This window comes from Microbispora corallina, from assembly GCF_016863035.1.
Taxonomy (GTDB): Bacteria; Actinomycetota; Actinomycetes; order Streptosporangiales; family Streptosporangiaceae; genus Microbispora; species Microbispora corallina.
Genome location: NZ_BOOC01000044.1, coordinates 1 through 55,730, shown reverse-complemented (window position 1 = coordinate 55,730; position 55,730 = coordinate 1). Strand labels below are relative to the sequence as shown.

57 protein-coding genes (1 of these 57 running past the window's edge) are annotated in these 55,730 nt (G+C 73.2%); 32 read left to right on the top strand and 25 right to left on the bottom strand.

Translation table 11 applies throughout. From position 1 onward, the window contains the following. From Mco01_RS33570 to pdhA, 5 genes are all read right to left on the bottom strand, one after another. Positions 1–111, bottom strand: the 5' end (the start) of a protein-coding gene (locus Mco01_RS33570; protein WP_204060842.1) for a Dabb family protein. Its footprint begins 183 nt before the window's first position; 111 of the gene's 294 nt are visible here — the first part of the coding sequence; its start codon is at positions 109–111; its stop codon lies off the left edge, out of view. Between the two features lie 59 nt (positions 112–170). Then, entirely contained in the window at positions 171–932 is a 762-nt protein-coding gene (locus tag Mco01_RS33565; protein ID WP_204060841.1) for a hypothetical protein, read from the bottom strand. Between the two features lie 83 nt (positions 933–1,015). Beyond that, on the bottom strand, positions 1,016–2,431 hold the full coding sequence (locus tag Mco01_RS33560) for a dihydrolipoamide acetyltransferase family protein (protein WP_204060840.1): 1,416 nt from the start codon (positions 2,429–2,431) through the stop codon (positions 1,016–1,018). A gap of 15 nt (positions 2,432–2,446) precedes the next feature. Beyond that, positions 2,447–3,421: an alpha-ketoacid dehydrogenase subunit beta gene (locus Mco01_RS33555; protein WP_204060839.1), complete on the bottom strand. Its 975-nt coding sequence runs from the start codon at positions 3,419–3,421 to the stop codon at positions 2,447–2,449. Beyond that, entirely contained in the window at positions 3,418–4,509 is a 1,092-nt protein-coding gene (gene pdhA / locus Mco01_RS33550) for a pyruvate dehydrogenase (acetyl-transferring) E1 component subunit alpha (protein ID WP_204060838.1), read from the bottom strand. The genes Mco01_RS33555 and pdhA overlap by 4 nt, the downstream gene beginning before the upstream one ends. 339 nt (positions 4,510–4,848) lie before the next feature. Between pdhA and purS the strand changes: the two genes are divergently transcribed. From purS to purL, 4 genes are all read left to right on the top strand, one after another. Next, the gene (purS, locus tag Mco01_RS33545) at positions 4,849–5,094 is read left to right on the top strand and encodes a phosphoribosylformylglycinamidine synthase subunit PurS (protein WP_204060837.1); all 246 of its coding nucleotides are present in this window, start codon (positions 4,849–4,851) and stop codon (positions 5,092–5,094) included. 172 nt (positions 5,095–5,266) lie between these two features. Beyond that, positions 5,267–5,716 carry an ATP-binding protein gene (locus Mco01_RS33540; protein WP_036324088.1) on the top strand — a complete coding sequence of 150 codons (450 nt, stop codon included), beginning with the start codon at positions 5,267–5,269 and terminating at the stop codon, positions 5,714–5,716. 194 nt (positions 5,717–5,910) lie between these two features. Beyond that, entirely contained in the window at positions 5,911–6,591 is a 681-nt protein-coding gene (purQ, locus tag Mco01_RS33535) for a phosphoribosylformylglycinamidine synthase subunit PurQ (RefSeq protein ID WP_204060836.1), read from the top strand. Further along, positions 6,588–8,843 carry a phosphoribosylformylglycinamidine synthase subunit PurL gene (purL, locus tag Mco01_RS33530; protein WP_204060835.1) on the top strand — a complete coding sequence of 752 codons (2,256 nt, stop codon included), beginning with the start codon at positions 6,588–6,590 and terminating at the stop codon, positions 8,841–8,843. Before purQ ends, purL begins: the two co-directional genes overlap by 4 nt. Positions 8,844–8,995: 152 nt before the next feature. On the opposite strand, the gene Mco01_RS33525 is transcribed toward purL, so the two are convergent. Beyond that, a complete protein-coding gene (locus Mco01_RS33525) occupies positions 8,996–9,898 on the bottom strand; it encodes a collagen-like domain-containing protein (protein WP_239104109.1) in 903 nt (300 codons plus the stop codon). A gap of 261 nt (positions 9,899–10,159) precedes the next feature. Between Mco01_RS33525 and Mco01_RS33520 the strand changes: the two genes are divergently transcribed. The 3 genes from Mco01_RS33520 to Mco01_RS33510 all read left to right on the top strand — a co-directional run bounded on the left by Mco01_RS33520 (position 10,160) and on the right by Mco01_RS33510 (position 14,736). Continuing rightward, positions 10,160–12,268 (top strand): adenylate/guanylate cyclase domain-containing protein, encoded by a 2,109-nt coding sequence (locus Mco01_RS33520; RefSeq protein WP_204060834.1) that lies wholly within the window; start codon positions 10,160–10,162, stop codon positions 12,266–12,268. Between the two features lie 98 nt (positions 12,269–12,366). After that, the gene (locus Mco01_RS33515; protein WP_036324095.1) at positions 12,367–13,035 is read left to right on the top strand and encodes a Crp/Fnr family transcriptional regulator; all 669 of its coding nucleotides are present in this window, start codon (positions 12,367–12,369) and stop codon (positions 13,033–13,035) included. 249 nt (positions 13,036–13,284) lie between these two features. Further along, entirely contained in the window at positions 13,285–14,736 is a 1,452-nt protein-coding gene (locus tag Mco01_RS33510) for an MFS transporter (protein WP_204060833.1), read from the top strand. On the opposite strand, the gene Mco01_RS39945 is transcribed toward Mco01_RS33510, so the two are convergent. Beyond that, positions 14,643–15,338, bottom strand: coding sequence for a TetR family transcriptional regulator (locus Mco01_RS39945; protein ID WP_204060832.1), 696 nt, complete (start codon positions 15,336–15,338; stop codon positions 14,643–14,645). The two genes, Mco01_RS33510 and Mco01_RS39945, sit on opposite strands and share 94 nt — an antisense overlap. Before the next feature lie 108 nt (positions 15,339–15,446). Here Mco01_RS39945 and Mco01_RS33500 point away from each other — a divergent pair, with 108 nt between their 5' ends. Together Mco01_RS33500 and Mco01_RS33495 are read left to right on the top strand one after the other, a co-directional pair. After that, on the top strand, positions 15,447–16,877 hold the full coding sequence (locus Mco01_RS33500; protein WP_204060831.1) for an MFS transporter: 1,431 nt from the start codon (positions 15,447–15,449) through the stop codon (positions 16,875–16,877). A 17-nt stretch (positions 16,878–16,894) separates the two neighbouring features. Continuing rightward, entirely contained in the window at positions 16,895–17,335 is a 441-nt protein-coding gene (locus Mco01_RS33495; protein WP_204060830.1) for a sterol carrier family protein, read from the top strand. A 7-nt stretch (positions 17,336–17,342) separates the two neighbouring features. On the opposite strand, the gene Mco01_RS33490 is transcribed toward Mco01_RS33495, so the two are convergent. After that, positions 17,343–17,951, bottom strand: a complete 609-nt coding sequence (locus tag Mco01_RS33490; RefSeq protein ID WP_204060829.1) for a hypothetical protein — start codon at positions 17,949–17,951, stop codon at positions 17,343–17,345. 165 nt (positions 17,952–18,116) lie between these two features. On the opposite strand from Mco01_RS33490, the gene purF reads away from it, so the two are divergent. Both purF and purM read left to right on the top strand, forming a co-directional pair. After that, the gene (purF, locus tag Mco01_RS33485) at positions 18,117–19,553 is read left to right on the top strand and encodes an amidophosphoribosyltransferase (protein ID WP_204060828.1); all 1,437 of its coding nucleotides are present in this window, start codon (positions 18,117–18,119) and stop codon (positions 19,551–19,553) included. Next, the gene (purM, locus tag Mco01_RS33480) at positions 19,550–20,575 is read left to right on the top strand and encodes a phosphoribosylformylglycinamidine cyclo-ligase (protein WP_204060827.1); all 1,026 of its coding nucleotides are present in this window, start codon (positions 19,550–19,552) and stop codon (positions 20,573–20,575) included. Before purF ends, purM begins: the two co-directional genes overlap by 4 nt. A gap of 158 nt (positions 20,576–20,733) precedes the next feature. On the opposite strand, the gene Mco01_RS33475 is transcribed toward purM, so the two are convergent. Then, on the bottom strand, positions 20,734–20,964 hold the full coding sequence (locus Mco01_RS33475; protein WP_204060826.1) for a DUF3073 domain-containing protein: 231 nt from the start codon (positions 20,962–20,964) through the stop codon (positions 20,734–20,736). A 151-nt stretch (positions 20,965–21,115) separates the two neighbouring features. Further along, positions 21,116–22,234 carry a Leu/Phe/Val dehydrogenase gene (locus Mco01_RS33470; protein ID WP_204060825.1) on the bottom strand — a complete coding sequence of 373 codons (1,119 nt, stop codon included), beginning with the start codon at positions 22,232–22,234 and terminating at the stop codon, positions 21,116–21,118. A gap of 137 nt (positions 22,235–22,371) precedes the next feature. On the opposite strand from Mco01_RS33470, the gene Mco01_RS33465 reads away from it, so the two are divergent. After that, positions 22,372–23,238, top strand: a complete 867-nt coding sequence (locus Mco01_RS33465; protein ID WP_204060824.1) for a DUF8083 family protein — start codon at positions 22,372–22,374, stop codon at positions 23,236–23,238. 320 nt (positions 23,239–23,558) lie between these two features. Further along, positions 23,559–23,762 carry a developmental transcriptional regulator BldC gene (gene bldC / locus Mco01_RS33460; RefSeq protein WP_013133571.1) on the top strand — a complete coding sequence of 68 codons (204 nt, stop codon included), beginning with the start codon at positions 23,559–23,561 and terminating at the stop codon, positions 23,760–23,762. Between the two features lie 450 nt (positions 23,763–24,212). Here bldC and Mco01_RS33455 read toward each other — a convergent pair whose 3' ends face one another. After that, positions 24,213–24,872: a TetR/AcrR family transcriptional regulator gene (locus tag Mco01_RS33455; protein ID WP_239104106.1), complete on the bottom strand. Its 660-nt coding sequence runs from the start codon at positions 24,870–24,872 to the stop codon at positions 24,213–24,215. A gap of 222 nt (positions 24,873–25,094) precedes the next feature. Here Mco01_RS33455 and Mco01_RS33450 point away from each other — a divergent pair, with 222 nt between their 5' ends. The 4 genes from Mco01_RS33450 (at position 25,095) to Mco01_RS33435 (ending at position 29,172) form a co-directional block, all read left to right on the top strand. Further along, a complete protein-coding gene (locus Mco01_RS33450; protein WP_036324114.1) occupies positions 25,095–26,195 on the top strand; it encodes a LacI family DNA-binding transcriptional regulator in 1,101 nt (366 codons plus the stop codon). A 122-nt stretch (positions 26,196–26,317) separates the two neighbouring features. After that, on the top strand, positions 26,318–26,584 hold the full coding sequence (locus Mco01_RS33445) for a hypothetical protein (protein WP_204060823.1): 267 nt from the start codon (positions 26,318–26,320) through the stop codon (positions 26,582–26,584). A gap of 64 nt (positions 26,585–26,648) precedes the next feature. Next, a complete protein-coding gene (locus tag Mco01_RS33440; RefSeq protein ID WP_239104105.1) occupies positions 26,649–27,506 on the top strand; it encodes an N-acetylmuramoyl-L-alanine amidase in 858 nt (285 codons plus the stop codon). A gap of 34 nt (positions 27,507–27,540) precedes the next feature. Further along, positions 27,541–29,172: a beta-N-acetylhexosaminidase gene (locus Mco01_RS33435; RefSeq protein WP_204060822.1), complete on the top strand. Its 1,632-nt coding sequence runs from the start codon at positions 27,541–27,543 to the stop codon at positions 29,170–29,172. A gap of 3 nt (positions 29,173–29,175) precedes the next feature. Here Mco01_RS33435 and Mco01_RS33430 read toward each other — a convergent pair whose 3' ends face one another. The 6 genes from Mco01_RS33430 to Mco01_RS33405 form a co-directional block, all read right to left on the bottom strand. Then, entirely contained in the window at positions 29,176–29,379 is a 204-nt protein-coding gene (locus Mco01_RS33430) for a heavy-metal-associated domain-containing protein (protein ID WP_036324122.1), read from the bottom strand. A gap of 41 nt (positions 29,380–29,420) precedes the next feature. After that, on the bottom strand, positions 29,421–30,473 hold the full coding sequence (locus Mco01_RS33425; protein ID WP_204060821.1) for a quinone-dependent dihydroorotate dehydrogenase: 1,053 nt from the start codon (positions 30,471–30,473) through the stop codon (positions 29,421–29,423). 22 nt (positions 30,474–30,495) lie between these two features. Then, on the bottom strand, positions 30,496–30,921 hold the full coding sequence (locus Mco01_RS33420) for an STAS domain-containing protein (protein WP_204060820.1): 426 nt from the start codon (positions 30,919–30,921) through the stop codon (positions 30,496–30,498). Beyond that, positions 30,893–31,621: a GAF and ANTAR domain-containing protein gene (locus Mco01_RS33415; RefSeq protein WP_051458109.1), complete on the bottom strand. Its 729-nt coding sequence runs from the start codon at positions 31,619–31,621 to the stop codon at positions 30,893–30,895. The genes Mco01_RS33420 and Mco01_RS33415 overlap by 29 nt, the downstream gene beginning before the upstream one ends. Positions 31,622–31,689: 68 nt before the next feature. After that, positions 31,690–32,154: a GAF domain-containing protein gene (locus tag Mco01_RS33410; RefSeq protein WP_204060819.1), complete on the bottom strand. Its 465-nt coding sequence runs from the start codon at positions 32,152–32,154 to the stop codon at positions 31,690–31,692. 275 nt (positions 32,155–32,429) lie between these two features. Beyond that, entirely contained in the window at positions 32,430–32,993 is a 564-nt protein-coding gene (locus Mco01_RS33405; RefSeq protein WP_204060818.1) for a COG4315 family predicted lipoprotein, read from the bottom strand. A 474-nt stretch (positions 32,994–33,467) separates the two neighbouring features. Between Mco01_RS33405 and Mco01_RS33400 the strand changes: the two genes are divergently transcribed. After that, a complete protein-coding gene (locus Mco01_RS33400) occupies positions 33,468–33,680 on the top strand; it encodes a hypothetical protein (RefSeq protein WP_204060817.1) in 213 nt (70 codons plus the stop codon). A gap of 18 nt (positions 33,681–33,698) precedes the next feature. On the opposite strand, the gene Mco01_RS33395 is transcribed toward Mco01_RS33400, so the two are convergent. Both Mco01_RS33395 and Mco01_RS33390 read right to left on the bottom strand, forming a co-directional pair. After that, the gene (locus tag Mco01_RS33395) at positions 33,699–34,271 is read right to left on the bottom strand and encodes a DsbA family protein (RefSeq protein ID WP_204060816.1); all 573 of its coding nucleotides are present in this window, start codon (positions 34,269–34,271) and stop codon (positions 33,699–33,701) included. 120 nt (positions 34,272–34,391) lie between these two features. Continuing rightward, positions 34,392–34,790: an SRPBCC family protein gene (locus Mco01_RS33390; protein WP_204060815.1), complete on the bottom strand. Its 399-nt coding sequence runs from the start codon at positions 34,788–34,790 to the stop codon at positions 34,392–34,394. 116 nt (positions 34,791–34,906) lie between these two features. Here Mco01_RS33390 and lpdA point away from each other — a divergent pair, with 116 nt between their 5' ends. Then, positions 34,907–36,307, top strand: coding sequence for a dihydrolipoyl dehydrogenase (gene lpdA / locus Mco01_RS33385; protein ID WP_036324139.1), 1,401 nt, complete (start codon positions 34,907–34,909; stop codon positions 36,305–36,307). A 139-nt stretch (positions 36,308–36,446) separates the two neighbouring features. Beyond that, positions 36,447–37,625: an FAD-dependent monooxygenase gene (locus Mco01_RS33380; RefSeq protein ID WP_204060814.1), complete on the top strand. Its 1,179-nt coding sequence runs from the start codon at positions 36,447–36,449 to the stop codon at positions 37,623–37,625. On the opposite strand, the gene Mco01_RS33375 is transcribed toward Mco01_RS33380, so the two are convergent. Continuing rightward, on the bottom strand, positions 37,600–38,457 hold the full coding sequence (locus tag Mco01_RS33375; RefSeq protein ID WP_204060813.1) for a MerR family transcriptional regulator: 858 nt from the start codon (positions 38,455–38,457) through the stop codon (positions 37,600–37,602). The genes Mco01_RS33380 and Mco01_RS33375 overlap by 26 nt on opposite strands. Positions 38,458–38,613: 156 nt before the next feature. Between Mco01_RS33375 and Mco01_RS39940 the strand changes: the two genes are divergently transcribed. From Mco01_RS39940 to Mco01_RS33360, 3 genes are read left to right on the top strand one after another with little or no spacing between them, the layout of a single operon-like run. Beyond that, positions 38,614–39,306 carry a TetR/AcrR family transcriptional regulator gene (locus tag Mco01_RS39940; protein WP_275410649.1) on the top strand — a complete coding sequence of 231 codons (693 nt, stop codon included), beginning with the start codon at positions 38,614–38,616 and terminating at the stop codon, positions 39,304–39,306. Beyond that, positions 39,299–40,225, top strand: a complete 927-nt coding sequence (locus Mco01_RS33365) for an ABC transporter ATP-binding protein (RefSeq protein WP_204060812.1) — start codon at positions 39,299–39,301, stop codon at positions 40,223–40,225. Before Mco01_RS39940 ends, Mco01_RS33365 begins: the two co-directional genes overlap by 8 nt. Then, positions 40,222–41,829 carry an ABC transporter permease gene (locus Mco01_RS33360; RefSeq protein ID WP_204060811.1) on the top strand — a complete coding sequence of 536 codons (1,608 nt, stop codon included), beginning with the start codon at positions 40,222–40,224 and terminating at the stop codon, positions 41,827–41,829. The genes Mco01_RS33365 and Mco01_RS33360 overlap by 4 nt, the downstream gene beginning before the upstream one ends. 134 nt (positions 41,830–41,963) lie before the next feature. On the opposite strand, the gene Mco01_RS33355 is transcribed toward Mco01_RS33360, so the two are convergent. Further along, positions 41,964–43,928 carry an elongation factor G gene (locus tag Mco01_RS33355; protein WP_204060810.1) on the bottom strand — a complete coding sequence of 655 codons (1,965 nt, stop codon included), beginning with the start codon at positions 43,926–43,928 and terminating at the stop codon, positions 41,964–41,966. A 208-nt stretch (positions 43,929–44,136) separates the two neighbouring features. Here Mco01_RS33355 and Mco01_RS33350 point away from each other — a divergent pair, with 208 nt between their 5' ends. Next, on the top strand, positions 44,137–44,775 hold the full coding sequence (locus tag Mco01_RS33350; protein ID WP_204060809.1) for a maleylpyruvate isomerase N-terminal domain-containing protein: 639 nt from the start codon (positions 44,137–44,139) through the stop codon (positions 44,773–44,775). Between the two features lie 24 nt (positions 44,776–44,799). Here the strand turns inward: Mco01_RS33350 and Mco01_RS33345 are convergent, their stop codons facing one another. After that, a complete protein-coding gene (locus Mco01_RS33345) occupies positions 44,800–46,143 on the bottom strand; it encodes a M1 family metallopeptidase (RefSeq protein WP_204060808.1) in 1,344 nt (447 codons plus the stop codon). After that, positions 46,140–47,159: a helix-turn-helix transcriptional regulator gene (locus Mco01_RS33340; RefSeq protein WP_204060807.1), complete on the bottom strand. Its 1,020-nt coding sequence runs from the start codon at positions 47,157–47,159 to the stop codon at positions 46,140–46,142. Before Mco01_RS33340 ends, Mco01_RS33345 begins: the two co-directional genes overlap by 4 nt. 46 nt (positions 47,160–47,205) lie before the next feature. On the opposite strand from Mco01_RS33340, the gene Mco01_RS33335 reads away from it, so the two are divergent. After that, positions 47,206–47,679: a hypothetical protein gene (locus Mco01_RS33335; RefSeq protein WP_204060806.1), complete on the top strand. Its 474-nt coding sequence runs from the start codon at positions 47,206–47,208 to the stop codon at positions 47,677–47,679. Here Mco01_RS33335 and Mco01_RS33330 read toward each other — a convergent pair. Both Mco01_RS33330 and Mco01_RS33325 read right to left on the bottom strand, forming a co-directional pair. After that, positions 47,637–49,526: a sensor histidine kinase gene (locus Mco01_RS33330; protein WP_239104103.1), complete on the bottom strand. Its 1,890-nt coding sequence runs from the start codon at positions 49,524–49,526 to the stop codon at positions 47,637–47,639. The genes Mco01_RS33335 and Mco01_RS33330 overlap by 43 nt on opposite strands. A 77-nt stretch (positions 49,527–49,603) precedes the next feature. Further along, entirely contained in the window at positions 49,604–50,278 is a 675-nt protein-coding gene (locus Mco01_RS33325; protein ID WP_204060805.1) for a response regulator transcription factor, read from the bottom strand. A 123-nt stretch (positions 50,279–50,401) separates the two neighbouring features. Between Mco01_RS33325 and Mco01_RS33320 the strand changes: the two genes are divergently transcribed. From Mco01_RS33320 to Mco01_RS33290, 7 genes are all read left to right on the top strand, one after another. Then, positions 50,402–51,046 carry a hypothetical protein gene (locus tag Mco01_RS33320; RefSeq protein ID WP_204060804.1) on the top strand — a complete coding sequence of 215 codons (645 nt, stop codon included), beginning with the start codon at positions 50,402–50,404 and terminating at the stop codon, positions 51,044–51,046. A gap of 109 nt (positions 51,047–51,155) precedes the next feature. Beyond that, complete coding sequence (locus tag Mco01_RS33315) at positions 51,156–52,064, top strand: hypothetical protein (protein WP_204060803.1); 909 nt, start codon at positions 51,156–51,158, stop codon at positions 52,062–52,064. A gap of 5 nt (positions 52,065–52,069) precedes the next feature. Beyond that, positions 52,070–52,624, top strand: coding sequence for a hypothetical protein (locus Mco01_RS33310; RefSeq protein ID WP_239104102.1), 555 nt, complete (start codon positions 52,070–52,072; stop codon positions 52,622–52,624). A 37-nt stretch (positions 52,625–52,661) separates the two neighbouring features. Beyond that, positions 52,662–53,048: an ACT domain-containing protein gene (locus Mco01_RS33305; protein ID WP_204060802.1), complete on the top strand. Its 387-nt coding sequence runs from the start codon at positions 52,662–52,664 to the stop codon at positions 53,046–53,048. A 146-nt stretch (positions 53,049–53,194) separates the two neighbouring features. Further along, complete coding sequence (locus Mco01_RS33300; RefSeq protein WP_204060801.1) at positions 53,195–54,205, top strand: sigma-70 family RNA polymerase sigma factor; 1,011 nt, start codon at positions 53,195–53,197, stop codon at positions 54,203–54,205. A gap of 82 nt (positions 54,206–54,287) precedes the next feature. After that, on the top strand, positions 54,288–54,749 hold the full coding sequence (locus tag Mco01_RS33295; RefSeq protein ID WP_204060800.1) for a hypothetical protein: 462 nt from the start codon (positions 54,288–54,290) through the stop codon (positions 54,747–54,749). Between the two features lie 451 nt (positions 54,750–55,200). After that, the coding region (locus Mco01_RS33290) for a cellulose-binding domain-containing protein (RefSeq protein ID WP_204060799.1) at positions 55,201–55,730 on the top strand (530 nt) is incomplete at its 3' end.

Below are 55,730 nucleotides of genomic sequence, written 5' to 3'. Positions count from 1 at the left end.
GCGCAGCTCGGGGATGGCCGCGGGCAGCCCGCTCAGCCGCTCGGCCACCTCGGCCTTCTGCTCCTCCGTGGCGTCCTCGACCCAGTTGAGCAGCACGACGTGCCGGAACATGGCCCTCCCCCTCGCTATGTACGAACGCCCCATCATCCCACGTGGCGGGAACGGCGCGTTCAGGACAGGTGCCACTCGACGCAGGCGTGGCGGCGGCGGTCGGCGAGCCACTCGGCGAAGGCGGCCGTGCCCGCCGCCCGCAGCGTCGGGGGGTCGTCCCGGCATACCGTCCGCTCCAGGACGAGGCCGGTGAGGTAGCCGCCCGCGTGCGCGACGGGCCCGACGAGGGACCCGCGCGGGGCGTGGCGCAGCGGCGCCGGCACGTCGGCCGCCCAGCGCTCGCCGAGCGTGACCACCGCCTCCCCGCAGCCGAGCAGGCCGCCGAGGCCGCGCAGCAGCTCGCCGTTCACCGGCTGGGGCCCGCTCGCCCACAGCGCGCGGACGCGGTCGAAGTCGGCCCGGTGCGCCTCCAGGTACGCGGCGGCGAGCTCCGCCTCCTTCCGCCGCCGGAAGCGCCGCCGCCGGGCGGCCCCGGCGACGAACGCCTCGTACTGCTCGCCGGTCATCGACGTCTCCGCCAGCCAGGCCAGGGTGGAGGAGCGGTCGCGCAGGCCGCGGGCGCGCCGGAACTCCTCGGTCGCGGCCCGCAGGTCGGCCTCGGCCAGGGGTTCGTCGTCGTCCAGGACCTCGTTCAGCAGCAGGCACTGCTCCACGATCTCGTCGTGGACCGTGCGGCCCTCGCGCGACCACTGCCGCAGCAGCGTCACCGCCTCGGGCAGCCGCAGCCGCACGCGGTCCACCGTGACCACGGTGAGCGCGGGGAGCGCGGCCTCGGGCGCCTCGGGGACGTGGCCCGCCCGGTCGTCCTGGATGTCGTACACGGGACAACGGTAGGAACCCGTGGTTGTCGGCCACTGGTTCCGATCTTGCAGGCCACTTGCGCGGGCCGGTCCCCCGAGGGGCGTCAGCTCCAGGCGAGCATCCGCAGCGGGTCCTCCAGCATGGACCCGACGTCCCGCAGGACGCGGGAGCCGAGCTCGCCGTCGATCACCCGGTGGTCGAACGACAGCGCCAGCGTGGTGACCTTGCGGACCGCGATCTGCCCGTCGACCACCCAGGGCATGTCCCTGATCTGGCCGAACGCGAGGATGGCCACCTCGCCGGGGTTGAGGATCGGGGTGCCCGCGTCGACGCCGAAGACGCCCACGTTGGTGATCGTGATCGTGCCGCCGGTCAGCTCCGCCGGCTGGCACCGCCCCGCCCGGGCGCGCTCGGTCAGCTCGGCCAGCGCCCGGGCCAACTCGGGCAGCGACATGGCGTCGGCGTCCTTGACGTTCGGCACGATCAGCCCACGCTCGGTGGCCGCCGCGACGCCGAGGTTCACGTAGTGCTTGACCACGATCTCCTCGTCGGTCCAGGTCGCGTTGGCCATGGGGTGCCGCCGTACGGCGGTCAGCAGCGCCTTGGCCACCAGCAGCAGCGGGGAGACCCTGACCTCGGCGAACTCGGGAAGCTGGCGCAGCCGCCGGACCGCCTCCATCGTCTCCGTCACGTCGATCTGCAGGAACTCCGTGACGTGCGGGGCGGTGAACGCGCTGGCCACCATCGCCTGGGCGGTGGCCTTCCTGACCCCCCGGACGGGGATGCGCTCCTCGCGCACGGCTCCCGCCGCGCGGGAGGGCGCCGCCGCGGGGACGGCGGCGGCTCCGACGGCCGCCTCGACGTCCGCGCGCGTGATCGAGCCCTGCGGGCCGGTGCCGGTGAGGGCGGCCAGGTCCACGCCGAGGTCTTTGGCGAGCTTCCGCACGGGCGGCTTGGCCAGCACGCCGACCGCCCGCGTCGCCGGGGCCTGCGTCGCCGGGGCCTGCGTCACGGAGGCCGCGGCCGCGCCGGGAGCGACGGCCGGAACGGCGCTCGGGCCGCCGTTGCGCACGGCGGCCGGCGCGGCGCCGGGAGCGGCGGGCGAAACCGGGGCCGGGGTGGCCGCGGAGCCCTTCCGGGGACGACGCCTCGTGCTGGACGCCTTGACGCCGTACCCGACCAGGACGGGCTGCCGCTTCTCCTGCTCCGGCGCCTGACCGGAGGGCGGCGGGGGCACCAGGTCCTCCGCCAGGCCGCCGGTGACCGGGACGTCCTCGTCCTCGCCGGTCTTGACCGCGATGATGGGCGACCCGACGTCCACCGTCTGACCCTCGGCGGCCATCAGGGACGAGACGGTCCCCTCGAACGGGCACGGCAGCTCGACGACCGCCTTGGCCGTCTCGATCTCCACGATCGTCTGGTTGACCTTGACCGAGTCGCCGATGGCGACGTGCCACTTGACGATCTCGGCCTCGGTCAGGCCCTCGCCCACGTCGGGGAGCCTGAACTCACGCAGCATGAGGAAACCCCCCTCTCAGAAGGCGAACGAGCGGTCGACGGCGTCGAGCACCCGGTCCAGGTCGGGCAGGTAGTACTCCTCCAGACGGGACGGCGGGTACGGCGTGGAGAACCCGCCCACGCGCAGAACCGGAGCCTCCAGGTGGTAGAAGCAGGTCTCGCTGATCCGGGCGGCCAGCTCGGCCCCGAAGCCGGTGAAGACGGGGGCCTCGTGGACCACCACGCACCGGCCGGTCCGCTGCACGGAGTCGACGAGCACGCCCATGTCGAGCGGGTTGAGCGAGCGCAGGTCGACGACCTCCAGGTCGCGCCCCTCCTCCTCGGCGGCGGCCGCGGCCTCCAGGCACGTCTTCACCATCGGCCCGTACGCGAAGAGGGTCAGATCGCGGCCGGGCCGGACGATCCTGGCCTGGTCGAGCGGGAGGCCGGGCGCGGCGAGGTCGACCTCGGCCTTGTCCCAGTAGCGGCGCTTGGGCTCGAAGAAGATGACCGGGTCGTCGCAGCGGACGGCCTCCTGGATCATCGTGTACGCGTCGGCCGGGTTGGAGCACGCCACCACCCGCAGGCCGCCCGTGTGGGTGAAGTGCGCCTCGGGCGACTCCGAGTGGTGCTCGACGGCGCCGATGCCGCCGCCGCACGGGATGCGGACGACGACCGGCAGCTTGAGCGCGCCGAGCGAGCGCAGCGGCATCTTGGCGAGCTGCGTGATGATCTGGTCGGCCGCCGGGAACACGAACCCGTCGAACTGGATCTCGCACACCGGCCGGTAGCCGCGCAGGGCCAGGCCGATGGCGGTGCCGACGATGCCCGACTCGGCGAGCGGCGTGTCGATCACGCGATCTTCGCCGAAGTCCTTCTGCAGGCCGTCGGTGACGCGGAAGACGCCGCCGAGCTTGCCGACGTCCTCTCCCATGACGAGGACCTTGGAGTCGTCCTCCATCGAGCGGCGCAGCCCCTCGTTGAGCGCCTTGGCGAGCGTCAGTGTCGTCATCGCTCGAACCCCGCCAGGTAGGTGAGGTACTGCTCGCGCTCCTCGTCGAGCAGCGCGTGCGCCCCCGAGTAGACGTGCTGGAAGATCGCCTCCGGCCGGGGGTCGGGCAGCGCGAGGCAGCGGCTGCGCACGTCCTTGCCGAGGGCGTCGGCCTCGGCGTCGATCTTTTCGAAGAACTCCTGGTCGGCCAGCTCGTTCTTGAACAGGTAGGCCTTGACGCGCTCGATCGGGTCCTTGAGCTTCCACGCCTCCAGCTCGTCGGCGAGGCGGTAGCGGGTGGGGTCGTCGGACGTGGTGTGCGCGCCCATGCGGTAGGTGAACGCCTCGATCAGCGTCGGGCCCTGCCCCTCGCGCGCGTTCTGCAGCGCCCGCCGGGTGACCGCGAGACAGGCGAACACGTCGTTGCCGTCGACCCGGACGCCCGGGAAGCCGAAGCCGGACGCCCGCTTGTACAGCGGGATCTTCGACTGCTTCTCCAGGGGCTCGGAGATGGCCCACTGGTTGTTCTGGCAGAAGAACACGATCGGCGCGTTGAACACCGACGCCCAGATGAACGACTCGTTGACGTCGCCCTGGCTGGTGGCGCCGTCGCCGAAGTAGACGATCGTGGCGGCCTCGGCGCCGTCGCGCTGGATGCCCATGGCGTACCCGACCGCGTGCAGCGTCTGCGAGCCGATGACGATCGTGTACAGGTGGAAGTTGTGCTCCGCCGGATCCCAGCCGCCGTGGTTGACCCCCCGGAACAGGCCGAGGAGCTTGACGGGGTCGACGTCCCTGCACCAGGCCACGCCGTGTTCACGGTAGGTGGGGAAGGCCATGTCCGCGTCGGTGAGCGCCCGCCCCGAGCCGATCTGCGCCGCCTCCTGCCCGAGGAGCGAGGCCCAGATGCCCAGCTCGCCCTGCCGCTGGAGGGCGACCGCCTCCAGGTCGACGCGGCGGACCAGGACGAGGTCCCGGTAGAGGGAGCGGACCTCTTCCGCGGTCAGCTCGATGTCGTAGTCGGGGTGCTCGACCCGCTCACCCTCCGGGGTGAGCAGCTGTACGAGCTCCGGGGGTGCGTCAACACCGCGAGGGGCGTCGGCTGTCACGTGCCACTCCTGTGCGTCTTGGGCCGTCCGTGTGTGGGGTCGCCACCGCCGGGAGGCCGGGTCGTCGCGCGTACGGCCACTGGGGTGGGCGGCCGTCCGCTTCTGCGGACATCGTGGCAGAGGTCACACCCCATCGCGCAAGTCTCCGCCATGAGCTCCACACCTTCCCGATTCCCGTACGGCCGTCGCCCACACTCTCTCAGGACCGGCGACCAACCCGACCCCTCGGGCACCAGACGTACCAGGTCGGCCTCCTGCGGCGGGGCGCGGGTAGTCGCGGCGCCCTCGCGGGCGGGCACTAGTCTTGAACGGAGTCAACCACCCACCTGGAGGAACATCGTGGCGCGCGTCATCGTCGACGTCATGCTCAAGCCGGAGATCCTCGACCCGCAGGGCCAGGCGATCGCCCGGGCGCTGCCGCGACTCGGCTTCTCCGGCGTCACCGGCGTACGGCAGGGCAAGCGGTTCGAGCTGGAGCTGGACGGCCCGGCAGACGAGGCCGCCCTTTCGGACGTCCGAAAGATGGCCGAAACCCTGCTGGCCAACACGGTGATCGAGGACTTCTCGATCCGCGTCGAGGACTGAGTGACCGATTTCACATCGGCCAAGAACTGACATAGCCGCATATAAGGGACATCGGGTTGCCCAAAACCCAGGTCAGTGACGTGTTCTAAATAACAGGCACGTGATTTTGCGGTTAGCCCTGATTCATAGGGGAAGCCTTCCTTGGTGACCTTCGACACCGGGGAGGGGTCCGGTGGATATTGAGTTCTCGCTGGCCATGCCAAGGGACGCGATCGGCATCCCGATGGTCCGCCGAGTCGTGGGCGACGCCCTGCGATCTCTCGGCGTGACCGAGGAATGCGTGTCCGACATCCTGCTGGCGACGTCCGAGGCCTGCGCCAACGCGGTGCGGCACGGCGGTCCCGCGAATCGGTACGAGGTCATGGCCACCATCGGCAACGGCCGCTGCGAGCTGCGCGTCGCCGACCGGGGGGAGGGGCTGCACACGATCCCCAGGCAGTACCCCCCGGGCGACGCCGAGAACGGCCGGGGCATCCTGATCATGCGGGCCGTCGTCGACGACGTCTCCTTCGACATCACCCCCGGCAGGGGCACCACGGTGCGGATGAGCAAGGAGCTCGACTGGGACGAGGACGCGATCGCCCACCATCTCACGCTCGATCGGCAACTGGCTGCCGTCTGACCTCGGATGGCCCTCTGACCTCGGGCCGCTCCGCTTCCGGCGGGGCGGCCCATCGCGTGGCTTCGATACCCTGAGGTGTACCGCCACAGACCGCCGTCCGGCCATGGACGGTGGCGTGCGCCTTGGAGGGAACACGTGAGCGAGCGGAGCTGGCTGCGCGACCGCGGCTTCGGGCCGGCAGGCGAGGAGAAGGCATGAGCGCCGCCCGGGTGGGCGTCGTCACCTTCCCCGGAACACTTGACGACCAGGACGCCGCGCGCGCCGTACGGCTGGCCGGCGCGCTTGCCGTGCCGCTGTGGCACGCCGACCACGACCTCAAGGGAGTCGACGCGGTCTTCCTGCCCGGCGGCTTCTCCTACGGCGACTACCTGCGCTGCGGGGCGATCTCGCGGTTCGCGCCGCTGATGGGCGAGCTGATCCCCGCCGCACGTGCCGGGCTGCCGGTGCTCGGCACCTGCAACGGCTTCCAGATCCTCTGCGAGGCGCACCTGCTGCCCGGGGCGCTCACCCGCAACGAGGGCCTGCACTACATCTGCCGCGACCAGCGGCTGCGGGTCGAGACCGCGGCCACGGCGTGGACCACGGAGTTCGCCGCCGGCCAGGAGATCGTGCTGCCGATCAAGCACGGCGAAGGCCGGTACGTCGCCGACGCCGCGACGCTGGAGGAGCTCGAGCGCGAGGGCCGGGTGGTCTTCCGCTACCTCGGCAACCCGAACGGCTCGCTCAACGACATCGCCGGGATCACCAACGAGTCCGGGACCGTCGTCGGCCTCATGCCCCATCCCGAGCACGCCGTCGAGGACCTCACCGGCGCGCCGAGCGTGGACGGGCGCGGCCTGTTCACCTCGATCCTCAAGAGGCTGGTGAACGCATGACCCTCGACACCGTCGGGCGCGCCGGTCAGACGCCGGACGAGCGGCAGCCGTACGCCGAGCTGGGCATGAAGGAGGACGAGTACCAGCGGGTGCGCGAGATCCTCGGCCGCCGGCCCACCAGCTCCGAGCTGGCCATCTACTCGGTCATGTGGAGCGAGCACTGCTCCTACAAGTCGTCGAAGGTGCACCTGCGGCAGTTCGGCACCAAGGCCCCCCACTCCGACGCGCTGCTCGTCGGCATGGGCGAGAACGCCGGCGTGGTCGACATCGGGGACGGCTGGGCCGCCACCTTCAAGATCGAGTCGCACAACCACCCGTCGTACGTCGAGCCGCACCAGGGCGCCGCGACCGGCGTCGGCGGCATCGTCCGCGACATCATGTCGATGGGCGCCCGCCCAGTGGCCGTGATGGACGCGCTGCGCTTCGGCGGGGCCGACCAGCCGGACACCCGCCGGGTGCTGCCCGGGGTCGTCGAGGGCATCAGCCACTACGGCAACTGCCTCGGCCTGCCCAACATCGGCGGCGAGGTCGCCTTCGACCCCTGCTACATCGGCAACCCGCTGGTCAACGCCCTGTGCGTGGGCCTGCTCCGCAAGGACCAGATCAAGCTCGCCACCGCCCCCGGCCCGGGCAACAAGGTCGTGCTGTTCGGCGCCCGCACCGGCGCGGACGGCATCGGCGGGGCCTCGGTGCTCGCGTCGGCCACGTTCGAGGACGAGTCGCAGGCCAAGCGGCCCGCCGTCCAGGTCGGCGACCCGTTCATGGAGAAGCTCCTGATCGAGTGCTGCCTGGAGCTCTACCAGGCGGACGTGGTCGTCGGCATCCAGGACCTCGGCGCGGCCGGCGTCTCCTGCGCGACGACCGAACTGGCCGCCAAGGGCACCGGCGGCATGCGCGTCGACCTCAACCTCGTCCCGCTGCGCGACCCGACGCTGCGGCCCGAGGAGATCCTGATGAGCGAGTCGCAGGAGCGCATGATGGCGGTCGTCACGCCCGACGACATCCCCGCCTTCATGGCGATCTGCGAGAAGTGGGACGTCCCCGCCACCGTCATCGGCGAGGTGACCGACACCGGCCGCCTCGTCATGACGTGGGACGGCGAGGTGATCGTCGACATCCCGCCCGGGACGGCCGCCGACGAGGGCCCGGTGTACGAGCGCCCGCTGCGGGAGCCCGCCGGTCAGGCCGCGCTGAACGCCGACGGACCGGAGCGGCTGCCCCGCCCCGTGGACCTGCGGGAGACGCTGCTCACCCTGCTCGGCTCGCCGAACCTCGGCTCCAAGGAGTGGGTGACCTCCCAGTACGACCGGTACGTGCGGGGCAACACGGTTCTCGCGCAGCCGGCCGACGCGGGCATGCTGCGCATCTCCGAGGTCATGCCGGGAGCCCAGGAGACCACCCGCGGGATCGCGCTGGCCACCGACGGCAACGGCCGCTATGCCAAGCTCGACCCGTACACGGGGGCCCAGCTCGCGCTGGCCGAGGCGTACCGGAACGTCGCCGTAACCGGGGCGCGGCCGCTCGCCGTGACCAACTGCCTCAACTTCGGCTCGCCGGAGGACCCGGAGGTCATGTGGCAGTTCGGCGAGGCCGTCCGCGGCCTGGCGGACGCCTGCAAGACCCTGGGCGTGCCGGTGACCGGCGGCAACGTGTCCTTCTACAACCAGACCGGCTCGACCGCCATCCACCCGACGCCCGTCGTCGGCGTGCTCGGCGTGATCGACGACGTCGCCCGGCGGGTGCGGTCCGGCTTCACGGCGCCCGGTCTGCGCGTCGTCCTCCTGGGTGAGACCCGGGAGGAGCTCGGCGGCTCGGAGTGGGCGCACGTCCTGCACGGCCACCTCGGCGGGCTGCCGCCGGAGGCCGACCTGCCTGCCGAGCGGGCGCTGGCGTCGGTCCTGGTCGCCGCCGCGGCCGACGGGCTGCTGGAGGGGTCCCACGACCTGTCCGACGGCGGGCTCGCCGTCGGCCTCGCCGAGGCCTGCCTCGCGCTGGGCGTCGGCTGCTCGGTGGCGCTGCCCGGCCAGGACGCCTTCGTCGGCCTGTTCAGCGAGTCGGCGGCCCGGGCGCTGGTGTGCGTGCGGCCCGAGGCGTTCGACGCGCTCGCCGAGCTGTGCCTGCGGCACGAGGTCCCCTGCTACGGCCTCGGCACCACGGGCGGGGACGCGCTCGCGGTCGAGGGCGTCCTGGAGATCTCCGTCGAGGAACTGCGCGCCGCCCACACGGGCGCACTGCCGGCGATCTTCGGCTGAGTCCGCCTCTCGGAGACGACGAAGGCCCTTCCGGTAACCCCTCCGGAAGGGCCTTCGCTGTCCGCCGTACGCCAACGCCTCGTCGCGTACGGCGAGTTCGCGGGTGCGTCCGGCGGAGCCCTCCGGCTCCACCGGCCACCCGAGCATGTGTGTCAGGCCGTCATGCAGATCACGTAGATGGTGCCGGTCGTGTTCTTGCCGCTGACCCTCCAGCCGGTCGCCTTGCCGTTGACCAGGTACGGGGCGCTCGCGGTGATCTGGGGGGCGTTGCCGTTGGCGACGTAGCCGCCACCCGTGGCGATCTTCCCGCTGCCGCACGACAGGGTCTCGGTGCCGCCGTTGCCCGGCAGGCTGAAGGTGTCGGACTCGGTGGTGACCGTCACCGAGCCCGCCGGCCCGGCCGGGCCCTGGGGACCGGTGGCACCCTGCTTGCCGTCGTCGCCCTTCGGGCCCTGCGGGCCGGCCGGGCCGCGCTCGCCCTGCTCGCCCTTCGGGCCCTGCGGGCCGGTGGCGCCGGTCTTGCCGTCGTCACCCTTGGGGCCCTGCGGGCCGGTGGCGCCGGTCTTGCCGTCGTCGCCCTTCGGGCCCTGAAGACCCTGCGGACCGGCCGGGCCGGCGGGGCCGCGCTCGCCCTGCTCGCCCTTGGCCCCCGCGGGACCGGTCTCACCCTTGAGGCCCGGCTCGCCCTTGGGGCCCTGCGCGCCGGTGTCGCCCTTCGGACCCTGCGGACCGGTCGCGCCGGTGTCGCCCTTCGGACCCTGCGGACCGGTCCTCCCCTGCAGGCCCTGCGGGCCCTGCTGGCCGGTCGCGCCCTGCAGGCCCGTGTGCCCCTGCGGACCGGTCTGGTTCCACGACACCTTGTACTCCGTCGGCTTGCACGCGGTGGTCACGCCGACCAGACGCACGTACCGCGTCGTCTTGTTCACGCAGGCGTAGAAGACCGTGCCGCTCGCCGACGAGGCGGTCGCCCCACCGCCCAGCACGAGCAACGATCCGACCACGGCACCCGCCGTCACAAGACCGACGGTGCGCCCGCCCGGCAACCTGATAGCCACGGAATATCCCTTCTGAAGCACAGAGGTGCGTGATGCGAAATGAAAGACATGTGATTCACGCGCCACACGACCGGGCGGTTGGCGGACGAAACATCACGTATACGCATCGGGTCTGCGAGTAATCCTGCGTAGTCAAGGAATGGCCCGCGTACGGCAGCATCGGCATAATCAGCGCGCAGGCAGGCCGAGCGACCTGTGGAGGAGACCGTGTCCCCCGTGTCCCCCGTACCCCCCGGGCCGTCAGTGCCTCCGGTTCCCCCGGTGCCGCCGGAGACGAGCCGTCCCCCGGCGGCCCCCGCCGCCGCTCCCCCGCCTCCAGGCACCGTCCCGCCACCCGGGCCGTACCTCCCGCCCGCGACCCAGCCCGTACGGGGCGTCGTGTGGGCCGTGCACCTGGCCCTGCCGCTGCTCGGCCTGTGGCTGCTGCTCGCCCACCCCGGCATCGACGTGCAGTGGCACGACAACCTCGGCCACTTCTGGCTGATCCTCGTCGTCGCCGGGGTCAACGTCGTGCTCGGGGCGCTCATCGGGCGGGCGTCGGCCCGGCGGCGGGACGCCCGCCTGCTGCTCGTCTCGCTGGTCTTCCTCACCAGCGCCGGGTTCTTCCTCCTCCACGGCCTGTCCACGCCGCAGGTGTTCCATCCGACGGGAACGGTGGGGTTCGACCTCGCCCAGCCGGTGGGCCTGGCGATCGCCTCGGTGTTCGCCTTCGTGTCCGCGCTCCCGCTCAACGAGCGCGCCGCCGCCGCGGTCCTGCGCGCCCAGGCGCCGCTCAGGGCCGGGCTCGGCCTCGTCCTGGTCGCCTGGGGCGTCGCCTCGCTGGTGCCCCCGCTCAGCGAGCCGCTCCCGCCCCACGGCACCGGGCTCGGCCCGTTCGCGCTGGTGGGCGTCGCCCTGTACGTCGTGGCGGCCGTCATGATGTTCCGGCTGCACCGCCGGCGCCCCGCGGCCGTGCTGATCAGCCTCATCACGGCGTACGCGCTGCTCGCGGAGGCCATGCTCGCGGGGATGTCCCACCGCAACTGGCACCTGTCGTGGTGGGAGTGGCACCTGCTGCTGACCTTCGCCTTCCTGTTCGTCGCCTACAGCGCGTACCTCCAGTTCCGGCGCGAGGGCGCGACCGGCGGGCTGTTCGACGCCGTGGCGCTTTCGGCCACCGCACGGCGCATCCAGGCCGACTACGAGCGCGCGCTGGAGGAACTCGTCGCCCACCTGCGCGGCGGCACCCGGTCGGGAGCGCCGATCAGCACCCGCCTGGCCGGGCGCTTCCGGCTCACCGAGGGGCAGGCGGCCGTCCTCGACCGGGCCGGAGCGGCGCTCGCCGCCGAGCGGGACCTGTCGGAGCGGCTGGGCGCGCTCGTCGACGTCGGCCGCCAGGCCCGGGTGGGCCTGCCCGAGGCCGACCTGCTGTCCGCCGCCCTCGGGCGGGTGCGCCGCGCGTACGGCGACGTACGGCTGGCCCTGGTGCGGGGCGGCCGCCTCGTCCCGTACGACGGACCGGCAGGTGGCTTCCCGGACGCCCGGGAGCTGGACGGGGGGCGGGTCGTCGCCGCGGACGGCCGCGTGGTCCACCCGCTGACGGTCAAGGGACGGCTCGCCGGGGCCCTGTCGGTCCCCGTGGGCGTGACGGCCCAGGACGAGGCGCTGGCGGCCACGCTGGCAGGCCAGATGTCGATCGCGCTGGAGAACGCCCGCCTCTACCAGGAGATCGAGACGCTGTTCCGCCAGTACATGTCCCCCGACGTGGCGAACGGCCTGCTCGCCGACCCCGACCAGGCGGCGCTCGGCGGCAGCCTCACCGAGGTGACGGCCCTGTTCGCCGACCTGAGGGGGTTCACCACGTTCTCCGAGCGGGTCTCCCCGGGCGAGATCGTCGAGATGCTCAACCGCTACCACACGGCGGCCGTGCCGTGCGTCCTCGGCAACGGCGGCACGATCGTGCAGTTCGTCGGCGACGCGATGCTCGCGCTCTTCAACGCCCCCGCGCAGCAGCCCGACCACGCCGTCCGGGCCGCGCAGGCGGCGCTGGAGCTTCAGGAGGCCGCCGCGCGCGTGTCGCGGGAGGTGGTCGCCGAGCAGGCGGCGGGCCGCCTGTCCCGGGTCGAGTGGCCCACTTTCCGGGTGGGCGTGAACACCGGGCCGGCCCTCGTGGGCAACATCGGCAGCCCGGAGTTCCGCGGGTTCAACGCGATGGGCGACGCCGTCAATGTGGCCGCCCGCCTGCAGGCCCTGGCCGAGCCGGGCACGGTGGTCATCGGCCAGAGCACCCGCGACCTGCTCGGGCCGGCCCGGGTCGTGTCGCTCGGCGACCTCAGCCTGAAGGGCAAGGAGCACACGGTCCACGCGTACCGCCTGGTGGCGCTGGGCTGATCCGCGGACAAAGCCGCCCGGGGGGCGAAACGCGCTTTACGGGCGGCGGCCCGGAGGCCAACACTGGGCACGCACCAGTCGCGAGCGGGAGGTACGGGGTGACCACCAGGCCGGAACCCGGCGAGTTCCTCGCCCTGCTGACGCCGGAGGAGGCCGCCGACCTTCGGACGGCCGGCCGTACCCGCCGGTGGGAGCGCGGGGCGACCGTGATGAACGAGGGCGAGACCGGAGACTGGGTCCTCGTGCTGACCTCGGGACGGGTCAAGGTGTCGTCGCACACCGCGGGCGGCACCGAGGTCGTGCTGGCCGTACGCGGGCCCGGCGCGCTCCTCGGCGACATGTCGGCCCTCGACGGCGATCCGCGGTCGGGGACGGTCACCGCACTCGAACCCATCGAGGGCCTGGTCGTGCACGACTTCTCCGGCTTCCTGAACGAGCACGGCCGGGTCGCGGTCATGCTCATGCGGCTGATCGTCGGCAGGCTCCGGGACGCCGACCGCAAGCGGGTGGAGTACGGCGCGTTCGACACCACGGGCCGCGTCGCGACCCGGCTGGTGGAGCTCGCCGAGCGGTACGGCGAGCAGACGAGCGCGGGCGTGCGGGTGGCGCTGCCGCTGTCCCAGGACGAGCTCGCGGGGTGGACCGGGGCCTCCCGGGAGGCCGTGAGCAAGGCGCTGCGGACGCTGCGCGACCGCGGGCTCATCGAGACCGGCCGCCGCCGCGTGATCGTCTACGACCTGGACGGCCTGCGCAAGCGGGCCCGCTGATCCCCTGCCCCCCGACCTCCCGGCCCGCGCTCCCCGCCCCCGCCACACCCCTGACCCTCGGGCCCGCCGCCCCCCGGCCCACCGCACCACGCGCCCCTGTCCCGGGCCCCGCGCTCCCCGGCCACGGCACGGCCGGACCCCTGTTTCGCGGGCCCGGCCGTTCCGGCGCGGCCCTCCGGCCTGGGCCGTCGCGAAGCAGGCCGCCCCTCGGGATCATCCGGACGTACGGCGTACGTCACAATCGACGGCATGGCCGACGCCCTCCTGGAATCCGGCTCCCCCGATCGCACCGCCGCCCTCCGGTACGCCTGGCGGGTCTGCTCGGTCACCGGGCTCGGTCTCGTGCTCATCGGCGTCAGCTCCAGCACGCTCAACGTGGCCCTGCCCGCGGTCGTGCGGCATTTCGACGCGGGGCCGCTGGCGTCCGGCTGGGTGCTGCTGGCCCACCTGCTGGTGAGCACGGCCACGCTGGTCTTCTTCGGCCGGGTGGCCGACCTGCTCGGCAGGCGGGAGATCTACCTGCTCGGCTTCGCCCTCTTCACGGCCGCGTCGCTGCTCGCCGGGCTGGCGCCGGGCATCGGCGTGGTCATCGCCATGCGGGCGCTGCAGGGCCTCGGCGCGGCCATGATCCTGGCGAACGGCACGGTCATCATCACGGACGCCTTCCCGCCCGACCGGCTCAGCCAGGGGATGGGCGTCTACATGGCGACGCTGTCGGTCGCCCAGCTGGCCGGGCCGACGCTCGGCGGCCTGATCGCCGAGACGCTGGGCTGGCGCTGGATCTTCTGGATCAACGTGCCCGCCGGGCTGGCCGCCCTCTTCTGGGGCGCCGCCGTGCTCAGGAGGACGCCGGCCGGCCCGCGGCAGCCGGTGGACGCGCTGGGCAACCTCGTCGTGTTCGCCGCGCTGTCGGCGGCGCTCATCGCGATCAGCCAGGGCGAGCCGCTCGCCGGCGCCCTGGCTCTCGCGCTCGTCCCCCTCCTCCTGGTGATCGAGCGCCGGGCCCGCAACCCGGTGCTCAACCTGGCGCTGTTCGGCGGGCGCATGCTGGTCTTCGCCAACCTGGCCTCGTTCGGCAACGCGCTCGCGCGGTCGTCGCTGATCCTGCTGGCCGGGCTCTACTTCCAGGCGGCCCGCGGGGTCGACGCGCTGGCGGCCGGCGTGGGCGTCCTGCCGGTGCCGATCGGCATGACGATCGCCTCCCCCATCGCGGGCGCCCTCGGCCGCCGCGTCTCGCCGTACGCGCTGTCGGTGGGCGGGTGCCTGCTCACGGCGGGCGGGCTGCTGGTCCTCACCCTGTCGGCCGGCCCGGCCACGCCGTACTGGATCGTGGGGACCGGGCTGTTCGTCGCGGGCTGCGGCAGCGGGACCTTCCTGACCGGCAACACCACGCAGGTCATGACCGCGCTGCCGCCGGGCACGCTGGGCGTGGTCAACGGCTTCCGCGTCATGATCATGAACATCGGGGTCGTCCTCAGCGTGGCCACCACGCTGACCGTGCTGACCGGCGCGGTCCCGCCCGGGCTACGCGGCCAGGTCTACGCGGGGACGCTCTCGCGGGTGTCCCCGGTCGCGCTGGAACAGCTCATGGCCGGCTTCCGGCGGACCTACCTCGTGCTGTTCGCCGTCGCCGTGCTGGGCGTCCTGTTCGCCGCCATGGCCTCCACACCGCCCATGAGCAGGTCGACGCCGAAGGCGTAGTACCGGTCCACGTCGGGCTCCTCGCTGAAGGTGGCCGCGAAGGCGACCATGCAGGGGAACCGGTCGGGCGGCAGCGCCTCCAGCATGAGCCGCTTCTGCCTGCGCCACTCGGCCGCCTCGGCCGGCGTGAACTGCACGGGACATCCCGGCTCGGCCTTGACCAGCGAGAGCGTGCCGTGCAGGAGGTACGACGAGACGAAGTACGCCTCGCTCAAGCCGAAGCCGGCCCGGGTCAGCAGGTCGAGGGCGGCCTCGGTGGCCCGGACGAAACTGGGCACCTCGTCCTTCTCGACCAGCGGGAAGATGTCCACCAGCGGCGGATGCCGGCGCAGCACCCGTACGAGCGCCTCGATCATCCCGCGCAGCCGCACCGCCCACGGGTCCTCGGGGTCGATCGCCGGCGTCACCTCGGCCAGCACGTGGTCGGCCACGCCCTGGAGCAGCTGGTCCTTGTTCTTGAAGTGCCAGTAGAGGGCCATCGGCGTGACCCCCAGCTCCTGGGCCAGCCGTCTGATCGTCACGGCCTCGAGCCCCTGGGCGTCCGCGAGCGCGATCGCCTTCTCCACCACGGCCTGGCGGGTCAGCCTGTCCGCATTACCCATGGCTTCGCTCCTCGTTCCCTCCGGGGACTTGACAACTATACGCCGTACAAGGTCTCCTATGCACCGTACATGTACGTCGTACATGTACCTCGTACAAGAGGAGAGCTGATGATGGGCAGATGGTGGGCGCTCGTCGCGGTGTCACTCGCGACCTTCATGACCTACTTGGACAACAACGTCGTCAACGTGGCGCTGCCGACGATCCAGCGGGACCTCGGGCTGTCGATCTCCGGCCTTGAGTGGATCGTGAGCGCGTACATCCTGGTGTTCGCCGGCCTGCTGCTCGTGGGCGGCCGGATCGCGGACGTGTTCGGAGCGCGGACCGCGTTCTTCGGCGGGCTTGCGATCTTCACGCTGTCGTCGGTGGCGGCCGGGCTGTCCGGCGGCCAGGAGGCGCTCATCGCCGCCCGGGCCCTTCAGGGCGTCGGCGCGGCGCTGCTGACGCCGTCGTCGCTGGCCCTGCTGCCGAAGATCTTCCCCGACCCGCGCGAGCGGGGGACGGCCGTCGGCGTCTGGAGCGCGGTCGGCGCGCTCGCCCTGGCCATCGGCCCGCTCACCGGCGGCGTCCTCAGCGAGAACGCCGACTGGGGCTGGATCTTCCTGATCAACGCCCCGATCGGCGTGATCACCGCGATCGTCGGGCTGCGGTCGATCCGGGTGCGGCGCGACGCGGGGGCTCGCGCCGGGCTCGACCTCCCCGGACTCGCGTCCTCCGCGGTGGCCCTGTTCGCGCTGACGTACGCGCTGATCGAGGGCGGGTCCCGCGGCTGGACCTCGCCGGTGATCCTCGGCTCGTTCGCGCTCGCCGCGGTGGCCGCGGCCGCGTTCGGCGTCGTCGAGTCCCGGGTGGCGCAGCCGATGATCGACCTCACGCTCTTCCGCGAGCGCGTCTTCAGCGGCGGCCTGCTGTCGATGGGCCTGTGGGCGTTCGGGGTGTTCGGGATCTACTTCTTCACGGCCATCTACCTGCAGAGCGCGCTCGGGTTCAGCCCCACGGCCGCGGGCGCGGGCTTCGTGCCGATGGCGCTGCTCACGGCCGTGGTCGCCACGCTGTCGCCGCGGATCGCCGAGCGGTTCGGCAGCGGCCGCACGGTCGCCGTGGGCCTCGGCCTCATGGCGGTCGCCGTCGGCGGCCTGTCCGGCGCCGGTGAGGGCAGCGGCTACCTCGACCTGCTCCCCTGGTTCCTCCTGTACGGCGCGGGCGCCGGCCTGCTCGTCCCGCTGACCAACGTCGTGCTGGGCGCGATGCCGGCGGCCAGGGCCGGGGTCGCCTCCGGCGTGCTGAACGTCTCGCGCGAGGTCTTCGGGCTCCTCGGCATCACGATCCTCGGCGCGATCCTGAGCGCCCGCGAGAGCGCGGTGGCCGGCCCTCCCCTGCACCGGTTCCTCGAGGCGTACCAGTTCACCCTGCTGGTCGCGGCGGCCATCATGCTCGTGGGCGTCCCGGTCAGCCTCTTCTCGCTCCGCCGCGCCGGGACGGCGGCCGCGCCCGCCGAGCCCCCCGCCACCGAGCCCGCCCTCGCCGAGCCCGTCGCCTGAGGGGACACAATGGGCGGGTGCCGCCACGCAGACTGGACCCCGGAAAGGTGAGGGACGCGCTGGACGCCCAGCTCGTCGAGCTGGACAGCCCGCCGTTCGACGGCCCCGACAGCGCCGCGGCGGACGCCTGCGTCCGCGCGGTGCTCGCGGCCTACGACGCCGGACTGACGCCGGTCCGCGAGGCCGCCAGGGCCGCCGTGCGGCACCTGCTGGAGGAGCTGGCGGCCCTGGCGCCCGGCCGCTCGGTCGAGGTGCGCGTCCCTCCCCACGCGGCGGTGCAGTGCGTGGAGGGGCCCCGGCACACGCGGGGCACCCCGCCCAACGTCGTCGAGACCGACCCCCGCACCTGGCTGGAGCTGGCCACCGGGCGCCTGACCTGGGCCGACGCCACGGCCGCGGGGAAAATCTCCGCCAGCGGCTCCCGCGCCGACGTCTCGGAGTGGCTGCCGCTCCGCTGACGCGGTCTCAGGGGCCGCCGAGCTTGCCCTCCAGGCACCGCTGCGCCGCCTCCTTCGTGGGGTAGCGGACGGGGTCGAGGCACTCGCCGAGGTTCCTGGACTGGTACCAGTTGTAGATCAGGACCCCCAGCACCACCGCGAGGACCAGGGTCAGCACGCTCAGCACGAGCCCGGCGACGGCCCGGCCGCGATTGGAGTTCCGGGCGATGGCGATCGCGCCGAGGACGGCCCCCACCACCGCGACCAGCGTCCCCACGCCGCACACGAACAGCAGCACGAAGGCGCAGACGCCCAGCACGAGCGACGCCGTGCCGAGCCCGCCACCCGTGGGGGGCGGAGGCGGCCAGCCCGCGCCCCTGGCCGTCCCGGGCGGCGGCGGGGGCATCTCCCCGTACGGCGGCTGCCCGTAAGGCCCCGGAGGCCCCTGAGGGCCTTGGGGGCCCTGCCCGTACGGCGGCGGGACGGCTCCCCCCGGGCCCTGCCCGTACGGCGGCGGCGTGGGTCCCCCGGGCCCCGGGCCGTACGGGCCGGAGGGCTCCTCGTGGGGGCCGCCCTCACCGGGCGCGGGCCTCTCGTGCGGCTCGCGGGGCCGGTCGGGGTCGTCGGGTGTCGCCACGGTGGTCACTCCCGTACCTGAATATCGGGCATGCCGGAAGGCCCAGACTCTCCCGTGAACCCCCGCCTGAGCAGGGGCGACACGGTAAAGAGCGGTCGATCGTTTCGGTGCCGTCCGGGCATGGGGGGGTTCGAGCAGCGGCGATGCCCAAATAGACTCGGGTACGTGTTGAAGGGCGACGGCCGGCTGGGCCATGACCTCGACCCTCAGGACCGCGGACCTCAGGACGCCTGTGGCGTCTTCGGCGTCTGGGCTCCTGGGGAGGACGTCTCCAAACTCACCTACTACGGCCTCTACGCGCTGCAGCACCGCGGGCAGGAGTCCGCGGGCATCGCGGTCAGCGAGGGCAGCCGCATCCTCGTCTACAAGGACATGGGCCTGGTGGCCCAGGTCTTCGACGAGTCGATCCTCGGCACCCTGCGCGGGCACCTGTCGATCGGGCACTGCCGCTACTCCACGACGGGATCGAGCGTCTGGGAGAACGCGCAGCCCACGCTGAGCTCGACCGACGGCGGCGGGCTGGCGCTCGCCCACAACGGCAACCTCATCAACACGGCGCAGCTCGCCGAGCGGCTGGCCCCCGGCGCGATCAGGGCGACCACCGACACCGAGGTGCTCACCGCCCTGCTCGCGCAGGACGCCACGCGGCCGGTGGACGACGTCGCGGCCGAGCTGCTCCCCGAGGTCAAGGGCGCCTACTCGCTCGTCTGGATGAACGAGACGACCCTGTTCGCGGCCCGCGACCCCCAGGGCATCCGCCCGCTCGTGCTGGGCCGGCTGGAGCGCGGCTGGGTGGTCGCGTCCGAGACCGCCGCCCTCGACATCGTCGGCGCGTCGGTGATCCGCGAGATCGAGCCGGGCGAGCTGCTCACGATCGACGAGAGGGGCGTCCGCTCGCGCCGGTTCGCCGAGGCCAATCCCAAGGGCTGCCTGTTCGAGTACGTCTACCTGGCCCGTCCCGACACGACCATCGCCGGCCGCGGCGTGCAGTCCACGCGGGTCGAGGTCGGCCGCGAGCTCGCCCGCGAGCACCCCGTGGACGCCGACCTCGTCATCCCCACGCCCGAGTCCGGCACGCCCGCCGCCATCGGCTACGCCGAGCAGAGCGGCATCCCGTACGGCCAGGGCCTGGTGAAGAACTCCTACGTCGGCCGGACCTTCATCCAGCCGTCCCAGACCATCCGGCAGCTCGGCATCCGCCTCAAGCTCAACCCGCTGCGCGAGGTCATCGAGGGCAAGCGGCTGGTCGTCGTCGACGACTCCATCGTCCGCGGCAACACCCAGCGAGCCATCGTGAAGATGCTGCGCGAGGCCGGCGCCACCGAGGTCCACGTGCGGATCTCCTCGCCGCCGGTCGCCTGGCCCTGCTTCTACGGCATCGACTTCGCCACCCGCGCCGAGCTGATCGCCGGGTCCCTGTCGGTCGAGGAGATCCGCTCCTCACTCGGCGCCGACTCCCTCGGGTACATCTCCATCGAGGGGCTGACCCGGGCCACCACGCTGCCGGCCGAGCGGCTCTGCCGGGCGTGCTTCGACGGGCGGTACCCGATCCCGATCGAGGACGACCGCGTGGGCAAGTTCGTCCTGGAGGCCCGGCGATGACGAGCTACGCCGCCGCCGGCGTGGACATCGAGGCCGGTGACCGCGCGGTCGAGCTGATGAAGACGCGCGTCGCCCGCTCGCGCCGTCCCGAGGTGCTCGACGACGCCAGCGGCTTCGCCGGGCTCTTCGACGCCTCGGCGTTCCTGCGGTACAAGCGGCCGCTGCTGGCGACCAGCACCGACGGCGTCGGCACGAAGGTCATGCTGGCCCAGCGTCTCGGCAAGCACGACACGATCGGCATCGACCTGGTCGGGATGGTCGTCGACGACCTCGTCGTGTGCGGGGCCGAGCCGCTGTTCATGACCGACTACATCGCCTGCGGCAAGGTCGTCCCCGAGCGGATCGCCGACATCGTGGGCGGCGTGGCAGAGGGCTGCCGCCTCGCCGGGTGCGCACTCGTGGGCGGCGAGACCGCCGAGCACCCCGGCGCCATGGGCCCGGACGAGTACGACCTGGCGGGCGCCGGCACCGGCGTCGTCGAGGCGTCCGAGATGCTCGGGCCGCACCGTGTCACGCCGGGGGACATCGTGCTGGGGCTGGCCTCCAGCGGGATCCACTCGAACGGGTACTCCCTGGTCAGGCACATCGTGGCGACGGCCGGACTCGACCTGGAGCAGGACGTGCCCGAGCTCGGCCGCACGCTCGGCGAGGAGCTGCTGGAGCCGACCCGCGTCTACTCGCTCGACTGCCTGGCGCTCGCCCGGGAGACCGAGGTGCACGCGATGGCCCACATCACCGGCGGCGGGCTCGCGGCCAACCTGGCCCGTTCGCTCCCTCCGACCGCCGACGCCCTGCTCGACCGGGACTCCTGGACGCCCCCGCCGATCTTCCAGGTTCTGGCGGGGCACGGCGGCGTGCCGCAGGAGGAGATGGACCGCACCTTCAACCTGGGCGTGGGCATGTGCGCCATCGTGTCCGAGGCCGACGCCGACCGGGCGCTCGCGCTGCTGGAGGAGCGGAACCTGCCCGCGTGGGTGCTCGGGCAGATCGTCCCCGGCACCGGCCGGGCCGTCTTCCGGTAGAGACCCCGCCCGGCACCGAGCGGGGGGTCGCGCGGCTCGCCGGAGAAACACCACCAGGCGCTCCGGCCCTGCCGGAACGCCTGGACGGTTGGGACATGACGACCATCCGGCCGGGCTGTGGACCCGCCGGAGACGGTCATCAGGTGATCAGGAACGGATCAACGTCGCCCGTGACGGTCGCTGTCGCCATCGTCGTCGTCATCGACGGCGTAGTCGGCGTAGCGATCAGCCAACTCTTCGTAAGGGTCATGCTCGTCGTTGTGGCCGGAATCGTCCTCGTCCACGACTCCGAGCTCCGCGCGCAGGCGCTCAAGATCTGTGCCGCCGCTGTTGTACTTCAGCTGGCGGGCGACCTTGACCTGCTTGGCCTTGGCTCGGCCGCGCCCCATTGGCTCGACCCCCTCATGCGGGGTCGTGCCCGACCCCTCGTCACTAACGCACCGCGCACCGACGCCACCTGACTTCAGGCGTCAGTCTCTCGTTCGCCTATTACCGTACCTGGTTTGTGCGCCGCTCGGTACGTCGTACGAGCGGCGCCGGTCAGCGCCGAAGCCAAATACCCCTTAGCCGACCGACTTCCGACATTCTGCGCTCTGCCAGCCTATCCGCTGCCGCCCCCGGAGGGACGCCTTCCTCCTCGGCCATCTCGAAGATCTTCGCGGTGGTGTCGAAGATCTTGGCGGCCCGCGCCCGGGCCCTGGCCATGTCGAACCCCTCGATCTCGTCCGCCACCTGGATGACCCCGCCGGAGTTGACCACGTAGTCGGGAGCGTAGAGGATGCCGCGCTCCGCGAGCTGCTTCTCGACCCCGGAATGGGCGAGCTGGTTGTTCGCGCCGCCACAGATGATCTTGGCCTTGAGCCGGGGGACGGTGACGTCGTCGAGCGCGCCGCCCAGCGCGCAGGGGGCGTAGACGTCCAGGTCGGACGCCGACAGCGTCGCGGCGTCGGCCACCACGTGGACCCCGGGGTGCCGCCGCGCCACCCGCTCGACCGCGCCCTCGTTCACGTCGCAGATCACGACCTCGGCGCCGTCCTCGATCAGGTGGTCGACCAGGCGGTGACCGACCTTGCCGACGCCCTCGACCCCGACCCGGCGGCCGCTGAGGGAGGGCGTGCCGTACACGTGCCCGGCCGCCGCCCGCATGCCCTGGAACACGCCGAACGCCGTGAGGATGGAGGAGTCGCCGGCGCCGCCGTGCTCGGGGGTCCGCCCGGTGACGTAGGAGCACTCCCGGGCGACGACGTCCATGTCCTCGCTGTAGGTGCCCACGTCGCAGGCGGTGTAGTAGCGGCCGCCCAGCGACTGGACGAACCGGCCGTACGCCCGCAGCAGGGCCTCGCTCTTGGCGGTCGCGGGGTCGCCGATGATCACGGCCTTCGCGCCGCCGAGATCGAGCCCGGCCAGCGCGTTCTTGTACGCCATCGCCCTGGAGAGGTTGAGGACGTCGGCGAGGGCGGCCTGCTCGCTCGCGTAGGGGTAGAACCGGGTGCCGCCGAGGCCGGGCCCGAGGGCGGTGCTGTAGATCGCGATGATCGCGTACAGGCCGCTGGGCTCGTCGGCGCAGAACACGACCTGCTCGTGCCTGCCCGGATGGACGGGGTTCGCGTCGCTTCCTGGGCTGGGGTCCTTGTGGGAGAGCCCGAAGACGTCGGTCACGGTGGTGACTCCTGGTCGTCTCTGGTCGCCGCCTCGTTGCGACGACTCCCTCCCAGCTTAGCCAGCCCATGGCAAAACGATCTTGGAAAGCGCGCCCGGTGCTGCACAGGGTCGCGGCGGCGTGGCACGATTCTGGTGTGCTCCCCTACGCCGCCTATCTCCGTGTGTACGAGCCGCTGACCGCTTTCACCCCTCAGGACCGGGCGCGGTGGGCCCGGTACGCCGAGTCCCGCGACCGCCCCCGGCGGGCCGGCGCGCTGGAGGTCGAGCACGGTGAGTCGGTCCGCCGGCTGCTGTCCGTGCCACCGCTGCCCGCGCCCGAGCGGGAGAGCCCGAACGCCTACCTGCGCCGCGTCGAGGACACGCTCTACGTCTGCCCCTGGCAGAGCAGGCTGCGGTCGTGGCTCGCGTTCACGACGTTCCGGGGGAGCGTGCCGGCCAAGCTCGCCCACCGGTTCGTGCCACAGGCGATCGCCGAGCAGACCGCCGACGACTTCGACCGGTTCAAGCGCGGGGAGCCCTCGCTGCGCACCCACATCAGGACGAGCACCTGGCAGGTCCCGACCTCGTGGTTCGTCCCCTTCGACTCAGCGGAGCGGTGGCTCGTGCTGGGCGCGGAGGAGTCGCCGGAGCACGCCGCCCCGACCACGACCGCGCCGCCGCGCAACATGCTGTACGTCACCTCGATGGCCCAGGCGCGCCGCCGGGTGGCGCGGGCCCTCGTCGTGATCCGCCGCCACGTGGGCCAGGTGTCCACCCTCGGCGAGGTCGAGGAGGTGGGCCGCTGGCTGGAGGAGTTCCACCCCCACTCGCTGGTGGAGCTCGACTACGGCGGCCTCGTCCACCTCATGGACGACCAGACCCTGCAGGGCGACCAGTCCGTGGCGGAGGTGTCGACCGCCCTCGCGAGTTTGGACAAGGGTCAGGAAGAACTTGCCTTCGCGATGTACCAGCGCGTCATCCTCCGCTGGAGATCAGTAAAGGCCCTCGAAACGGCAAACTGAGCGTAATCGCCAGTCTCTGACCTGCAGTTTCTGGTCAAGGGATGTTCGATCTCACATCTACGAACTGAGTAGTTTGCCGTTTTCACTGCGATACCACGAAACGTGTCGCTAGAATCACCCAGCGTGACATCAACATGTGGTCGAGACGTTGCGCCCCAAGGGCTCGCCAATCGCACTACGTGGCTGTATGGTCACATCGGGTGATGCCGCAAATGATCCTAGAAACCGCACGTTTTTGATCATTGAGGACATCCGTGACAAGCGCCAGACAAGTCGCAAGGATCGCTCTCGGCGGTCCACACGGAGGAGAGGCCGCACAAATGTCAGCTCGTACACCCGAGGCCGAGCCACTGCTCACCCCGGCGGAGGTCGCCACGATGTTCCGGGTCGACCCCAAGACCGTCACTCGGTGGGCGAAGGCCGGCAAGTTGACGTCCATCCGCACGCTCGGGGGGCACCGGCGTTACCGGGAGACCGAGGTCCGGGCGCTGCTGGCGGGCATACCGCAGCAGCGGTCGGAGTAGGACGGGGAGCGTCGCCGCACCAGGGGGAAGTACCGGCGCGCTCGCGTCGCCATGGATGTGAGCGCGTCCGCCACGGTCCCGTGACCGCCATGGGTCACGGGACGATATGGGGCCGGCGCCGCCCGCCCGGCGCCTCCCCGCCGCCCCGGTGCGCGCTCCCCTGCCGGTGCGTCCGTCGCCCCGGCGCGTAGCGTGACCGTGATCCACCGCCGGACTCCGCGTGACCGTCGCCGCCAGGGCGCCCGTTCCTTCCTGCCGTCCGTTTCCCTCACGTGCCGTCCGGCCCCTTTCCACCGCTCCGGCGGGCGGGGAGCGTGACCCGCCGCGCAAGTCCGCGCAGCCGTCCGGCCCGTCCCCCGCTGCGTTCCGCCACGTGCCCCCCGTTCAGGTTCGCTGGAAACCGTTTCCGGCATCGGGCCGCGGCCCGTACGCCGTGCAGCCGGGCGGGCGTCACCCGTCCAGGAGCGTGCGCGCCAGGCGCTCCACCTCGTCGTCGTGCCCGGCCGCCACCCGCAGCAGGGCGGCCATCTGCTCCACCAGCAGGCGTTCGAGCTCCGCCCGCTCCATGTCGCGGTGCTCCAGCCAGTCGAGGCCCGCCGTCTCCACCGAGGCGATCCACGACCGCAGCGTGGTGCGCAGCACCGGCCCGGGGTCGGTCACCCGCATCTCGTTCATGATCAGGTGCAGCATCCGCCGCCGTACGCCGTCCACGATCTCGCCGATCTCGCCGGCGCGGTTGGCGGGCCCGCCCCTGAGCAGGGCGGCGAACCCGGCCGCGTGCTCCTCCACGAAATCGAAGTAGCGGCGCAGCCCGCGGGCGAGCTCCTCCATGGGCCGTCCGCCGCCCTGAGGCTGCAGCCGGGCCTCCAGTTCCTCGGCCGCGCTGCGCAACGCGGCCACGTACAGCTCCTGCTTGCCGCCGAAGTAGTGGTAGACGAGGGCTCGTGACGCCCCGGCCGACAGGGCGACGTCGTCGATCGACACGTCCTCGGCGTCGTGCCTGCTGAACAGCTCCAACGCTGCCGCGATGAGCTCCTCCCGCCGCCGGTCGACGCTGAGCCTGCGCCGTGCCGGCCGTGCGCCGTCCTCCGCTTGGCGTGTGGCACCCACACCTCGAACCCTAACGGGTGGAGTCCACAGCGGGCGCGCTGCCCTGATCAAGAGATCCTCTGGAAGGGGCTCCCGGAAGGGGCCGCGTTCCCACCTCCGGGCTACCCTTCCCAACGCCTGATTAAGAGGAAGGAAGACGCGTTACTGCGATCTACCCGTACCCTCTGGGCAACTCGATCGTTTGGTGTGTCAGGTGCACGTCCACGCATCGTGGGGAGAACCATGTCAGGACCGTCCATGCAGACCACTGCCCGGAACGTCGCGGTCTCGTTACCCGACGGCGGGCTGTCCGATGGGTTCAGCCCACGGCCACGGCCGACGATCCGCAACGTGGCGGAACGCGCCGGGGTCTCGAAGTCGCTGGTCTCGCTCGTGCTGCGGGGTTCGCCGCACGTGAGCGAGCACCGCCGTGAGGCGGTCCTGCAGGCCGCGAGGGAGCTCGGCTACCGTCCCAACGCGGTGGCCCGAAGCCTGGTCGAGGGACGCACCCACCTGGTGGGCGCCCTCGTGGCGGACCTGCACAACCCCTTCTACGCGGAGTTCCTGGACGGCCTGCAGGAGAGCCTGCACGGCGACGGCCTGCGCCTGCTGATCGGCAGCGGGCGCTGGGACCCGGCGTTCGAGGACGAGGCCGTGGAGGCCTTCCTGGAGCTGCGCGTGGACGGGCTCGTGCTGCTCGGCGTGGCGCCGTCCAGCGACACGCTCGCGGAGGCCTCCGCCTACACCCCGACCGTGGTCGTCGGCGAGCGGGACGTGGAGCTCGAGGGCGTCGACATCGTGGTGGACGACGACCAGCTCGGCGCCCGCCTGGCGGTCGACCACCTCGTGGAGATGGGCCACCGGCGCATCGCCCACATCGAGGGCACGCCGTCCTCGGCCGCCCGCTGCCGGTGCGAGGGCTACCTGGTGGCCATGCGCCGCCACGCCCTCGCGCCGTACATCATGGTCGAGCACGGGGACTTCACCGAGGAGGGCGGCCGGCGCGCGGCCCTGGCCCTGCTGCAGCGCGACCCGCGGCCGACCGCGATCTTCGCGGCCAACGACATCGTGGCCATGGGCGTGCTCACGGCGGCGAGCGAGCTGGGCCTCCGGGTGCCGGAGGACCTGTCGGTGGTGGGCTACGACAACACCCACCTCGCGGCGGTCACGCACATATCGCTGACCAGCGTGGACCAGCCCAGGCGCGCAATGGGCCGATCGGCCGCCGCCCTGCTCAGCGACCGCATCTCCGAGCCCGGCAAGGTGGCGCGGCTGCGCCAGGTCACCCCGCAGCTCGTGGTGCGGCGCAGCACCGGGCCGGCTCCAAGGGATGACCAAGGGTAGGTCAATCCCCGACGTGTCCCCTCGCGGCGGTGTTCACTCGTACCGTGACGCCGACCCCCGGCGGGTCGCCGACGGCAACCCGCCGGGACGGCGACCGCATGTCGCGAGAATCGGGGGGATTCATGCGTGATCCTGAGTTGGTCTCCTGCGCTCAGCGGGCGGCCGGCGAGCTCGAGCGGGCCTGGGCGCACTGGCGCGAGACCCGGGGACTGAGCGGCGACGAGGTCGCCGACTCCGTGGCGAGCTACGTCGCCCACTCGATCGACCATCCGTGGGGACGTCCCCGGGTGGTGCTGGGCCTCGACGCCGAGGACGCCCGCGAGCTGGCCGCGCTCCTGCACAGCCAGGAGGCCGCGGAACCGGCCTGGGTGGGGCGCTTTCCGGCATAACGGTCTGGTCACGAGCCGAATCCGCGTACGTTAGGAGGACGTGCCTCCGCGAAGGGATTCGAGCGTGATCAGACGACCACTTGCCGCCGCAGTCCTGGGCCTGTGCGGGCTTGGAGCAGTCGCCTGCGGCGGCACGGCGGTCTCGGGTGCGGCGGCCTCCGGCCCCTCCACGCCGCCGTCGGCGCCCGCGTCTCGCGAGGTCCCCGCGAGCGGCGGGGCCGCGGACTCCGCCCGGACCGCCAGCACGTCGTCCGCGCCCGCCAAGCCGCTGGCCGGCAAGGTCGTCGTGATCGACCCGGGCCACAACGGCGGCAACTACCGGCACCCGGAGATCATCAACAGGCAGGTCGACATCCTCACGGAGAAGAAGGCCTGCGACACCACCGGGACGTCCACCAACGACGGCTACGCCGAGGCCGCCTTCACCTGGGACGTCTCCAGCCGCCTGGCGAAGCTGCTGCGGGCCCAGGGTGCCACCGTCAAGCTCACCCGCACGGGCAACACCGGCGTCGGGCCGTGCATCACCCAGCGGGCGGCCATCGGCAACCGGGCGAAGGCCGACGCCGCGATCTCCATCCACGCGGACGGCGCGCCCTCGGCCGCCCACGGCTTCCACGTCATCATGCCGAAGAAGATCCACGGCCCGGTCGACCCGGTCGTCGCCGGCTCCAGGCGCCTGGGCATCACAGTCCGCGACGCCTTCCACGCGGGCACCGGCATCGCGTACTCGACGTACATCGGCACGAACGCGCTCAACTACCGCAGCGACCTCGGCGGGCTCAACCTGTCGACAGTCCCCAAGATCTTCATCGAGTGCGGGAACATGCGCAACGCCGGCGACGCCGCGAAGTTCAAGGACCCCCGGTTCCGCCAGCGCATCGCCGTCTCCCTCGCCAAGGGCCTGCAGAGCTACCTGCGGTGAGCGCCGCCGCGGGCGATTTGGCATGATCTGCGGCATGAATCGCCTCCTCCCCCGTCCTCGCACGGTCGAGAGCAGGCCGGGGTCGTTCGCGCTCCCGCCCGGCTCCGCCGTGGCCGGTCCCGCCGCGCTCGCCGACGCCGTACGACTCGCCGTACCCGTGCCGGACCTGCGGCCCGGCGGCCCGGACGCCGCCGTACGGGTGGAGGAGGACGCCCGGCTGGGCCCCGAGGCGTACGAGCTGGAGATCGGGGACGACGGCGTGCGGATCCGCGCCGGGGACCGGGCCGGCGCCTTCTACGCGGCGCAGACGCTGCTGCAGCTGCTGCCCGTGGACGCCTACCGGGCGGCCGCGCTGCCGGGCGTGTCCTGGACGGTCCCGTACGGGCGCGTGGCGGACGCTCCGGCCTTCTCATGGCGGGGGGCGCACCTCGACGTCGCCCGCAACTTCCTGCCCAAGCGGGAGGTGCTGCGCCTGGTCGACCTGCTCGCGGTCCACAAGCTCAACCGGCTCCACCTGCATCTCGCGGACGACCAGGGGTGGCGCGTCGAGAGCCCGGCGTACCCGCTGCTGCACGAGGTCGGCTCGCACCGCCCCCGGACGATCGTCAGCCACTACGGCGAGGAGCCCGTTTTCGACGAGGTCCCGCACGGGGGCTACTACACGCTGGCCGACCTCGCGGAGATCGCGGCGTACGCCCGGGCGCGGGCCGTCACCGTCGTCCCGGAGATCGACGTGCCCGGACACGCGTCGGCGATCCTGGCGGCGTACCCGGAGCTGGGGGTCCGGCCCGGCGAGCGGCACCGCGTGCTCGACCGGTGGGGCATCTCGCCGGCCATCCTGTCCCCGCTGCCCGCCGCGGTGGCCTTCCTCACGACCGTGTTCGGCGAGATCGCCGGGGCCGTCGGCGACGTGCCGTACTTCCACATCGGCGGCGACGAGTGCGTGCTGGACGACTGGGCCGCCTCGCCCGAGATCTCCGCGTACCGGGAGGAGCTGGGCCTGGAGACCGTGGGCGACCTGCACGCGTGGTTCCTGCGGCGGCTGGCGGACGCCCTGGCCGAGCGGGGCAGCCGGGCGGTCGTGTGGGACGAGGCCTTCGTCAGCGGCCGGCTGAGGCAGGACACGATCGTGATGCCGTGGCGCGGCCCGCAGGTCGGCCGCCGGGCCGCGGCGGCCGGGCACGACGTGGTGGCGACGCCCGTCTTCCCGCTGTACTTCGACTACGCGGAGGCCGCCTCGCCCGAGGAGCCCGCCGGGCTCGGCGACGCCGTCACGGTCGCCGATGTGGCGGCCTTCGCCCCGGCGCCGCAGGACTGGACGGCCGGGGAGCGGGCGCGGGTGATCGGGGCGCAGTTCCAGCTGTGGAGCGAGCGCATCCCGGACGGCCGGACGCTCGACTACCGCGCCTGGCCGCGGGGCTGCGCCGCCGCCGAGGTCGTCTGGACGGGCGGCCCGGCCGGCGAGGACTTCGGACCCCGCCTGAAGGACCACCTGGCCCGCCTGGACGCCTTCGGGGTGGAGTACCGCCCGCTCGACGGGCCGCGGCCGTGGCAGCGCGGCGGCGGGTGGCGGCGGCACCGGCCCGGCGTGGTCGTCGTCGGGGACGTCATGCGCCACCTCGACGAGCTGACCCACGCTGCCGACTCCACCCGGCCCAGCATGTGACCGTCAGGGCACGAGCTGGTATCCGGCCTCCTCGACGGCCTGCCGGACGGCGTCGTCGGTCACGCCGTCGCCGCTGACGTCGAGCCGGCCGCTGTCCAGGTCGACCTCCACCCCGGTCACGCCGGGGATCTCGCCGACCTCCTCCTTGACCGAGCTCACGCAGTGGCCGCAGGTCATGCCCTGCACGGTGTAGGTCTTCAGGCTCATGTCACCCTCCGGAAAAGGATCGCGCGTAGGGGGAAAGGGGGTCAGGCGGTCCTGCCGACGACCTCGCGGATCGACGTGTGGCCGTGCCGCCGCAGCCGGCGGGCCAGGGCCCGGTTGATCCGCGACGGCCACAGGGGGCCCTCGTAGATGAGTCCGGTGTAGCCCTGCACGAGGGTGGCGCCGGCGAGCAGCCGCTCCCAGACGTCGTCGACGTCCTCCACGCCGCCGACGGAGACGAGCGTGAGGCGGTCGCCGGCCTTGCGGTGCAGCCGGCGCAGGACCTCCAGGGAGCGGGCCTTCAGCGGGCGGCCCGACAGTCCGCCGGCCTCCGTGCTGGCGACGCCCTCGCGGCTGATCGTGGTGTTCGTGGCGATGATCCCGGCCAGACCGAGGTCGGCCGCCAGCTCGGCCACCGCGTCGACGTCCTCGTCCGCCAGGTCGGGGGCGATCTTCACCAGGAGCGGCGTGCGGCCCGCGGCCTCCTTCACGGCGGCGAGGAGCGGGCGCAGCCGGTCCACGGCCTGCAGGTCGCGCAGCCCCGGCGTGTTGGGCGAGCTGACGTTGACCACGAGGTAGTCGGCGAGGGGCGCGAGCAGCCGGGCGCTCGTGACGTAGTCGTCCACCGCCTCGGACTCGGGGACGACCTTGGTCTTGCCGATGTTCACACCGACCACGGCCGGGACGCCCCGGGGACGGCGCAGCCGCCGGGCGGCCTCCGCCGCCCCCGCGTTGTTGAAGCCCATCCGGTTGATGACCGCCCGGCTCTCGGGCAGCCGGAACAGCCGGGGGCGGGGATTGCCGGGCTGGGCGTGGGCCGTGATCGTGCCCACCTCGACGTGCCCGAAGCCGAAGGCCGCCAGCGGGGCGACGCACCGGGCGTCCTTGTCGAACCCGGCCGCCAGCCCGAACGGCCCGGGGAAGTGCACGCCGAACGCGGTGACCCGCAGCGACTCCTCACGCGGGGCGAGCAGCCGGTGCAGCCGCCGCGTCACGAACGGGAGCAACCCGAGCAGGCGGAGCGCCCTGATCGTGAGATGGTGCACGGCCTCCGCGTCGAAGCGGCTCAGGACCTGCGTGAACACGATTCGATACATCGAGGGAAGACTATCGCCTGCCTCAGTCGCGGCCGGGCCTGACCTCCCGGCCCGCCGCGGTGGGTGCCGGCGTGGGGACCGGCCTGGGAACCGGCCTGGGGACAGCGGTGGGTGCCGGCGTGGGGGTCGCGGCGTCCCCGCCGCGCAGGAGCAGCGTCCGGTCCAGCTCCAGCAGCCGGAGCAGCCGCAGCACAGGCTGGGAGGGGCGGGCGAACGTGGCCGTCCCGCCCCACTCCCGCACCCGGGCGTCGGCCCACAGCAGCGACCGCGCCCCCGCGCAGTCCAGGAAGCCGACCTCCGCGAGGTCCACCCGTACGTGGCCGGGCGGGTGCACGGCCAGCGTCCGGGTCAGGAACGCGCGGAACTCCGGCACCTCGGCCATGTCGAGGTCGCCGCTGAGGGCCACCGTCAGCGCCGGCTCAGCCGACGTGATCTGGATCCGCAACACTTTTCGGGCCCTGCTCTCCCAGCAGCTCGGCCGCGAGGTCGGAGACCTTCCGCCTGCTGTCCCTGGCCTGCTTGCGCAGCCCGGTGAACGCCTGGGAGGCGGTGAGGTCGTGCTTGCCCATCAGGTAGCCGATGGCGCGTTCGATGACGATCCGGTAGTCCAGCGCGTACTGCAGCTGGTCGGCGAGCACGGCCTTCTCGTCCGCCTCGATGGCGGCCACGAGGACCTGCTCGATCACATGCGCGTACGCGTGGAGGGCCTGGGTGTCGGACTCCTGCCACTCGTGCGGGCTGTCCTGGTAGACGTTCAGGGTGCCCACGGGCACCCCGCCGAGCCGGATGGGGACCCCGGCCACCCCGCGCACCTCCGGGTGCAGCAGGTCCTTCAGGGCCGGCCAGCGGACGTCGTCCCGGACGTCCACGGTCGTCACGGCGGTGTCGCCGGCGTAGGCGGCGACGCACGGCCCCTGCCCGGTGGCCGCCTGGGCGTGCTCGAGGCTGCGCCCGCGCTCGTCCGTCGCGAAGAGGAAGCGGAGCGTGCGGTCCTCCTCGGCGAACATCAGGCCGGCCCCGGAGTATCCGAAGAGCCGGTCGACGACCTGGACGATCCGCTCGAGGTGGTGCACGATCCCGGTCGCCGACCTGTCCTTCTGCAGACGGCGCAGGCTGGCGACAAGCGCATCAGGATCGATATGGGTCATTCCGTATCCTCTCGTGAACCTCACCTCTGCACCGCTGTGGCAGCGGAGAGATGCCGATTCGACCAATGTCACTGCCCGGAGAAGGGCGCGTCAGTCCTGCTCTCCGCGAGGACCTGGAGCACGATGACGAGCAGTTCGCCCAGGTGGGAGCCGGCCTCCGCCTCGGCGGGCCCCCAGGCGTGGCCCACCCTGGCGTAGAAGTCGAGTACGCCGATCAGCTCCGCGCCCTCGATGAGCGGCACCGACAGCACCGCGTGGACGGGCGCCGCGTAGGCGGCGAGATGCGGGTATCCGATCGGACTCGCGGCATGCAGGTCGCGGATGGCGACGAGGTCGCAGCGCGAGGCGCTGTCGATCGCCGGGCCCTCGCCGACGGACTCCTGGGCCGACTCCAGCAGGAGGCCGTCGTCGTCCGTGGCCCCGACCGCACGCAGCCGGTCCTCCTCGTCGAGCAGCATGAGAGCGGCACCGTCGACCCCGAACAGGTCGGCCATGCCGATGAGCACGCTTTCAAGAACTGACGACGCATCCATGTCATCGCCTGCCGTCTCCAAATGACGAAGCGGCCGCGGACACAGGGCGGATTGCCGATAAGCCTAGTGGGCTTCACGCCGATCCTGCCAGGCGGTCCGACCCGATCCTTCAGGCTACCCCGTGGCCGATACGCGGCGGCCCTCCCCTACGGCCTGGGTGACCGTACGGGAGGGCGGCGGCGCCTTTCATGGGGTGTTCGTGATGGCTGCGCAGACGACGGCCGCCCTGGAGCGCGTGGCTCCAGGGCGGCCGGTGCGGTGCGGACGGCGCCGCGTCAGTGCTTGGCCTTCTTGCCCTCCGGCGTGACGGCGTGCCACTCGCCGCCGAAGTCCTTGACGTCCTGGCCGGTCACGTCGCCGGCCTTCTGGTCCTTGGCGTAGTAGTACAGCGGGTGCTTGTTGTAGGTCACCTGCGTCATGCCGTCGGCGCGCTTGACGGTGCCGAGCAGGTTCGCCCGGACCCCCGTCCCGCCCTGCGGCGCGCCGTTCGTGAGCACGGGCGGCCAGGCCGCGGCGCACGCGCCGTTGCAGGTGGGCTGGCCGTTCTTGTCCGCGGTGAAGAGGTAGACGGTGCGGCCCTCGACGCCGACGAGCACCGTGCCGAGCGACGTGCTCGCCGTGTCGATCCTCGCGGGGCCGGTCGGCGTCTGCTGGACGGCCGAGGTCGGCGACGCCGAGTAGCCGGGGCTGGCCGAACCCGAGGGGTACTCGGACGCCGAGGTCTCCGGCGACGTCTCGTTCGCGGCGGCGGGGTTGGCGGCGTCCTCGTTCGCGGCGCCGCCGCAGCCGGACGCCAGCAGGCCGATCGCGATCGCGCCGGCGTACAGCAGTTTCCTCATCTTCGGCTCCAGGGAAGTAGGCGAGTGGCTCCCAGGAGACACGCGGTGAGCGTGGCCCCGCCCGGCGGACACGAAGATCCGGGACAGGCCTTTGCCGTCTCGTGGGAGTGGGTTGGCGTGCCGCCGCGGCCCCGCCCGTGACGTCGTTCCCCGGCCGCCCAGCGAAGCGGATAGAAAGTCAAATTTCGGGAAAATGGGGTAAAAGTCATACGGTGACTGGCTGTGGCCGACACGGAAAGCGATCACGAGGTCCTGCCCCGCCGCCCGGCGGGGGCGGTGCGATGCTGAGCCTCTGACGCCTGCCGTGAGGGCCCCCGACCTGCCGGGGAGGCGTTCTCCGCGCGAAGCCCCCCTTCGCCTGGTCGTGCGACAGACAAGGAGCACCAGGATGGCCGAGCGTACGTCTCCACGATCGTCATGCGGCGGCGCGCGTCACGCGGCGGCACCGGCTCCCGTTCCGGAGAGGAGACGGTGGTGACCACGCCCGCGCAGGGACCCGGACCGCAGAGACCGGGAACGGAACCCACACCGCTGACCCCGCCCGACCCCACCGGGCTGGAGGCGTGGATCCGGCAGGTCCTGGGCCTCGCCGGCCCCCGGGCGTCCGCGTTCACGCCGCCGCTCCCGGGGGGCGACCCCGGCACGCCGCCGGGCGAGGACCTGCCGGGCGGGGACGTCCGCGAATGACCGGCGCCCGGCCCGGGGTCAGCGGGCCGCGGCGACCGCCTGCGTGATCGAGCGGACGTTCGCGGGCACCGGGACGTCCTCCACGAGCACGGTCGGCGTGCCGCTGACCCCCCGTTCCATCGCCTTGTCCGTGACGTACGCCGCCCAGTCGAGGTACGTGCGGTCGCGCACGCACCCGGCGAACGGCGGATCGAGCCCGACGAGGTCGCCGATCCCGATCAGCTCGTCGTCCGTGAGGCCCGGCCCGCCCTCCGGCGGCTGGTTCGCGAACAGCGCCTCGGCGTACTCCACGAACAGACCGCCGTCGGCGGCGCACCCGGACGCCGCGGACGCGCGGGAGGAGTAGTGGTCGGCCGAGAGCTGGTCGAGGAACGCCATCGGGTGGTAGACGATGCTGACGAGCCCGTCGTCCACCAGCCTGTGCAGCGTCGGGCCGGCCGTCTCCTCGAACTGGCGGCAGAACGGGCACAGGAAGTCGACGTAGACGTCGATCACCACCGTGCCCGTCCCCACGACGATGCCGTCTCCGCTGGCCGGCGCACCGGCGGGGATGTGGCGCGGTGTGGAGACCCTGCCTGCGTGCGTGGTCATGTCGCCCCCCTTGGTCGGCGCTTTCCTACCCTGGACTCGGACATTCCGGGATTAAGGAAGCGTCATTTCTCGGGCAACGCCGCTTTGTCCGCTTTACCCCCGCCGCTTCGCCGCCACGCCTCAGCCCTGCGGGGTCACCTGGCCCTCCAGGCGTTCGAGGCTCTCGTCGAGCGCGCTCTCGACGGCCTCGGCCGGGGGCACGTGGGCCTCGTCGAAGAACGAGAGGTGGACGGTGACGTCGCTGGCGTCGTCGCCGATCCCGGCGACCTGGAGCCAGCCGGCGTAGCGGTCGACGTCCCGCGTCCCCCACTCCATCCTGAGCTGGTCGCGCTCCGAGCGCAGCAGGGCCCGGGCGTCCTCGCCGGTGGCGTCCTCGTGCACGGTGACCGCGGGCGGCTCCTCTGCCCGGACGTGCAGGTCGCGCGGCAGCCACAGGTCGAGCCTGTCCACGTCGCACGCGGTGTCGAAGACCTGGCCGGCCGCGACCGGCATCCTGCGCGAACGCTCGAACTCGCTCATGTCCGTCACTCCTCCCTCGCTGGGCGTACCGGGTCCCTACCCCTGCCGCGAGGGTCAACCCCCGGGGAGCCGCCCCCGCCCGCGCCCGACGCGGCGCCGGAGCGTAGGGTCCGGGCATGAGCGATCACTACGACGTCGTGGTCCTCGGCGCCGGCATCGGCGGATACGTCGCCGCAATCCGGGCGGCCCAGCTCGGGCTCAGCGCGGCGGTCGTCGAGGAACGCTACTGGGGCGGGGTCTGCCTCAACGTGGGGTGCATCCCCTCCAAGGCGCTGCTGCGCAACGCCGAGATCGTCCACCTCCTGTCCCACGAGGCGGCGACGTACGGCATCCAGGTCGACGGGCGGGTCACCTTCGACTACGGCGAGGCCTTCCGGCGCAGCCGCAAGGTCGCGGACGGCCGGGTCAAGGGCGTCCACTACCTCATGAGGAAGAACGGCATCACCGAGTACAACGGCCGGGGCACGTTCACCGACGCCCACACCATCCGCGTCGAGGGCGCGGACGGCTCGTCGAGCACGGTGACGTTCGACCACTGCGTCGTCGCCACCGGCGCCACGACCCGGCTGCTGCCCGGCACGTCGGTCAGCGAGCGGGTAGTGACCTACGAGGAGCAGATCCTCAGCGACAAGCTGCCCGAGAGCGTCGTCATCGCGGGCGCGGGCGCCATCGGCGTCGAGTTCGCGTACGTGCTGAGCAGCTACGGCGTGCGGGTGACGATCGTCGAGTACCTCGACCGCATGGTCCCGCTGGAGGACGAGGAGGTGTCGGCCGAGCTGGCGCGGCGCTACCGGCGGCTCGGCGTCGAGGTGCTGACCTCGACCCGGGTGGACGAGATCGACGACTCCGGCGAGCAGGTCCGGGTGACGGTGTCCGGCGACGGGGGGACCCGGACGCTGGAGGCGGACAAGGTGCTCCAGGCCGTCGGGTTCCGCCCTCGGGTCGAGGGCTACGGGCTGGAGACCACCGGCGTGCGGCTGACCGATCGAGGCGCGATCGACGTGGACGGCCGGTGCCGCACGAGCGTCCCGCACATCTTCGCGGTGGGGGACGTGACGGCCAAGCTCATGCTCGCGCACGCCGCGGAGGCGATGGGCGTGGTGGCCGCCGAGACCATCGGGGGCGCCGAGACGATGGAAATCGACTACGTCATGGTCCCCCGGGCCACCTACTGCCAGCCGCAGATCGCGAGCTTCGGGTTCACCGAGGCGCAGGCGCGCGAGCGCGGCTTCGACGTGAAGGTGGCGAAGTTCCCGTTCACGGCGAACGGCAAGGCCCACGGGCTCGGCGACGCGAACGGGTTCGTCAAGGTCCTCAGCGACGCGGCGTACGGCGAGCTGCTGGGCGCGCACATGATCGGCCCCGACGTGACCGAGCTGCTGCCGGAGCTGACGCTCGCGCAGCAGTGGGACCTGACCGTGCACGAGGTGGCGCGCAACGTCCACGCGCACCCCACGCTCGGCGAGGCGGTCAAGGAGGCGATCCACGGCCTGGCGGGCCACATGATCAACCTCTGAGCGCCGGGTCCCGCGCCGTCCCGTCAGCGGCCTGACCGGCGCCGTCAGCGGACGGTGGTCGTGCGGTCAGCGCCCGCGCCGAACCTGTGGTCGTCGCGGCCGCACGGGGCGGCGCGGGACCGCACGAGGAGCGCGAACCATGAGGAGCACCACCGTCCTGATCTCCGGCGCGAGCATCGCCGGCCCGTCCCTGGCCTACTGGCTGCGCCGGTACGGCTTCACCCCCACAGTCGTCGAGCGGGCCCCGGCCCTGCGGGAGGGCGGCCAGGCCGTCGACTTCCGCGGCCACGTCCACATGGCCCTCCTGAGGAAGATGGGCCTGCTGGACGACGTCAAGCGGATGCGCACCCGGCCCGGCAGGTGGGACATCGTCGACTCCGAGGGCCGTCCGATCGTGAGCCTCCCCCCGGAGTTCGCCGGCGGCGAGGTGGAGATCCTCAGAGGGGACCTGGTCCGCCTGCTGTACGACCGGACCAAGGACGACGCGGAGTACGTCTTCGGCGACTCGATCGCCGCCATGACCGAGACGCCGGACGGGGTCGAGGTCGCCTTCGACAGCGGCGCAGTCCGGACCTTCGACCTGGTGGTGGGGGCGGACGGGCTCCACTCAGGCGTCCGCCGGCTCGCCTTCGGCCCGGAGTCGCGGTTCGTCCGCCCCTCCGGCTACCACGTGGCGCTGTTCAACGCGCCCGACCACCTCGGGCTGGGCCAGGGGACCCTGCTGTACAACGAGCCCGGCCGGGCGCTCGGCGTCACCGCCGTCCCGGGCGGCGCGCTCAACGTGATGGCCGTCTTCCACGCGGAGGGCCTCGGGTACGACCGTCAGGACGTCTCCGGGCAGCGGAGGATCGTGGCGGACGCGTACGCCGGGGCCGGCTGGGAGGTCCCGCGGCTGCTGGAGCACCTGCCCACGGCCCCCGACTTCTACTTCGACACCATCGGTCTGGTCCGGATGGACCGCTTCACCCAGGGCCGGGTGGCGCTGATCGGGGACGCCGGCTACGGCGCCACCTTCGGCGGCATGGGCGCGGGCATGGCGCTGGTGTCGTCCCACGTCCTCGCGGGCGAGCTGGCGGCCGCCGGGGGCGACCACCGGACCGGGTTCGCCGAGTACGAGAACCTGATCCGCGGGTTCGCGAAGGCGTGCCAGCGGATCGGGGCCAACTCGGGCCCCTTCCTCGCCCCGCCCACCCGGGCGAGGATCCGGCGCCGCAACCGCCTCTACCGGGTGATGACGTCACGGCTGCTCGCGGGCGTCCTCGACCGGCTCACCACGAAGGCGGCCACCTCGATCACGCTCCGGGAGTACCCGGGGTGACCCGCCTGGGGAGGGAGGCGACGACGTCCATGACCGGATCGTCGTCTCCCGCCGTCCTCGGGTCGGCGAAGAAGACCGTCCGGACCGAGACCCCCTGGGGCGTCTCCCCGTGCTCGGCGGCCCACCGCTCCAGCGCCTGGAGCGCGCGCAGCGACCCCGCCTGGCCCGTCTGGGCCTTCGTGAGGCGCACGTACGCCTCGCGGTGGGCGGGCTCGGCACGCAGGGCCAGGTCCTGGAAGCGCGCCGCGACCCCCTCGGCCTCCGAGTCGGGGACCGGGCGGCAGAACTCCACCGGCCCGTCGCCGTCCTCGTCCACCTGCCCGTAGTAGATGAGGAACGGCGCCCCCTCGATCCCGGGCAGCCCCGGCACCGAGCCGTCGCCGAGCCGCAGCACCAGCCCGGTGGTGAACGCCTCGAGCTGCTCGGCCATGAGATGGCGCTGGATGCTCAGCAGCATCCGCGCGGGCATGTCGCGTACGGCGACCTCGGCCATGGCGGTGTCCTTTCCCGACAGATGGTCGACGAGGAGGACGGCGAGGCCCCGCCGGTCCGCCGTCTCGGCCTCGACCTCCGCCCAGTAGGCCGCGACGTCGGCGGCGGCCGCCTCGGGATCCAGGTCGCAGACCGCCCTGATCCGGGCCAGCGGCATCCCGAGCCTGCGCAGCCAGGCGACCAGGCGGGCCCGTTCGAGCTGCGCCGGGTCGTAGAAGCGGTAGCCCGAATCCGGATCGGTCCTGGCCGGGCGGAGCAGGCCCAGCTCGTCGTACAGGCGAAGGGCCTTGGGCGACAGCCGCGAGGCCCGCGCGAACGCCCCGATCGTCAGCAGCCCCACGCCGTCCTCCCTCGTCCCGGGCACCTCGCCCGGTCGCCTCGATGCTGCAGCCTCCCCCAGGGACAAGGTCAACACCACCCCGCCTGGACGGGCGACTATACGTGTGTATAGCATCCTTCACGCACGGATAGTTTGCTGTATCGGCGTACAGGACAGGTGACAGTGACGACGGAGCGGGACCCGGAAGACCTCACCGCACGCGCCCGGATCAGGGACGCGGCCCTGTTCCACTTCGGGGAGCACGGATTCGAGCGGGCGACGATCCGGGGGATCGCCGAGACCGCGGGTGTGTCCCCCGGGCTGGTCCGCCACCACTTCGGTTCGAAGCAGGGGCTGCGCGAGGCGTGCGACGAGTACCTGGTCGCGCTGGTCCACCGGTTCAACGATCGGGTGCGGGCCGACACCAGCCACACGGACATGAGCTACATCCAGCAGTCACGGGCGGCCCTGCGGCCGTACCAGCGCTACATGGCCCGCGCCCTGTCCGAGGGGGCGGCAGCCTCCCTCTTCGACGAGGTCGTGAACCTGACCGAGGAGTGGCTCGCCGATCTGAAGCGCCCCGATCCGCCCGTCGTCCCTCTCAGGGTCCGGGCCACGATCGCGACCGCCATGGCGATGGCCGTCCCGATCCTGTACGAGCACGTGTCCCGGGGGCTGGGCGTCGACATGTTCAGCCCCGAGGGCGACCTCCTGCTGTCGCGGGCGCTGCTCGACATCTACTCCCATCCCCTCATCAGCCCGGAGGAGGCGGCCGTGCTGCTCGACGCGCTCGACAGGACGGCGCACCGGGCCACCCCCGCCGGGCGCGAGGCCGCACCCGGCCCAGACGAGGAGCTCCACGATGAATGACGCCATCTCGGCGACCGGGCTCGTCAAGACATTCGGCCCGACACGGGCCCTGGACGGGCTCGACCTGGCCGTGCGCACCGGCGAGGTGCACGGCTTCCTCGGGCCGAACGGCGCGGGAAAGAGCACCACGATCCGGGTCCTGCTCGGCATGCTGCGCGCCGACGCCGGGACGGTCCGGCTGCTCGGCGGCGACCCCTGGGCCCAGGCGACCGAGCTGCACCGCCGGCTGGCGTACGTGCCGGGCGACGTGACGCTGTGGCCCAACCTGTCGGGCGGCGAGGTGATCGACCTGCTCGGCCGCATGCGCGGCGGGCTGGACAAGCGGCGCCGCGACGACCTGCTGAAGCGCTTCGACCTCGACCCCCGCAAGAAGGGCCGGGCCTACTCCAAGGGCAACCGGCAGAAGGTGGCCCTGGTGGCCGCCCTCGCCTCCGACGTCGAACTGCTGCTGCTCGACGAGCCCACCTCCGGCCTCGACCCGCTGATGGAGGAGGCGTTCCGCGACGTCGTCCGCGAGGAGCGGCGCCGCGGCGACCGGACCGTGCTGCTGTCCAGCCACATCCTCTCCGAGGTCGAGGAGCTGTGCGACAGGGTCACGATCATCAGGGACGGCCGCGCCGTCGAGACGGGCAGCCTCGCCGACCTGCGGCACCTGACCCGCACCTCCATCCAGGCCGAGCTGGCCGGCCCGGTGGACGGGCTCGCCGGCCTGCCCGGGGTCCACGACCTGCGCGCCGACGGCGCCACCGTGCGGTTCGACGTCGACTCCGCCGCGCTGGACCCGGCGCTGCGGCACCTCACCGCCGTCGGCGTGCGCAGCCTGGTGAGCCGGCCGCCCACGCTCGAGGAGCTGTTCCTGCGCCACTACGACCGCGGCCCGGCCGACGGCGAGGCGGCGACGGCGGAGGCCGCCCGATGACCGCACTGACGGGCACGCGCGGGCTGGCCCGCCTCATCCTGCGGCGGGACCGGGTGCTGCTGCCGCTGTGGATCGTCTTCCTCGGGATCATCCCGGTCTCCTACGTCGCCTCCATCAACGAGCTGTTCCCCACGGCCGCCCTGCGCGCCGGGTACGCCTCCGCCAGCGCGCGCAACGCGGGCTTCGTCGTGCTCTACGGCCCCCTGGACGGATCGAGCATCGGGGAGCTGGTGGCCTGGCGGGCCGGGTTCGTCCCCGTGGTCATCGGCCTGATCAGCATCCTCACCGTCATCCGGCACACGAGGACCGAGGAGGAGACGGGCCGCCGCGAGCTTCTCGGCTCGACCGTGGTCGGCCGGCACGCGGGCCTGGCGGCGGCGCTGATCGTCACCTTCTGCGCGGACCTGCTCCTCGGCGTCGTGCTGGCCGGCGGCATGATCGGTCAGGGCCTGCCCGCGGGCGGCTCCTGGGCGTTCGGGCTGGAGTTCGCGCTGATCGGGTGGGTGTTCGCCGCCGTCGGGGCCGTCGCGGCGCAGCTCAGCGGCGGGGCGGGCGGGGCGCGGGGCATCGCGATCGGCGTGCTCGGCGCGGCCTACCTGCTCCGGGTCGTGGGCGACGTCAGCGGCCTGTCCTCCGGCCCCGTCTCGTGGCTGTCGTGGCTGTCGCCCATCGGGTGGGTGCACCGCATCCGGCCGTACGGGGACGAGCAGGCGTGGCCGGCCGTCCTGGCCGTGGCGTTGACGGCGGTGCTCGCCGCGGCGGCTGTCGCGCTGTCGGCCCGTCGCGACCTGGGCGCCGGTGTGCTGCCGCCCCGGCTCGGCCCGGCCGACGGCGCGCCCGCGCTGCGCTCGCCGCTCGCGCTGGCGTGGCGGCTGCACCGGAGCCTGCTGGCGGCGTGGGTCGCGACGTTCGTCGCGCTCGGCGCCGTGCTGGGCTACCTGGCCGACGGCGTCGGCGACATCGTGGACGCCAGCCCGGAGATGAAGCAGGTCCTCGGACGCATGGGCGGCGCGAACGGCCTGATCGACAGCTACCTCGCGGGGATCGTGGGCCTGCTCGGGATGGTCGCGGGCGGGTACGCCGTCCAGGCCGCGCTGCGCATGCGCGCGGAGGAGAGCGCCGGCCGGGCCGAGCCGGTGCTCTCCACGGCCGTCAGCCGGGTCCGCTGGGCGGGCAGCCACATCGTCTTCTCGCTGCTGGGCCCGGCGGCGGCCCTGGTCGCGGGCGGTCTGGCCATGGGCCTCGCCCACGGCCTCAACACCGGGGACGCCGGGCGTCAGGTGCCCCGCGTGCTGGCGGGGGCCCTCGTGCAGCTTCCCGCGGTGTGGGTGCTGGCCGCGGTCACGATCGCGCTGGCCGGCGCGCTGCCCCGGCTCGCCGCCGCCGGGTGGGGCGCCCTCGCGATCTGCCTGCTGGCGGGGCTGGTCGGGACCGCCGTGGGGCTCGACCAGCGACTGCTCGACGTCTCGCCGTTCACCCATCTGCCGCACGTGCCGGGGAGCCCGGTGAGCGCCGTCCCGCTGCTGTGGCTGACGGCCGTCGCCGTCGCCCTGGGCGTGGCCGGGCTCGCCGCCCTCCGCCGCCGGGACGTCCCGGTCGTGTGACACCCGCCGCCCGCGGAGCCGGAGACGGACATCGGCTCCGGCTCCGCGGGCGGTCCGGGAGGCCGCGGGCGGTCCAGGACATCGCGAGGGTCCGGGGCATCGCGGGGGCCGGGACGTCGCGGCGGTCCGGGGGCTCACGCCCTCCCGCTGAGATGCAGCAGGTACTCCGCCCGGTTGAGCGGGTTGCGGTCGGTGCGCGGCCGGGCGGGGGGCTCGCCCCGCACCGGCTCGTAGTGGTCGAAGGCCGCCTCCAGGACGCCCTCCCCGCTCGTCAGCGACCCCAGTCGCAGCCGCAGCTCGTGCACCCCGCCGGCCGGGATGTGCCCGTCCAGCGCGTACGTCCGGCCCCGGGTCTCCGGCGTCCCCGGCACGGCTCCCAGCCTGGCGAGCACGGCCCCGATCGGCCCGGCGGCGTCCGCGGGGGCCTCCAGACGGAAGCGGTGGACAGGCCCGCACACGGTGGTGCCCGCCCGGCGCAGCGCGCTCATCAGCACCAGCGGCGCGAGCAGGCGGACGTCCCTGGCCGTGGTCAGCGGCGAGACGTAGCCGCACCGCGTGACCGTGACCGCGCAGTCGACGACCTCCCAGCCGTGCAGGCCCTGGCGCAGGGTCTCCCGCACGACCTCGCCGAGCGCCTCCTGGAAGGCCTCGACCGTCTTGTACACGTACAGCGGGATCGCGCCGATCTTGACGTCCAGCCCGAGGCGGACGCCCGAGCCGGGGGGCGCGGGCTCGACGCGCAGGCCCAGGGTGGCCATGAAGGGGTTGTCCGGCTCGCCCAAAGTCTCGGCGGCCTCGCCCGTGCCCGCCGGCCGCTCCACGCAGATCGTCGAGGTCTCCCGGAACTCGGCCTCGACGCCGAAGTCGGCCAGCAGCGTCTCCTGGATCACCTCCTTCTGCACCTCGCCGTACAGGGAGAGGAACATCTCCTGCCGGACGTCGTCCTGGCGGAGGTCGATGAGCGGGTCCTGCTCGGCGAGCCGGGTGAGCGCGAGGTGCAGCGCCGCCTTGTCCTCCGGACGACGGGGCACGACGGCCGTCTCCAGGCTCGGCGGCGAGAAGCGGTGCGCCGGGCCGCCGTCGCGCGGGACGCCCACCGGGTCGCCGATCCGGACGCCGGCCAGCCCCCACAGCCTGCCGATCCGCCCGGCCGGGAGCGCGGAGCGCTCGACGGCCGACCCGTTGTCGAAGACCTGGAGGGCGGTGACCTTCCACTCGTCCCCGCCCACCCGCAGCCGGTCGCGGGCCCGCACGGTCCCCGAGAAGAGGCGGACGTAGGCGATCTTCTCCCCGGCCGGGCCGCGCTCGACCTTGAAGACGGTCCCGGAGACAGGCCCGTCCGCGTCGCCCCCGTAGGCGGGCAGCAGCTCCGTCAGCCCGTCGACCAGGGCGTCCACGCCGGCTCCCGTGATCGCCGACCCCGCGTACAGCGGATGCGTCAGCGCCCGCGCGGTCTGCGCCGCGAGCGCCTCGCGGAGGACGCCGTACGGCAGGGCCCCGCCCTCGACGTACGCCGCGAGGATGCCGTCGTCGTGCCGGGCCAGCAGGTCGGCCAGCGCGGCGGCGAATCCCTCGTCGTCCTCGCCGTACGGCGCGCAGGCGGCCCGGGGCGTGCCGAGGCCGCGGACCGCGCCCATCGCGACCACGGACGGCGTGAGGTGCTCGCGCACGGCGGCGACCACGCGGTCCACGTCGGCGCCGCGGCGGTCGACCTTGTTGACGAACACGAGCGTCGGGATGCGCAGCCGCCGGAGGGCGCGCATGAGCACGCGCGTCTGGGCCTGCACGGCCTCGACGGCGGACACCACGAGCACCGCGCCGTCGAGGACGCCGAGCACCCGCTCCACCTCGGCGATGAAGTCCGGGTGGCCGGGTGTGTCGATCAGGTTGACCACGACGTCGCCGACGTCGAACGACACCACGGCGGACTTGATGGTGATGCCGCGCCGGCGTTCGAGCGCGAGGGTGTCGGTCTGCGTGCTGCCCTCGTCGACGCTGCCGATCTCGCCGATCACGCCGGCCGCGTACAGCAGCCGCTCGGTCAGGCTGGTCTTACCGGCGTCTACATGGGCCAAGATCCCCAAATTGAGATATTTCACGAAGCGTCATGTCCTTGGCATGGGCGGATGGGTGGCGGGTGGACATGAACGCCTGGCGCATCTGGGGATCTCCTTCCTCGGTGACCGTCCCCGGCAGTAGAACAGACAGCCGCGGACGCGGACAACCCATTTGCCGGTCGAACGGAGGCCGTGTCGACGGCCCCGGCCGCCCGTGGGAGCCTGGATCACCGCGGACGAAGGGACGGGCATGACCGGGATCAGACACGACTTCCTGGACACGGCGCGCGCGGCCACGGCCCTGCTGCGGGAGCCGGCGGTCGCCGCGGCGTGGGACCGCCCGAGCGCGCTCCCCGAGTTCTCCGTGGGCGGCCTGGCCGGTCATCTGGCCTACCAGGTGCTCGCCCTCCCGGAGATCCTGGCCACCCCGGTCCCCGAGGAGCCGATCGTGGGCCTCCTCGACCACTACGCCCGGGCGGCCTGGGTCGGCGCCGCCCTCGACGCCGACATCAACGTGGCCATCCGCCGGGGCGGCGACCGGGAGGCGGCCGGCGGCGCGGCGGCCCTGGCCAAGCGGACCGAGTCCGCGATCGGGGAGCTGACCGCCCTGCTGGCGGCGGCGGAGAACCGGCCCGTGCGCATCGGCTTCTGGGGGCCGTGGTCGCTGACGCTCGACGACATGCTGGTCACGCGGATGATGGAGCTCGCGGTCCACGCGGACGACCTGGCGGTCAGCGTGGGCGTCCCGGCGCCGCCGCTTCCGGAGCGCGCGGTCGAACGGGTCGTGGACCTGCTGTCCCGGCTGGCTGTGCGCCGTCACGGCCCCACCGCCGTGCTGCGGGCCCTCAGCCGCGCCGAGCGCTCCCCCGCCACCATCGCCGCCTTCTGACGGGGGTCGTCCCGGTCGTCCCGGTCAGTTCGCGATGCGGTGCGTCCGCCAGAACGCCGAGAGGTAGGCGGGCGACACCGCCTGCGCGTGGGACGTGAACACGGCGGTCGTCGCGACGCCGTCCCAGGTCGCCCTCGCGTACGTGCGCAGCAGCGTGCGCATCGTCTCCGCGCCGAGCGCGCGGCGCAGATCGTGGAGGGCGCACGAGCCGTAGCCGGCGACGACCGTGGCGTACCGGCCGGGGTGCGCCTCCCAGTACGCCATCGAGTTCGTCACCTTCTCATCCCGCGACGCCCAGGCCGTCCGCCGTCCGCAGCCGGCGCCGGTCCGCCCGAGGTACAGGTCGGCCGCGTACGCGCTGAACGCCTCGTCGAGCCACGGGCTGCCGTACCCGTCGCTGCCCACGACGCCGTACCACCACTGGCGGGCCAGCGACCGGGCCAGCGGGAGAGTCTCCGGCCGGCCGAACACGACGCCCGGATACGCCGTCCCGGCCTCGCCCAGGCGGCCGTCGAGCACCACGTCGACCTCGCCGTACGGGTAGGCCCCGAACTGCGCGTACGTGTCCATGGCGCGGGCGGCGACGGAGGTCAGGGCGGCGGCGCGGCCGGCGGCGACCCCGGCCGTCCGATAGACGTTCACCACCGTGCCCGCGCCGGTGACGCCGCTCGTACGGACGAACGGCCCGGCGGCCCAGGCGAAGTCGCGGACGCCGGAGGCCGTGACCGTCGTGACCGTGCGGCCGGGCGCCCCCGGCGCGTCGGACGCCGTCCCGGTCGCGGGGACGAGCAGCGCGGACGGGTGGTCCAGCGTGACGGAGAAGTCCCCGGCGACCGTGTAGGCGTGCGGGCCGAGGCGTGTGGGCGGCTCGCGGTGCCATCCGGCACCGTCCCGCACCGCCAGGACGGGCAGGGCGCCGCCGAGGTAGCGGTAGGGACCCGAACGGCCGAACCGGCCGGCGCCCGGCGGCACCCGGATCGTCACGTCGAAGCCGACGACCGCGCTCTGGCCCCTCCTCAGCCGGGTGGCCAGCGCGACGCGCAGCGACGTGCAGCCGACGGTGAGCGGCCCGGCCCGGCCGCCCGTCACGTGAGTCACCGTGACCGGGGCGGACCGGCAGGAGCCGCGCGCGTTGCCCCACAGGCGCAGGTTGACGTCGCCGAGCGGGTCCACCGACGGGTTGGCGAACGCGACGCTGATGTGGCCGGTCCACACGGTCCCCGTCGCGTCGCCGGTCAGGCGGACCGTGTACGACGGGTTCCGCGGGGTGCGGATGCCGTCCGCCAGGGCCGCGGGCGCGACGGCGAGCGGGACGGGCAGGACGACGGCCGCCACCAGGAGGAGGCCGGCGAGACGACGCCAGGTCATCCGGTCATTGTGGGCGGCCCAGGTGAACGGGGGGCGAACGCCTGCGGCCGATAGAGCGCGGCCAGCGCGGCCGCGGTTCCTGCCAGCCGGCGCCGCAGCTCGGCGGGCTCCAGTACCTCGACCTCGGCCCCGAGCTTGAGGAACTCGGTCTCGGCGTGTATCAGCGACTCGATCGGCACGGTGGCGCGGATCCAGCCCTGCGCGTCCGGACCCTCGGCCGTCTTCTCGACGGCGGCGACGACGGCCGAGCTCAGCACGTCGGCGGCCCGCTCCCGCCCGGCCGGCGAGAGCCGGATGACGGCGTGGCCCTGGAACAGCCGCGACCGGAAGCCCTCCAGATGCTCGCGCCAGTGCCCGGCCAGGTCGAAGCCCTCGGGCCGGTCGAACGTCTCGTCCGTCACCCGCAGCCGCAGGATCTGGTTGACGCGGTAGGTCCGCAGGGCGCCGTCGCAGCGGGCCACGAGGTACCACTTGCCGCCCTTCAGGACCAGCCCGTACGGCTCCAGCCGGCGCTCGACCTCGGACGGCGCGGCCCACCGGCGGTAGAGCACCTCGATGACCCGGGTGTTCCACACGGCGTCCGCGACCTCCGGGAGGTGGGGCGCCCGGTCGCCGTCGTGGTACCAGCCCGGCGCATCGAGCAGGAAGTGCTCCCTGACCCGCCGGGCCCCCTCCCGCAGCGCCGGCGGCAGCGCGGCCTCGATCTTCAGCTCGGCCGCCGCCGCGAGCGCGCCGAGCCCGAGCTCGGCGGCCGGTCCCGGCAGCGCGGCCAGGGACAGCGCCTCGGCCTCCCGCGGCGTCAGGCCGGTCAGCCGGGTGCGGAAGCCGTCCATCAGCCGGTATCCGCCGCGGTGCCCCGCCTCGCCGTACAGCGGGATCCCGGCGGAGTGCAGCGCCTCGACGTCCCGGTAGACGGTGCGCACGCTGACCTCCAGCTCTTCGGCGAGCTGGCGGGCCGTCAGGACGCCCCGCGACTGGAGCAGCAGCAGGATGGACAGAAGCCGGGACGCGCGCACATCCACTGACGATACGTGTCAGTGGAGGGGCCGTACGGTCCCGGGCATGGCGTTCATCGAGAAGATCATGCGGCCGCTCGACCCGATCGGGGTCGAGGGCCGCCCGTACAAGCGGTACCACGTGGACCGGCCCGAGCAGCCGATCGAGCCGGAGGTGGAGAAGGCGGCGTACGCGTTCCTGCCGCGGCTCGTGCCCCCGCCGGCGGCCGACTCGCCGGCGGGCTGGATCGTCCTCCACAGGGGCGGGGACACCGGAGCGTACCTGCTGGTCTACACCTGGGCCTGGGACAACGTGGTCGAGGTGCACACGGCCGCCGCGGGCCAGCCCGCCATCGGCTGCCCGGACGAGGACCCGGCCAACTTCGTGCCGGAGACCCGGCGCTGGGCGGGCTGCGTGTGGGAGCTCCCGTCGCTCGAGTACGAGCGGTCGGCCTGGGTGCGGCACATGTTCGTGCCCGACAGCCCGGACCTCGACGGCTACCTGGCCGACGCCCGGCCGGAAGGTCCGGTGGGCCGGTGAACGACTTCGACTTCCTCGTCGGGACCTGGGACATCGCCAACCGGAGACTGCTCAAGCGGGGTGTCGGAAGCGACGAGTGGGACGAGTTCCCCGGCCGCAGCGTCGCCCACCGCTTCTTCGACGGCGCGGGCAGCTTCGACACGCTCACGCTGCCCACCAAGGACTTCGACGGCGCGACGATCCGGACGTACGACGCCGAGCGGGACGAGTGGTCCATCTACTGGATCAACAGCAGGCGCGGCCTCGACCCGGTCCCGGTCGTCGGCCGCTTCGTCGACGGGGTCGGCACCTTCTACGCCGACGACACCGACGAGGGCCGGCCGATCCGCGTCAGGTTCACCTGGTCCGGGATCTCGAAGGACTCGTGTCACTGGGAGCAGGCCTTCTCCTACGACGGCGGCCATACGTGGGAGACCAACTGGATCATGGACTCCACCCGCGTCCCGTGACCGGTCACCGGGCGCGGGGGCCAGGGGCAGCCGTACGGTGAAGGCCGCGCCGCCGCCCTCGCGCCCGGTCACGGTCACCCGCCCGCCGTGGAGCACGGCGATGTCCCGGACGATGGCCAGGCCCAGGCCCGAACCGCCCGCGTCCCTCGCCCGCGCCCCGTCCAGCCGGGTGAAGCGGTCGAAGACGGCCTCCCGGTGCTCGGGCGGGATCCCGGGTCCGTCGTCCCGCACCTCCAGCACCGCGTCCCGGCCCTCCGCGCGTACCCGCACCTCCACGGCCGACGCCGCGTGCCGTACGGCGTTGTCCACGAGATTCGTGACCAGGCGGGCCAGGTGAGAGCGGGAGCCGGCGACCACCACGTCGGGGTCGGCCGCGAGCCGGACCCGCGCTCCCGCCCTCGGCCGCAGCGACTCCTCCGCCGCCACCTGCCCCAGGTCCACCTCGCCGGTCCGGGGAGGCTCGCCCGCGTCCAGGGCCGCCAGCAGGAGCAGGTCGGCGGCGAGGGCCTGCAGCCGGTCCAGATCGGCCAGCGCCTCCCGGGCCGTCTCGCCCGGCGGCGCCAGCTCCAGCCGCGTCCGCAGGGTCGCGATGGGGCTGCGCAGCTCGTGGGCGGCGTCGGCGACGAACCGCTTGTGCTGCCCGACCGCCTTCTCCAGCCGGTCGAGGGTGGCGTTGACGGTGCGGGCGAGGGCCGCGACCTCGTCCCGCGCGGCCGGGACGGGCACCCGCCGGTGCAGGTCCCGCGCCGTGATGTCGGCGAGCCGGGCCCGGATGCCCGACACCGGGACCAGGGCGCGGCCCACGAGGAACCAGGTCATCGCGGCGACCAGCAGCAGCAGGACCGGGATCCCGAAGACCAGCAGCCGGTTCAGCACGGTGAGCGCCTCGCGGGCGGGCTGGAGGGAGCTGCGCGCGAGGACCGTCATCGGCCCGGCCTGGGTGCGGACCGTGGTGGCGGCCATCGTGTACGCGTCCGTCGTCCAGTCGGCGGACGGCGGCTGGGCGACGGAGCCGATCCGCACGTCGGGGTCGGCCACCGCCCCCGGACCGAGCCCGGTTCCCGTGCCGACGCCCGCCTTCGGGCCGGCTCCCGGCTCCGTGCGGGTGCCCGGTGCCGTGCCGGTGCCCGGTTGCGTGCGGATGCCCGGCTCCGGGCCGGTCGCGACGGTCGGCGCGGACGTCGCCGCCTGCGCCGACGGCCACACAGGTTGCGCCGGCGTCCCGGCGACGGACAGAAGGCCGGCCACCGCGTCCGCCCGGCGCACGGCCTGCTCGGCGGCGCTGTTCTCCAGGTTCGCCCGCAGCACCGTGGTCAGTGTGACGGCGGCCGCGGCCAGGGCGACCGCGACGATGAACGTGGCCGCGACGGTGGCGCGCAGCCGCACGGACCATCGCACAGACCATCGCACAGACCACGGCGCCGCCCGCCACGCCGGCCACTTCACCGCCCACCGCGCGGACCCCGATCCGGGCATCACCGGCTCCCGTCGAGCCGGTAGCCCGCGCCCCGGACCGTCACGATCGAGGAGCGGCCGAAGGGGGCGTCCACCTTGCGGCGCAACGCGCTGATGTAGACCTCGACGATGCTCGGGTCGCCGTCGTACGCGAAGTCCCACGCCTGCTCCAGCAGCTCGGCCTTCGAGACCACCTCGCCCGCCCGCCGGGCGAGGCCGTGCAGGACGGCGAACTCCTTCGGCGTGAGCGCGATGTCCGTCCCCGCCCGGCGGCAGCGCATCCCGGCGGGGTCCACCACCAGGTCGCCGACCCTCAGCGAGACCGGACGCTCCCGGCCGCCCCGCCGGACGAGGGCGCGCAGCCGGGCCAGCAGGACGACGTACGAGAAGGGCTTGGACAGGAAGTCGTCGGCGCCGGTGTCCAGCGCCTCGGCCTCGTCGTACTCGCCGTCCTTCGCGGTCAGCACCATGATGGGCGTCCAGTTCCCGGCGTCGCGCAGGCGGCGGCAGACCGCGTACCCGTTGAGCCGCGGCAGCATGACGTCGAGCACGATCGCGTCGTACGCGTTCTCCTCGGCCATCCACAGGCCCTCGGTCCCGTCGTGGGCGACGTCCACGGCGAAGCCCTCGTCCGCCAGTCCGCTCTTCACCAGGGCGGCCAGCCGCCGCTCGTCCTCCACCAGCAGCACACGCATGCCGTCCACGATGACAGGGGGGACCTGAAGCCCGGCTTAAGGTCCTTCAGGCGTCTTCAGCCTGGCTTCAGGGTCGGCCCGCCACCGTCGTCTCCGTCCTGACGACTTCTCAAGGAGACGACGATGATCAGCAAGCGTATGCGCGCGGTGCTTTCGGCGGCGGTGCTGGGGACCGCCCTCGCCGGCACGCTCACCGCATCCGCCCGCGCGGACGAGGGGACGCCGGGTCCCGCGTGTCCCCGGGCGGTGAAGGTGGTGGAGAGGGACGGGAAGCTCCTGGTCGACGACGGGACCGGGCTCCGCGAGATCAAGGAGGGTGAGCGGGTCCGCGCCGTCCCGGCCGTACCGGCCGGGAAGGGCGTCGCGAGCGCGGAGAACGGACGGCCGGGCGACGAAGGGCCGTCCGGAGCCGACGCCGCGCCGGTCGTTCCGCTGGAGAAGGGGACGTCCGAGGACGGCGACGGACCCACGGCGCGCGCGGGGGCGGCGCCCGGGACGCCCGGCGGCGACGGGTTCACGGCCCGCACAGGGGCGGCGTCGGGCACAGCCGACGGGCCCGCGGAACGCGCGGGGTCGGCGTCGGGCACGTTCACGGCCCGCACGGAGGCGGGGCCCGGGACGGCCGACGGCGGTGTGGCCACCGCCCCCGACGGGGGCACGGCTCCCCGCCACACGGTCGCGGCCTCGGCCGTCCCCGGCACACCCGGCACCATCGTCACGACCTGCGCCGTCACCCCTCGGGCCGAGTCATCGCAAGCGACGCCCTGAGGCGCACGTGACATGAGCCCGCGCGTGCGGCCGGATCTCCCCCCTGGCCGGTCGCACGCGTCTGCGCTACCGTCGGCCCGGCCGATCGGGACGGAGGCGAGGACACGCGATGAGGCGGACGTTCGCGGGAGTGGCAGCGGTTCTCGCCGCGTCCGGGCCGGTCGTCACGAGGTCCTTCAGACTGGGCCCGGCCGACATGTACGGCATGATCTGCTGGGGACGGGAGGACCAGGCGTTCTTCCTGCCGCGGCCCATCACGTGGGAGCTGGTCTCGTGGGCCGACCTCCTGCTCCCCGCGGTCCTGGCCGGGCTCCTGCTGCGCCCCTCCCGGTGGACGGCGGCCCTCGGAACCGTCGCGCTGTGCGGGGTGCTCGCGCTGCGGATCCTGGTGACGGTGCGCGCGCCCGGCGCCGGCCCGCTCACGGGCGGGCTCACACCCGCCGGCCCGTTCACGGACGGGCTTCCCCCCGCCGGTCCGCTGTGGACGGCGGCTCTGTGCTCCGCCACGGCGACGGCCCTGCTGTGGACGGCGGCGCGACGGCCGCCCCGTTCCCTGCCGTGGCCGGAACTCGCCCTCTGGGCGGCCGCGGTCGTGGCCGCGGCGTGGACGGCCGTCCGGATCTCCCTCATCCCGGGCGATGAGAGCGTCTCCTCGTTCGGCTGGTCCGCGTCCGGGGACCCTGTGACGCTCTGGAACTACCCCGTGCTCTGGTCCTGCAAGGCGGACGCGGACGGTCTGCCGGTCGTGCTCGTCGCCCTCGCCGCCACGGCGAGCGCGGTCCTGACGGACGGGACGCGCCGCCGGATCGCGCTCGCCGCCGCGGCGCTTCTCGGGGTCGCCGCCGTCGAGGGGTTCGTCCCGGTCGCCCTCCTGGCCGACGGCGAACGGCTCAGAGAGGCGGCCCAGGTGGAGGCCGCGATGCTGATCCGGTGGAACCTGGCCGTCGCGGCGGTCCTCGTCGCCGCCGCGACCCTCTGGAGACGGAATCCCGCCCCAGGAGGTGTCGGAACGGCCTGAGGGGCATGTCCGTCCTGACTGAGGGCGACAACCTCGCCGTACGCCGACGGGAGGACGAGACGATGACCGACACCGGCCGGGCCGACCACATCGGCGCGTTGCTGCGCCACTTCGCCGACCTGCGGGACCACCGGCACGGGGCCGCGGAGTCGCGGGCGGACAAGGAACGGCTCTTCTCCGAGGCCGTCGCGCTGCTCGACCCCTATGCGAGGAGGGTGCTGTCCGAGATGAACACGGACCTGCTCCTCGGCAGCGGGGAGGTCGAGGCCACCGGGGTGCGCAGGTCCCCGGACGGCGGCGTGGCGGCCCTGTGGACGCTCTCGTGGCCGGAGCAGCGCTCGGCGGGCGTCGAGCCGATCGTGCTCAACGCCTTCTACGGCGCGGGCTTCCACCACCCGCACCTGCGCGGCGCCACCGTGGGCGACTGGCCGCTGAACGTCTTCACCGACGAGCAGGCCGCCGCCGAACTGCCCACGCTGCGCGCCATCGCCGCCGCCGACCTGCACAACCTGGTCTTCCAGAAGGACTACCGGATCGTCCCCGCCACCATCCGGGGTTAGGAGTTCGTGTCTGGCGGGATCTGGTACACACGTTCCCATGAGCTCCCCGCGCCTGGGCGTCGTCCCGTCCGTGTTCGCCGTCCAGCACCTCCCGCACGCGACGTTCCCCGACGACGACGACTGGATCGCCCTGGTACGCGCCCCCGAGGGGCTCACCGTCGTCCGCGAGACCTGGCCGACCGGCTCGGGCGAGCGGTGGATCGGCCTGTACGGCGGAGGGACCGGCCACCGTCTCGACGCCCCCGGCATGCCGGCCGCGATCCTCCAGCCCCTGGCCGAGGCGCGGATCCCCGTCTTCGTGGCCTCGACGTTCCACGCCGACCTGGTCCTCGTGCCGGAGCCGATGATCAGGGACGCGGTGGCCGTCCTGGAGGAGGCCGGGCACCCGGTGGACACCGCGCACCTGCGCCCGGCCGACGCGTAGCCGCCGAGGGCGTCGCCGGCACGGCATCGCTCGCGACGAACCGGTCGAGCGAGCCTGGAATCTCGGCCGGGCTGACGGGAGACGCGGGCGGCCGGCCCGTTGGTACAGTTCCGCCATGCGGCACGGCCCCCCGAGCGGAGTCCTCGATGCCTGAGGACGCGGAGCTCGCCGAGTCGGTCCGCACCGGGGACGAGGCCGTGTTCACCGGGCTCGTCGAGCGTCACCGGCCCGAGCTGCGGCTGCACTGCTACCGGATGCTCGGCTCGTACCAGGACGCAGAAGACCTCGTCCAGGAGACGTTCCTGCGCGCATGGCGGGCCAGGGAGGGTTTCGAGGGCCGGGCCACGGTCCGCACCTGGCTGTATCGCATCGCCACGAACGCCTGCCTCAACGTGCTCGCCCGGCGCCCGCGACGGGTCCTGCCGTACGACGTGGCCCCCGCCGCCGCCGACCCCGACGGGCCGCTTCCCGCCGCCAGCGGGCACGCGTGGCTCGAACCGTACCCCGACCACCTGCTCGACGGGGTGACGTCCGGGGACGACCCGGCCACCGAGGTCGTGGCCCGGGAGACGGTCGAGCTGGCGTTCCTCGCCGCCGTCCAGCACCTGCCGCCGCGGCAGCGGGCCGTCCTGATCCTCCGCGACGTCCTCGGCTGGCCCGCCGGCGAGACGGCCGCGGCGCTCGACGTCAGCGTCCCCACGGTCAAGAGCGCGCTGCAGCGCGCCCGGGCCACCATGCGGGCCCGCCTGCCCCGACGGCGGAGCGAGTGGACGGCGGACGGCGGGCTGACCGAGGAGGAGCGGACGCTCCTGCGCCGCTACCTGTCCGCCCAGGAATCCGGTGACGAGAAGGCGCTGATCGAGGTGCTTCACGAGGACCTGCGCACGGCGTTCCCCCCGCTGCCGCTGTGGGCGGACTCCCGTGCGGTGTTCCTGGAGGCGAGCCGCAAGCACGCCGCCGCGGGCGAGTACCGCTTCGTGCCGACCTCGGCCAACCGGCAGCCGGCCGCCGCGATCTACCTGCGCCGTCCGGGCGACACGGCGTTCCGGCCGCTCGTCGTGGAGGTCCTGCGGGTCGAGGACGGGGCCGTCGTCGAGATCGTCGACTTCGCCGACCCGGCGGTGTTCGCCGCGTTCGACCTCCCGCCGACGCTCTGACCCGCTGTCGCGGGGGACACCGATTCCTTTCGCCGGCCTGGCCGTCCGTACTCCTGACGACACCAACAGAGAGGACACGGACATGACGCACAGACACCCCGCGCTCGCCCGGCTCGACGCGCTCGTCGGACGATGGACGGTGGCGCCGAAGGTCGACGGCGTCGGCACCGCCTGGGTCGACTTCTCCTGGCAGGACGACGGCCTGTTCCTGCGACAGGAGTCCGACGCCGACCCGATGCCGCCCACCACGCCCCAGATATGGCGGGACAACGCGCCGTTCCCGAACACCGCCCTGATCGGACTCGACGACGCGGGCGAGGAATTCAGCATGCTGTACGCCGACGCCCGGAGCGTGCACCGCGTCTACCGGATGCGGTTCGACGACGGCCTCTGGACGATCTGGCGGGAGGCGCCCGGGTTCAACCAGCGCTTCACCGGCACGCTGAGCGCGGACGGCGACAGGGTGGACGCCCGCTGGGAGATGTCGCGGGACGGCACGACCTGGGCGCTCGACTTCGAGCTGACCTACTTCCGGAGGGATTGACGGCCAACGGCTCGGGCGCGACCACCGTGGCGGCGTCTCAGGGTGTGCGTCGCACGCCCTGAGACGGGGCACGGGTTGGGCCGTTCGGGGAACGCGGATGGCGGAAACCCGAGCTGAAATTTTCAGCTACGGCACGTCGGCGAATGCGACGCATCCCAGTAAGGACGGACCGGGCGGCGAGCGGCGGCCGGAGGCGCCGGGTCCCTGATTGACGAGACCCGGAGACGTCCTATTTGCTCCGCCGCAGCACCACAACTTCATCGTCACGGAGAGGGAACGGCGCGACCGCATGAATGTTAGCGCTATCAGCGCCGCCGTCGAGCGTCGGGGCGGGCTCGCCCGCCGGCCGTCGACGGTGCGGCCGGCCGGCTGAGAGACGCCGCGGTCGGCGCCCTGTTGTTAACGCTAACAACCTCGCCTCTCTCCGTGGATCCACCCCCGGGAGTTACTCATGAAGATCCCTCGCGCACGGCTCTGGCTCGCCGCCGGGGTCGCCGCCCTGGTCGGCGCCGTGGGCGCGCTGACCACGACCGCCGCCCACGCCGCCGCCGGATGCCGGGTCGACTACACCGTCACCAGCCAGTGGCCGGGCGGGTTCGGGGCGAACGTGAACGTGACCAACCTCGGCGACCCGATCAACGGGTGGCGGCTGACCTGGTCGTTCCCCGCCGGACAGACGATCACGCAGTTGTGGAACGGCTCGGTGACCCAGTCGGGGGCCCAGGTCACGGTCACCAACGCCTCCTACAACGGGACGCTGGCCACCGGGACGAGCACGGCCTTCGGCTTCAACGGCACCTACAACGGCAGCAACCCGGCGCCGACCGCGTTCGCCCTGAACGGCACGGCCTGCACCGGCGGGGTGACCGGGTCGCCGAGCCCCTCCCCGAGCCCCTCGCCCAGCCAGTCGCCGACCCGGTTCCCCTCGCCGTCGCCGTCCCCCTCTCCGTCCCCTTCTCCGTCGCCGTCCGGGCAGAGCCT

Excerpts from the sequence above, each read along its gene's own strand:
- Mco01_RS33390 (WP_204060815.1), bottom strand. The coding sequence starts at position 34,790 with ATGAGCGAGTTCGAGCGTTCGCGCAGGATGCCGGTCGCGGCCGGCCAG.
- Mco01_RS33335 (WP_204060806.1), top strand. The coding sequence starts at position 47,206 with ATGGCGTTCATCGAGAAGATCATGCGGCCGCTCGACCCGATCGGGGTC.
- purM (WP_204060827.1), top strand. The coding sequence starts at position 19,550 with ATGACGAGCTACGCCGCCGCCGGCGTGGACATCGAGGCCGGTGACCGC.
- Mco01_RS33345 (WP_204060808.1), bottom strand. The coding sequence starts at position 46,143 with ATGACCTGGCGTCGTCTCGCCGGCCTCCTCCTGGTGGCGGCCGTCGTC.
- Mco01_RS33435 (WP_204060822.1), top strand. The coding sequence starts at position 27,541 with ATGAATCGCCTCCTCCCCCGTCCTCGCACGGTCGAGAGCAGGCCGGGG.
- Mco01_RS33555 (WP_204060839.1), bottom strand. The coding sequence starts at position 3,421 with ATGACGACACTGACGCTCGCCAAGGCGCTCAACGAGGGGCTGCGCCGC.
- Mco01_RS33310 (WP_239104102.1), top strand. The coding sequence starts at position 52,070 with ATGTCCGTCCTGACTGAGGGCGACAACCTCGCCGTACGCCGACGGGAG.
- Mco01_RS33510 (WP_204060833.1), top strand. The coding sequence starts at position 13,285 with ATGGCCGACGCCCTCCTGGAATCCGGCTCCCCCGATCGCACCGCCGCC.
- Mco01_RS33410 (WP_204060819.1), bottom strand. The coding sequence starts at position 32,154 with ATGGATGCGTCGTCAGTTCTTGAAAGCGTGCTCATCGGCATGGCCGAC.
- Mco01_RS33560 (WP_204060840.1), bottom strand. The coding sequence starts at position 2,431 with ATGCTGCGTGAGTTCAGGCTCCCCGACGTGGGCGAGGGCCTGACCGAG.
- Mco01_RS33450 (WP_036324114.1), top strand. The coding sequence starts at position 25,095 with ATGTCAGGACCGTCCATGCAGACCACTGCCCGGAACGTCGCGGTCTCG.
- Mco01_RS33500 (WP_204060831.1), top strand. The coding sequence starts at position 15,447 with ATGATGGGCAGATGGTGGGCGCTCGTCGCGGTGTCACTCGCGACCTTC.
- Mco01_RS33425 (WP_204060821.1), bottom strand. The coding sequence starts at position 30,473 with ATGTATCGAATCGTGTTCACGCAGGTCCTGAGCCGCTTCGACGCGGAG.
- purQ (WP_204060836.1), top strand. The coding sequence starts at position 5,911 with ATGAGCGCCGCCCGGGTGGGCGTCGTCACCTTCCCCGGAACACTTGAC.
- Mco01_RS33445 (WP_204060823.1), top strand. The coding sequence starts at position 26,318 with ATGCGTGATCCTGAGTTGGTCTCCTGCGCTCAGCGGGCGGCCGGCGAG.
- Mco01_RS33365 (WP_204060812.1), top strand. The coding sequence starts at position 39,299 with ATGAATGACGCCATCTCGGCGACCGGGCTCGTCAAGACATTCGGCCCG.
- bldC (WP_013133571.1), top strand. The coding sequence starts at position 23,559 with ATGTCAGCTCGTACACCCGAGGCCGAGCCACTGCTCACCCCGGCGGAG.
- Mco01_RS33295 (WP_204060800.1), top strand. The coding sequence starts at position 54,288 with ATGACGCACAGACACCCCGCGCTCGCCCGGCTCGACGCGCTCGTCGGA.
- Mco01_RS33395 (WP_204060816.1), bottom strand. The coding sequence starts at position 34,271 with ATGACCACGCACGCAGGCAGGGTCTCCACACCGCGCCACATCCCCGCC.
- Mco01_RS33325 (WP_204060805.1), bottom strand. The coding sequence starts at position 50,278 with ATGCGTGTGCTGCTGGTGGAGGACGAGCGGCGGCTGGCCGCCCTGGTG.
- lpdA (WP_036324139.1), top strand. The coding sequence starts at position 34,907 with ATGAGCGATCACTACGACGTCGTGGTCCTCGGCGCCGGCATCGGCGGA.
- Mco01_RS33430 (WP_036324122.1), bottom strand. The coding sequence starts at position 29,379 with ATGAGCCTGAAGACCTACACCGTGCAGGGCATGACCTGCGGCCACTGC.
- Mco01_RS33415 (WP_051458109.1), bottom strand. The coding sequence starts at position 31,621 with ATGACCCATATCGATCCTGATGCGCTTGTCGCCAGCCTGCGCCGTCTG.
- Mco01_RS33360 (WP_204060811.1), top strand. The coding sequence starts at position 40,222 with ATGACCGCACTGACGGGCACGCGCGGGCTGGCCCGCCTCATCCTGCGG.
- Mco01_RS33350 (WP_204060809.1), top strand. The coding sequence starts at position 44,137 with ATGACCGGGATCAGACACGACTTCCTGGACACGGCGCGCGCGGCCACG.
- Mco01_RS33305 (WP_204060802.1), top strand. The coding sequence starts at position 52,662 with ATGAGCTCCCCGCGCCTGGGCGTCGTCCCGTCCGTGTTCGCCGTCCAG.
- Mco01_RS33315 (WP_204060803.1), top strand. The coding sequence starts at position 51,156 with ATGAGGCGGACGTTCGCGGGAGTGGCAGCGGTTCTCGCCGCGTCCGGG.
- Mco01_RS39945 (WP_204060832.1), bottom strand. The coding sequence starts at position 15,338 with ATGGGTAATGCGGACAGGCTGACCCGCCAGGCCGTGGTGGAGAAGGCG.
- Mco01_RS33475 (WP_204060826.1), bottom strand. The coding sequence starts at position 20,964 with ATGGGGCGCGGCCGAGCCAAGGCCAAGCAGGTCAAGGTCGCCCGCCAG.
- Mco01_RS33405 (WP_204060818.1), bottom strand. The coding sequence starts at position 32,993 with ATGAGGAAACTGCTGTACGCCGGCGCGATCGCGATCGGCCTGCTGGCG.
- Mco01_RS33300 (WP_204060801.1), top strand. The coding sequence starts at position 53,195 with ATGCCTGAGGACGCGGAGCTCGCCGAGTCGGTCCGCACCGGGGACGAG.
- Mco01_RS33320 (WP_204060804.1), top strand. The coding sequence starts at position 50,402 with ATGATCAGCAAGCGTATGCGCGCGGTGCTTTCGGCGGCGGTGCTGGGG.
- Mco01_RS33380 (WP_204060814.1), top strand. The coding sequence starts at position 36,447 with ATGAGGAGCACCACCGTCCTGATCTCCGGCGCGAGCATCGCCGGCCCG.
- purL (WP_204060835.1), top strand. The coding sequence starts at position 6,588 with ATGACCCTCGACACCGTCGGGCGCGCCGGTCAGACGCCGGACGAGCGG.